General features: G+C 56.9%; 44 protein-coding genes (1 of these 44 cut by a window edge). 20 read left to right on the top strand and 24 right to left on the bottom strand.

Annotation, left to right across the window (positions count from 1 at the left end; genetic code table 11):
- Positions 1-341 precede the first annotated feature (341 nt).
- Positions 342-752 (top strand): hypothetical protein, encoded by a 411-nt coding sequence (locus KYE_RS11840; RefSeq protein WP_139043669.1) that lies wholly within the window; start codon positions 342-344, stop codon positions 750-752.
- 20 nt (positions 753-772) lie between these two features.
- Here the strand turns inward: KYE_RS11840 and KYE_RS21160 are convergent, their stop codons facing one another.
- The 7 genes from KYE_RS21160 to KYE_RS11800 form a co-directional block, all read right to left on the bottom strand.
- A complete protein-coding gene (locus tag KYE_RS21160; protein ID WP_008173589.1) occupies positions 773-1573 on the bottom strand; it encodes an MBL fold metallo-hydrolase in 801 nt (266 codons plus the stop codon).
- Positions 1574-1626: 53 nt separating this feature from the next.
- Complete coding sequence (locus tag KYE_RS11825; protein ID WP_008173586.1) at positions 1627-3204, bottom strand: hypothetical protein; 1578 nt, start codon at positions 3202-3204, stop codon at positions 1627-1629.
- 120 nt (positions 3205-3324) lie between these two features.
- Positions 3325-4083 carry an acetoacetyl-CoA reductase gene (phbB, locus tag KYE_RS11820; protein ID WP_008173585.1) on the bottom strand — a complete coding sequence of 253 codons (759 nt, stop codon included), beginning with the start codon at positions 4081-4083 and terminating at the stop codon, positions 3325-3327.
- 42 nt (positions 4084-4125) lie between these two features.
- The gene (locus KYE_RS11815) at positions 4126-5454 is read right to left on the bottom strand and encodes an acetyl-CoA hydrolase/transferase family protein (RefSeq protein ID WP_008173582.1); all 1329 of its coding nucleotides are present in this window, start codon (positions 5452-5454) and stop codon (positions 4126-4128) included.
- 103 nt (positions 5455-5557) lie between these two features.
- Entirely contained in the window at positions 5558-7444 is a 1887-nt protein-coding gene (locus tag KYE_RS11810) for a pyruvate kinase (protein WP_050898302.1), read from the bottom strand.
- 217 nt (positions 7445-7661) lie between these two features.
- Positions 7662-8543, bottom strand: a complete 882-nt coding sequence (locus KYE_RS11805; RefSeq protein ID WP_008173578.1) for a phosphate/phosphite/phosphonate ABC transporter substrate-binding protein — start codon at positions 8541-8543, stop codon at positions 7662-7664.
- A complete protein-coding gene (locus KYE_RS11800; protein WP_008173576.1) occupies positions 8540-10864 on the bottom strand; it encodes an EAL domain-containing protein in 2325 nt (774 codons plus the stop codon). Before KYE_RS11800 ends, KYE_RS11805 begins: the two co-directional genes overlap by 4 nt.
- 359 nt (positions 10865-11223) lie before the next feature.
- Here KYE_RS11800 and KYE_RS11795 point away from each other — a divergent pair, with 359 nt between their 5' ends.
- The 8 genes from KYE_RS11795 to KYE_RS11760 all read left to right on the top strand — a co-directional run bounded on the left by KYE_RS11795 (position 11224) and on the right by KYE_RS11760 (position 23495).
- The gene (locus tag KYE_RS11795; RefSeq protein WP_008173574.1) at positions 11224-13215 is read left to right on the top strand and encodes a bifunctional metallophosphatase/5'-nucleotidase; all 1992 of its coding nucleotides are present in this window, start codon (positions 11224-11226) and stop codon (positions 13213-13215) included.
- Between the two features lie 375 nt (positions 13216-13590).
- On the top strand, positions 13591-14337 hold the full coding sequence (locus KYE_RS11790; RefSeq protein ID WP_008173572.1) for a ParA family protein: 747 nt from the start codon (positions 13591-13593) through the stop codon (positions 14335-14337).
- Between the two features lie 62 nt (positions 14338-14399).
- On the top strand, positions 14400-16100 hold the full coding sequence (locus KYE_RS11785) for a BMP family ABC transporter substrate-binding protein (RefSeq protein WP_008173570.1): 1701 nt from the start codon (positions 14400-14402) through the stop codon (positions 16098-16100).
- Positions 16101-16180: 80 nt separating this feature from the next.
- A complete protein-coding gene (ald, locus tag KYE_RS11780) occupies positions 16181-17299 on the top strand; it encodes an alanine dehydrogenase (protein ID WP_008173568.1) in 1119 nt (372 codons plus the stop codon).
- A gap of 22 nt (positions 17300-17321) precedes the next feature.
- On the top strand, positions 17322-17894 hold the full coding sequence (locus KYE_RS11775) for a glutathione S-transferase family protein (RefSeq protein ID WP_008173565.1): 573 nt from the start codon (positions 17322-17324) through the stop codon (positions 17892-17894).
- A gap of 195 nt (positions 17895-18089) precedes the next feature.
- Positions 18090-18701, top strand: coding sequence for a Yip1 family protein (locus KYE_RS11770; RefSeq protein WP_008173563.1), 612 nt, complete (start codon positions 18090-18092; stop codon positions 18699-18701).
- 216 nt (positions 18702-18917) lie between these two features.
- The gene (locus KYE_RS11765; RefSeq protein WP_008173561.1) at positions 18918-20660 is read left to right on the top strand and encodes an alkaline phosphatase D family protein; all 1743 of its coding nucleotides are present in this window, start codon (positions 18918-18920) and stop codon (positions 20658-20660) included.
- Between the two features lie 108 nt (positions 20661-20768).
- On the top strand, positions 20769-23495 hold the full coding sequence (locus tag KYE_RS11760) for a cation-translocating P-type ATPase (RefSeq protein ID WP_008173559.1): 2727 nt from the start codon (positions 20769-20771) through the stop codon (positions 23493-23495).
- Here the strand turns inward: KYE_RS11760 and KYE_RS11755 are convergent.
- Positions 23476-25893 (bottom strand): D-xylulose 5-phosphate/D-fructose 6-phosphate phosphoketolase, encoded by a 2418-nt coding sequence (locus KYE_RS11755; RefSeq protein ID WP_008173557.1) that lies wholly within the window; start codon positions 25891-25893, stop codon positions 23476-23478. The two genes, KYE_RS11760 and KYE_RS11755, sit on opposite strands and share 20 nt — an antisense overlap.
- A gap of 212 nt (positions 25894-26105) precedes the next feature.
- On the opposite strand from KYE_RS11755, the gene ilvD reads away from it, so the two are divergent.
- Positions 26106-27794: a dihydroxy-acid dehydratase gene (ilvD, locus tag KYE_RS11750; protein ID WP_008173555.1), complete on the top strand. Its 1689-nt coding sequence runs from the start codon at positions 26106-26108 to the stop codon at positions 27792-27794.
- A gap of 12 nt (positions 27795-27806) precedes the next feature.
- Here ilvD and KYE_RS11745 read toward each other — a convergent pair whose 3' ends face one another.
- The gene (locus tag KYE_RS11745) at positions 27807-30410 is read right to left on the bottom strand and encodes an EAL domain-containing protein (protein WP_008173554.1); all 2604 of its coding nucleotides are present in this window, start codon (positions 30408-30410) and stop codon (positions 27807-27809) included.
- Between the two features lie 288 nt (positions 30411-30698).
- Here KYE_RS11745 and pbpG point away from each other — a divergent pair, with 288 nt between their 5' ends.
- Together pbpG and KYE_RS11735 are read left to right on the top strand one after the other, a co-directional pair.
- Positions 30699-31586, top strand: a complete 888-nt coding sequence (gene pbpG / locus KYE_RS11740) for a D-alanyl-D-alanine endopeptidase (RefSeq protein ID WP_264622617.1) — start codon at positions 30699-30701, stop codon at positions 31584-31586.
- A 19-nt stretch (positions 31587-31605) separates the two neighbouring features.
- The gene (locus tag KYE_RS11735; protein WP_008173551.1) at positions 31606-32085 is read left to right on the top strand and encodes an asparaginase domain-containing protein; all 480 of its coding nucleotides are present in this window, start codon (positions 31606-31608) and stop codon (positions 32083-32085) included.
- Positions 32086-32088: 3 nt separating this feature from the next.
- Here KYE_RS11735 and rsuA read toward each other — a convergent pair whose 3' ends face one another.
- From rsuA to KYE_RS11720, 3 genes are all read right to left on the bottom strand, one after another.
- A complete protein-coding gene (gene rsuA / locus KYE_RS11730; RefSeq protein ID WP_008173549.1) occupies positions 32089-32781 on the bottom strand; it encodes a 16S rRNA pseudouridine(516) synthase RsuA in 693 nt (230 codons plus the stop codon).
- Positions 32782-32786: 5 nt separating this feature from the next.
- Positions 32787-33815, bottom strand: a complete 1029-nt coding sequence (locus tag KYE_RS11725) for a metal-dependent hydrolase (RefSeq protein WP_008173547.1) — start codon at positions 33813-33815, stop codon at positions 32787-32789.
- 62 nt (positions 33816-33877) lie between these two features.
- A complete protein-coding gene (locus tag KYE_RS11720) occupies positions 33878-35128 on the bottom strand; it encodes a lytic murein transglycosylase (RefSeq protein WP_008173546.1) in 1251 nt (416 codons plus the stop codon).
- A gap of 228 nt (positions 35129-35356) precedes the next feature.
- Here KYE_RS11720 and KYE_RS11715 point away from each other — a divergent pair, with 228 nt between their 5' ends.
- Positions 35357-36232 (top strand): response regulator, encoded by an 876-nt coding sequence (locus KYE_RS11715; RefSeq protein ID WP_008173544.1) that lies wholly within the window; start codon positions 35357-35359, stop codon positions 36230-36232.
- Here the strand turns inward: KYE_RS11715 and phoR are convergent.
- The 5 genes from phoR to KYE_RS11690 all read right to left on the bottom strand — a co-directional run bounded on the left by phoR (position 36229) and on the right by KYE_RS11690 (position 40695).
- Positions 36229-37548 carry a phosphate regulon sensor histidine kinase PhoR gene (gene phoR, locus KYE_RS11710; protein WP_008173541.1) on the bottom strand — a complete coding sequence of 440 codons (1320 nt, stop codon included), beginning with the start codon at positions 37546-37548 and terminating at the stop codon, positions 36229-36231. The genes KYE_RS11715 and phoR overlap by 4 nt on opposite strands.
- A gap of 53 nt (positions 37549-37601) precedes the next feature.
- Positions 37602-38294: a phosphate regulon transcriptional regulator PhoB gene (gene phoB / locus KYE_RS11705; RefSeq protein ID WP_008173539.1), complete on the bottom strand. Its 693-nt coding sequence runs from the start codon at positions 38292-38294 to the stop codon at positions 37602-37604.
- Between the two features lie 342 nt (positions 38295-38636).
- A complete protein-coding gene (gene ubiA / locus KYE_RS11700; RefSeq protein ID WP_008173537.1) occupies positions 38637-39524 on the bottom strand; it encodes a 4-hydroxybenzoate octaprenyltransferase in 888 nt (295 codons plus the stop codon).
- 69 nt (positions 39525-39593) lie between these two features.
- Positions 39594-40157: a chorismate--pyruvate lyase family protein gene (locus tag KYE_RS11695; protein ID WP_008173535.1), complete on the bottom strand. Its 564-nt coding sequence runs from the start codon at positions 40155-40157 to the stop codon at positions 39594-39596.
- The gene (locus KYE_RS11690; RefSeq protein ID WP_008173534.1) at positions 40138-40695 is read right to left on the bottom strand and encodes a hypoxanthine-guanine phosphoribosyltransferase; all 558 of its coding nucleotides are present in this window, start codon (positions 40693-40695) and stop codon (positions 40138-40140) included. Before KYE_RS11690 ends, KYE_RS11695 begins: the two co-directional genes overlap by 20 nt.
- A gap of 264 nt (positions 40696-40959) precedes the next feature.
- On the opposite strand from KYE_RS11690, the gene KYE_RS11685 reads away from it, so the two are divergent.
- From KYE_RS11685 to KYE_RS11675, 3 genes are all read left to right on the top strand, one after another.
- Positions 40960-41127, top strand: coding sequence for a rubredoxin (locus tag KYE_RS11685; RefSeq protein WP_008173532.1), 168 nt, complete (start codon positions 40960-40962; stop codon positions 41125-41127).
- A 58-nt stretch (positions 41128-41185) separates the two neighbouring features.
- Positions 41186-42340, top strand: a complete 1155-nt coding sequence (locus KYE_RS11680; protein WP_008173526.1) for an NAD(P)/FAD-dependent oxidoreductase — start codon at positions 41186-41188, stop codon at positions 42338-42340.
- A 134-nt stretch (positions 42341-42474) separates the two neighbouring features.
- Positions 42475-43332 carry an acyl-CoA thioesterase gene (locus KYE_RS11675; protein WP_008173524.1) on the top strand — a complete coding sequence of 286 codons (858 nt, stop codon included), beginning with the start codon at positions 42475-42477 and terminating at the stop codon, positions 43330-43332.
- 4 nt (positions 43333-43336) lie between these two features.
- Here the strand turns inward: KYE_RS11675 and KYE_RS11670 are convergent, their stop codons facing one another.
- From KYE_RS11670 to KYE_RS11660, 3 genes are all read right to left on the bottom strand, one after another.
- Positions 43337-45916, bottom strand: coding sequence for an EAL domain-containing protein (locus tag KYE_RS11670; RefSeq protein WP_008173521.1), 2580 nt, complete (start codon positions 45914-45916; stop codon positions 43337-43339).
- Between the two features lie 81 nt (positions 45917-45997).
- Positions 45998-46444: a flavodoxin gene (locus KYE_RS11665; protein WP_008173520.1), complete on the bottom strand. Its 447-nt coding sequence runs from the start codon at positions 46442-46444 to the stop codon at positions 45998-46000.
- Between the two features lie 79 nt (positions 46445-46523).
- Positions 46524-47627 (bottom strand): GGDEF domain-containing protein, encoded by a 1104-nt coding sequence (locus KYE_RS11660; RefSeq protein WP_008173516.1) that lies wholly within the window; start codon positions 47625-47627, stop codon positions 46524-46526.
- Positions 47628-47834: 207 nt separating this feature from the next.
- Between KYE_RS11660 and KYE_RS11655 the strand changes: the two genes are divergently transcribed.
- Entirely contained in the window at positions 47835-49394 is a 1560-nt protein-coding gene (locus tag KYE_RS11655; protein WP_008173514.1) for an inorganic phosphate transporter, read from the top strand.
- Positions 49395-49483: 89 nt separating this feature from the next.
- Positions 49484-49750: a hypothetical protein gene (locus KYE_RS11650; protein ID WP_008173512.1), complete on the top strand. Its 267-nt coding sequence runs from the start codon at positions 49484-49486 to the stop codon at positions 49748-49750.
- Between the two features lie 187 nt (positions 49751-49937).
- On the opposite strand, the gene panP is transcribed toward KYE_RS11650, so the two are convergent.
- From panP to KYE_RS11630, 4 genes are all read right to left on the bottom strand, one after another.
- On the bottom strand, positions 49938-51614 hold the full coding sequence (gene panP / locus KYE_RS11645; RefSeq protein ID WP_008173510.1) for a pyridoxal-dependent aspartate 1-decarboxylase PanP: 1677 nt from the start codon (positions 51612-51614) through the stop codon (positions 49938-49940).
- A gap of 187 nt (positions 51615-51801) precedes the next feature.
- Positions 51802-52146, bottom strand: coding sequence for a DUF503 domain-containing protein (locus tag KYE_RS11640; protein ID WP_039882000.1), 345 nt, complete (start codon positions 52144-52146; stop codon positions 51802-51804).
- Positions 52147-52307: 161 nt separating this feature from the next.
- A complete protein-coding gene (locus tag KYE_RS11635; RefSeq protein WP_008173507.1) occupies positions 52308-54008 on the bottom strand; it encodes an isovaleryl-CoA dehydrogenase in 1701 nt (566 codons plus the stop codon).
- A gap of 2 nt (positions 54009-54010) precedes the next feature.
- The gene (locus KYE_RS11630) at positions 54011-54643 is read right to left on the bottom strand and encodes a TetR/AcrR family transcriptional regulator (protein ID WP_008173505.1); all 633 of its coding nucleotides are present in this window, start codon (positions 54641-54643) and stop codon (positions 54011-54013) included.
- A gap of 272 nt (positions 54644-54915) precedes the next feature.
- Here KYE_RS11630 and KYE_RS11625 point away from each other — a divergent pair, with 272 nt between their 5' ends.
- Positions 54916-55137 (top strand): hypothetical protein, encoded by a 222-nt coding sequence (locus KYE_RS11625; protein ID WP_008173503.1) that lies wholly within the window; start codon positions 54916-54918, stop codon positions 55135-55137.
- A gap of 157 nt (positions 55138-55294) precedes the next feature.
- A protein-coding gene (locus tag KYE_RS11620) for a lipase secretion chaperone (protein ID WP_008173502.1) crosses the window boundary here: on the top strand, positions 55295-55360 show its 5' portion. It continues 957 nt past the right edge of the window; only the first 66 of its 1023 coding nucleotides appear in the window; its start codon is at positions 55295-55297; the stop codon falls past the right edge of the window.

Below are 55360 nucleotides of genomic sequence, written 5' to 3'. Positions count from 1 at the left end.
ATCTGCTTCGCAAAATTTCCGTTAGGACTGAGTCTGTACCGCATGACTTTACCTCGCTTCAATGAACAGTGTTGCGGATCGATTGTCTCAACACTGAAATACTATTAGAGGATCCTAGAGCTTACAGGAGTGTTATGAATCTACTCTCGGTCGCAATTGCAGTCACACTTGTGCTCGGGAGACCAAATGCCTCAACTTTTCCCGATGTAGACGAAGGGTCCTGATTCAATCCCTGAAATGCCATGTTTATCGGGCGTTACAGATTAAGGGAGAGATCTCAGTGAGCAAGCGAAACCGCCATTTTAAAGCATTAACCTCCCTGTACTTGTCATCAACCTCCGATGCCTGGATTCTGTCCCAGCGTTGAGCTGGAATACGGCTATTGCTCGATTTCCGTACGTCTCACGCCCTTTTCCAACACCCCATGGGGAGTAGTCAAGGAATCTGTTGTCTTTCAACTGTTGCACGATGCCTCCCAGCTAGCCGCCAATACCCAGGAAACCTCGCTGCTGGCTAAATGTGACAAGTTTGAATTGCAGCCGTTCCAGGCCCTCTGGGAAAGCCGCGTTGCAACTGTTGCCCGAGTCATACACTCCGGGTTGCACCAATGGACCATTGAGTCGACCATTTATGATGAAGCGGAGAACGAAATCGCTTGGGCTCGCAGTTGGTTTGCCCGCTCCAACGTTTTGCTTGAGACGATCGCCCCCTACAAGAACCAGATGCTCAAATTGACCCAGGACTGGAGCTGATCAAAGAGTGCGGGAAGATATCAATGCACGTTTGCTGACAATTCCTCCGCAGCCTTCTGTTCGTCAGTTGACTCTGCGGAACCCGCGAAGCCTTGGTTGTATCCGAACTGATAAATCACACCAAGCCTTGCAGTTCTCCATCCTTGACCTTCTGCGAACTGACGCTCAGCAGCACTGTCAAAATGATAAAGAATCAATCGCTCAAGAACATTATGCAGAGCATATTCCCTCTTAAGATCGTTCAATGCTGAGTGGGCCGGGTTTGTTGCAGTTGTAGCATCATGAAAGATTAACTCCCCCCGTCCTGCATGAGCGACGAGCTGTTCGGGAATGGGCCGAGTATCGCCGGTGTAAACGAAACAACCGGGCAAAGCCAAACCGAATGCCTCGCCAGGAAAGTGATGCCGCACTGGGAAGACATTGAAACGGTAACCTCCAAAATAAAACGCATCGCTGACTGGGATCAGCTGAAAGCTGTCCCAAAAATTCATACCGCCCTCCGCAACCTGGGAGCCGGCCGAACCGAATATCTGATGCAATCGGGTTACAAGGCCGACAGGTATAAAGAGTTTTATTGAGCGTTGCTCTTTGAAAGCGATGTTAAAGAACAAGCGTTCGAGGCCACCAACATGGTCAAGATGGGCGTGGGTCAGGAATATTGCATCGAACTGGAGTTTTCGTTCTTTTACCGCAAAGAACGTGTCTGGGCCGAAATCGATGAGCATCGATTGGTGATTGGGCAAGCAGATCTTCGCGCTTGAGCTTCCCAGGTCCTCACTGTGCGCGCCTCCTGTTCCGAGAAACTCCAATGTTACGGTCATATAGCCACCAGCTCTGAATGGGCCGTCCATGGCCCGAGAACTCGTCCTGATGATTAATTTGCAGGGAAGTCAGTCCAACCGTCTAGCCAGCTCTGGGCGGATACCGGACTCACAGCACCGACAAAGTTGGCCGACTCATCAAAGAATTCACTTTGTGGCGGGCGTGTCGCGTTCATTTGCCGAAGCTGGACCCTGGGCATGAAAACCGGGTTGGTGAGATCTTTGGCGTTTGGGAACAGGGCCGTTTCTACACGGAATACATTGTGATTCCGTGGCTCTTCCATCCAGTCTTGCTCGCTGAAGCCAAAGTCATCGTCATCCTTGCCGGATTCTCGGGTGACTTGGCCCAGATGTCCGAGGTTGGTCAACAGGTTGTTGCCAAATGTCAGCCTGTCGCGGTTGACCAGCGAAAGCACGTTGTCGCGGGTATCGATAGCCTCAATTGCGTAGCTGTCGATCAGCATATTGTGAAAATGGCCACCTGAACCCTCGCGCAGCACCATGCCGCGATGTTTCTTCTGGCTGTTGCCGCCGCCCACAAGCGTGACATTGTAAAAGGTGGGTTCCGAGCGGGGCATTGCCTCGTGATCATTACCGTTGTTATCACCCTCAAACGCGTTGTCGCCGGCATCAGGATGCTGCTGGATAACAGCGAACTGGACGTTTCCGGTCCAGCCCCAGTCCCAGTCAATGCTGTCGTCTCCTGCACCGGTGATGACGATGTTTTTGAGATCGACATTGCCGCCAAACATCTCAATGCCATCGTCGAGAGAACGGTGAACCTGCACATTTCTGACAATCGTGTTGCTTCCACAGCCGCCGAGCGTCAGACCGTTCAGTTCGTTGTCTTTGTAGACTTCGAAGCCAGCGAATTCGATGCGGGTAAATTCTACAACCCCACAGGAATCTTCGGCGTTGGTACCGCCAAATGCGCCCCGTGTCTCACCTTCAGGAAGACCTTCGATGGAGGCTCCGGGCTGGTTCACCGGCGCCTTGCCAAGCAAAACAACACCGCCCCAGTCGCCACGCGCCCGGTTGCCCTCAGTCTGGGCACTCGTAAATACAATCGGCTTGTCCGATGAGCCTCTGGAGAAAAGCTTTGAATCTGCAGTCACGACAAGTGCTGACCCGTGTTCACCCTCAATGGTGACACCCGGTTCAATGTTGAGATTGGAGTTCTCAACGTAAATAGTTTTCTCAAGGATGTAACGCTTGCCAGATTCCCATGTGGTATCAACCAGAATGTCAGAATCAACGCGTACAGAACGATCTTCAAATGCAGTGAACCCGACCGCAGTTGAACCAATGGCAAGCATCGGGAAAACAATGAGAGAGTTGCGTCGCAGCCAGCTCTTTTGAGCAATACGAGGTTCCTCTGTTGCTTCAAAGCGGGCAGTGGTTTCTTTCGCCATCAGCGGTTGCCCGTCGTCGTTGAGTTGGATCTCCCTGGCGAGCGCCTTGAGTTCCGGCGTACCAGATAACTCAACCCTCCTGAGCACATCCGCCCGATACGCGGGCTCTCTGAGGAGCGTATTAAGGTGAACGAATTCGACGCCGGGGCAGGCACCTTTATCGATACGACGTTTTAATCGCCATAACTTTTCGACCAACAGGGAAGAATCGCCAGACATGGGGAACTACTCTTCGTTGAAGTGGAATCCAGACTCTAGCGTGCAACCATTAAGGTCTGATTAAACCTGTAGTCGAGATGCTTGCCCGGGCGCTTGCCGATCTGACGATGCGGTCCGCCATCAATGCATGAACATGCCACCGTTAATCGAAAAATCTGCACCGGTAATGAACGAGGACTGTTCATCAGCCAGAAAGGACACTACTCTGGCAATCTCATCGGGCTGACCGAATCGCCCAACTGGAATCTGCGCTTTTATTTGCTCGCGAATTTTTTCATCAATAGCCAGAACCATGTCGGTCTCAACGTAACCGGGCGACACGGTGTTCACTGTAATGCCTTTGCGAGCGGTTTCCTGGGCCAGAGCCTTGGTGAAGCCATGAATGCCGGCTTTGGCGGCGGAATAATTCACCTGGCCAAATTGGCCTTTTTGCGCGTTGATGGACGAAATGTTGATGACGCGACCATAATTCTGGGCGATGAGCGTATCCAGGAAGCAATGGGTTACATTGAAGACGCTGTCGAGATTGGTGTGAATCACTTCTCGCCACGCCTCAACTGGCATTTTCTTCATGACCGAATCCCGCGTAATGCCAGCGTTATTAACCAACACATCCAGTCGACCGTAACGGCCCAGCAGTTCGTTGGCAGCCGTTTCACAGCTCTGGGTATCCGCAACATCCATTTGCACCAGGTCGATTTCCAGACCTTCTGCGGCGAGGCGGTTTTGCCATTCCAAAGCCTGTGGTTTGCGGTCTGCATTTCTGAACGTCGTCACGACCTGATAGCCCTGACCAACGAGTGCCTTGCAAATCGCTTCTCCGATTCCTCTGGTTCCGCCGGTAACCAGCGCTACTCTTGAGGTTTTCCCAGTTGTCATTTGTTGTCCTCCTTGTAGGTATATGTGTGGTCAGAGATGGTTCTAGATGAGTCCGATTGAATTCGCCTCACTTTCCAAGAATTCTCGAAACTTGGGATCTGCAATACTGATAAGTGCTTTTGCCCTCTGGGGAATCGAGAGACCTTTGAGATTCACGCAGCCATGTTCTGTCACAACCATGTGGACGTCGTTCCTGGGGTCCGTAACGGTGCCGCCCCGAAGCTTTGGCACGACACGGCTGACGTTTCCCTCCTGCGCAGTTGAGCGAAGGGCCACGAATGAACGACCGTTTCTGGCCGCGTAGGCCCCGCGAACGAAGTCCAGTTGCCCGCCGCTCCCAGAGAACGGCTTGTCCCCGAGTTGCTCTGAGTTGATCTGGCCGGTCAGATCAATTTCCAGCGCAGAATTCACGGAAACCATGTTTTCGTTTAAACGGATAATGTCGGGGTTGTTAACCCAAGAGGCCGGATAGCCAACGATGGAGGGGTTATCGTCGAGGAAGTCGTAGAGTTTCCGGTCGCCGAGGGCAAAGGTGAACACGTGCTTGTGCTGCATCCAGGTTTTACGCCTGCCGTTCATAGCTCCAGACTGAATCAGCGGCATCATCGCCGGGGAGAATAACTCACTGTGTAAGCCCAGATCGTGGTGGTTCGTGAGGCCGGCCAAAACCGCATTGGGAACGCCTCCCACGCCTATTTGGAGAGTGTCACCGTTGTGGATCTGGTCGATGATCTGGTCAGCAATTCTCAAGTCGACATCAGTTGGAGGGTTGGGAGTGGCTTCAACCAGCGGCTGATCGTGCTCCACGATCAAGTCAATTTCCGAAATGTGGACAGAACACTCACCGAAGGTTCGAGGCATGTAACGATTGACCTCGACAATGACGTTCCTGGCTTTTCGGATCACCGAGGCGCCGTAATCGGCGTTGGTGCCCAGGCTGAAATAACCATGGCGATCCATCGGAGAAACCGTCACGAGAAAGCACTCGGGATCGATATGTTCAGTTAGCAGACGACCAGCCTGGTGCAGCATGGCCGGCACAAATTCGATCCAGTTCCGGGATCCGGATTGCGCAATCGCGTCTCTGTCCGAATGGCTCAGAAACAACGGACGGGGAGTTACCAATTCTCTCAGGTCTGGCGCCAACAGAGTTTTGCGCAGAGCTTCGGTACCATGAAGGTAGTAAAAGGCAAAGGGGCCTATCAGTCGATCCCTCAGCGCGTCTGCGGTTGCCGCCATCAGGGCCGGTGGTTGGGCAGCGCTCATGCCCAGAATAAGATTTTTACAATTGGCGAGTGTCGCTGCCGCTTCGTAAGGCTGTCTTTTCTTTTGCTGGTAAAGGGCTTCTAATCCCGGGTCCAGACCTTCCATATGCCACTGGCCTCATTCTCCTTGATTCAACTCCAAGGATGTTGGACTGTTGTGACGATTGAGTGACCAAAAAGTGACCAGCTTGTGAGAGGTGTGGTTGTATTCAAGTGGTCAGATGGGCCAACCTCAACTCCCTGAGCATTGGCCGTCGCTTTCTTTGATGGCTTTGCATGCGCTTTAAAATATTGTCCAGAGCCTCCACCGCCTCAGTGATGTGAGGACCTTTGTTGAGCATTACGCACTCCGCTCTGTGCGCCATAACAGCGTCTGATATCTCGGCTCGTGATGGCACGCCCTTTCGGGCGAGATTCTCAAGCACCTGCGTTGCCCAGATGACAGGCACGTGGGCCGCTTCACAGACCGACAGAATCTCTTCCTGCACCTCGGCCAGACGTTCGTAGCCGCACTCCACGGCCAAATCCCCCCGGGCAATCATCACGCCACAGCATGGCCAGCGCATGGCGGTCAGCAGCATCCTTGGCAGGTTTTCGAACCCTTTTCGAGTCTCGACTTTGAGCACGATTGGCAGAGTTTCTGCGTTCAGGCGCTTGAGTTGTTCTTGCAACAATTGAACGTCTGTAACTGAATTGGCAAACGACATCTCTACGACGTCGGCATGTTCTGCAATAAACGACAGGTTCCTGAGGTCTTCCCCTGTCAATGCGGCGATGTTCAGTTGGCTGTCAGGAAGGTTTATACCTTTGGCGCTGCGAAGTTTGCTCCCTTCCGGGCGCGCATGGTGAATCCGCACCCAAAAGTGTTCTGGTTCAACCTTTTCAATAACGCCGCCGATTTTACCATCATCAAACCAGATGCTTTCGCCAGCCTTAACCTGTGTAACTACGGCAGGCATTGTGCAACTGATAGTCGCTGGTTTGATGATGTTACCTGCAGAGTCCCTTTCTTCATTGGTTCCCTGCACGGAATCAGAGGTAACCAGAACCATGTCGTCCTTCCTTAGGCATAAGATGCCCTCTTGGGGAAGAAAGTCCTGGATTTCCGTTTGCACCCTTGGGGTCTGCTTTCCGTTCTTGAGCTGTATGGCTGTGCCGGGTCTAACGTAGCAAGCCTTAATGCTTTCCACGCAGCAGCCAGACTCAGTAATGTCCACCACCGTCCATTTGCGGGATTTTTTTCGCGCGTCTGTCAGTGTGATTTCGTCACAACGGTTGAGGCATTTTAAAAAGCTCTCAGAGACCCGGAATTGAGCTGCACAGTCGTCTGGGACAGAAGAAGGGTTTTCGGAAGAGGTTAGCCAGATCCGGGCAGGGATCACTGTAATTCCATAGTCATCCCTTGTGGGACGAATGTGGATGACTTTGGGGCCCGGCTCAATGTCTCCGGTTCTGATCTTGGGCCCGCCAAGATCCATGAAAATCCGGCACTTTTGGCCCAGACTCTGCTCTGCGGTTCGAAGATGGCCGATCATGGCTTGCCAGATCTCCGGGCTGTCGTGCGCACAGTTGATCCTCATGCAATCCATCCCCCTTGCCATCAACTGATGAATGATGGCTGGGTCGTGGGCGGCCTCAGTCGGCATGGTGACCATGATGCGAACTGTCCTTTCGCTATTTGCGCTGCCCAGCAGCTGATCGGCGTGATCATTGAGAAGCTTGAAGCCGTCCTCGATTGCAGGAGTTGCACCATCCTTTTTTTCCGAAACGTGATGCCGTTGTCCGAGAATGGCCTCTAATACTCTAATGACTGCGGAGAGGGTCGCGAGCACACACGATTCAGAGCGACCGAGAGATGACAGCCCTACCAGCGCAAGTCTTTGTTGCAAAGGCCGAATGTCGTGCTGTCTGAGTGCAAGGTAGTGGAGAAGATTGCTAGCGCTATTTTCATAGGCGGGGTGCATGGTTTCCAGTAGATTACCATGACCAGCTGCATCTTTAACGATGGTTTTACGAAGGCTCACGAGAGCTTCGAGAAGGTCTCCAATTTCCTCGATCTGCATCGAAGTCAATCCAGAATTCGAAAGTTCACTCATGCGTCACCTCTGGCGGCGGGCCTGCTTGTCGGTGCCGTCTTGGATTCTGTAATCGAGGCTGAACAGACAATGCTCACTTTATTAATGTCGAGAAGACGTGTTGCAGTCTTATGAACATTTTTTTACATCGCTAAGTGTTTTTGAGAATCCAGACACTGGAATCAGGCAATTCAGCGTTGGGCTATGGATTAGACGAAAAGTTCTTCTCCCGAATCGATCAGTCTGGAAGGATTGCATCGATCGCTTCGTAGTCACTGTGGGAAACGCTGTTGACGCCCACCGCTTGCTGTGTGTCCAGATAAGCCGTGAGTTTTGCTGAAGGCGTTTTCAGCAATTCCATCACCGTTTCTCGAAGAGTAGGGCAGATTCCGCTCCTGAAGACAAAAGGGTCATAGTGAAGCGCTGGAGATCGCCACAGCACTTTAAAAGCGTTCTTCCTGATGAGTCCACGCCTGAAAAGTTCATCTGCTCTAGCGCTGGATACGAATGCAGCTTCGGCTTTGTTGTCTGCCAGAAATAGAAGGGCCTTATCGTGACTTCCTGCATAGATCTCTGCGCCGAAGAAATCAGAGAATGATTCTTTGAGTTCAGCGGCAAATGCGTGCTTTGGCATCAGGGCGCCCGATGTACTCGAAGGGTCTGTTAGCAGCACACGCGCTGAGCGAAGGTCTTCAATCCGGTCAACATCGCTGGAAGTGGGAACGAGCAGCACTGAATAGTAGAAGCTTCCCTCCGGTGTTAATTCGCCCTTTTCCGTGATCAAAGAGGCAAATGCTTGGATGTCCGGGTCATCTCGATGGGCAAGGATGTAAGATGCCGGCCCCATCACTGCCAGATCGACACTGCCCGCAACTATGCCATCAATCACGCTTTCGTATGAACTCGCCCGCACCAGGTCAACAGGTATCCCGAGACCCTCTTCCAGAAGCTCAAGTAATGGTTGGTATTCGAGTACCTGCTCATCGAAGTCCGTCTTGGGAACCATCGTGAATTTCAGGCGATCTATTCCGCAGTTCTCACTTTTCAGGGTCTCTGATGCGGTGGCCCAAGTTGATAGGAGCGTCAATGCGAGAAAAGCCAGAAGCGAAACTGGATTCACACTACGTTCTCCTTTTCCGTAAAAGCTCTCTCGAAATCCAGTATCTTTTCCGCCGGCATAGGCCTGCCCAAGAAATAACCCTGAGCAATATGGCAGCCCGCCACTTTCAGGTGTACCAATTGATCATGGGTCTCCACGCCTTCAGCCACTACCTGAATCGCCATCCGTCTGGCAAGGATGATGGTTGAGGAGACAATCGGACTGTCGTCGTGGCTGTTGGATATGCGGTTGATCAAGCTGCGGTCAATTTTCAACTTATCAACAGGTACAGCCTCCAGGTGGGCAAAGCCGGCGTAACCAGTTCCGAAGTCGTCGAGACTGAGACGAATGCCTGCCTGTTTGAGGCGGTGGAGTGTCTCAACTGCTCGGCTCTCCAGCATGGCTGTTTCAGTGATCTCCAGTTCCAGTAAGTCCGGATTCAAGCCCATATCGGATAACATAGTGAGCACATTCGCGCAGAAATCCGGTTGAGAAAGCTGAATAGGGGAGACGTTCACAGCGATAGGTTTTGAGACACCAAGCATCTGTTGCCATTCGGAGATTTGAACGCAAGCGAGTCGAAGCACCTCCATCCCAAGCTTCACAACGAAACCGGTTTTTTCTGATAACGGAATGAATTTGTCCGGGTAAAGCAAACCGAAACTGGGGTGCTGCCAACGCACCAGGGCTTCATAACCAATCACTTCCATGCTGTCGAGGCAAACTTGCGGTTGGTAGTGAAGCAGGAAGTCTCGATTTCGGAGAGATTCGGTAAAGGCCTGCTCGAGATGAAACTCCTCTACGTCTGTAACGTTCAGAGATTGGTCGAAAAAACGGTACTGGCCACGGCCAGCTTTTTTGGCAGAGTACATGGCCGCATCGGCACAACGCGTCAGTTGATCGACACTCTGGCCATCCCTCGGGCTGATCGCGATACCGATACTTGAACTGGTATTGAGTTCAGTACCTTCAAGCATATACGGCGCTGATAAGTGATCGGTTAACGCGGAGGCCCATTGTTCGATACCGGCCTCAGTACGATCACCTAGCAGCAAGACAACAAACTCGTCACCACCAAAACGGGCCGCGATATCGCCAGGAGCCAGCATTCTCTGGATCCTGCCAGCGACGGCTTGCAGCAACATATCCCCAACATGATGACCCAGAGAATCGTTGATGGACTTGAAACGATCCAGATCGATAAAAAGCATCGAGCTCAATCGGCGTGCACGGCGTTGTTCCAGCACCGAGGTCTTTGCTTCGTCCAGAAATTGCCGTCGATTCAGAAGTCCGCTGAGGTGATCAATGGTAGCCGCGCGATTGCTGCGGGCGTTCTCGGTTTCGAGTCGTTCAATCAGCTTTCGGTTGCTTTGCTCCGACGTCCGCAAAGCTTCGAGCACTTGTTGCTGTTTCTTCAGGCCGTGGATCAACCAGATCACGATTCCCACAACCAGGGCTGTCATCAAGGTATTGGCAGCCAGTTGCTTTGCCTGGCCGAGTGCCAAGGGGGCAAGAACCTCTTCAAGGGGTTGTGCCACGGCTATAGTAAAGCCATTTATTGGCCTCGAAACAGAAACGTATTGGTAGCGCCCTTCTGGCAAATTGATCACAGCATCGCTGGTGATCACTCGACCTTCTTGTGGCCGGGACATCTTTGGTAACGCTGGACCGCCGATAACAATTCCACTTTCGCTCGCGCGCATCCATTCGTTGCCAGCGGAGTCCAATATCTGAATGAAGCCAGAACCCAATTCGACGTTTTGCATCAAGCTGGCGAGGTAGCCAATGTCCAATTCAATCAATACCAGCAGGTTAGGCTGCGAAGAGCCCGAATCGCTCAGCGGTACCAGAAACGGCAGTCTCCAGGCGGGATCCCCGGGCGTATAGGCCGGGTCGTCCAAGCGGTTGGGTAGGAGCGGTGCAAGGCCTGAATGGGCAAAATGCGTTTCGGCCTCTGTTAACCAGGATTGCAGATTCGATCTGGCTGACTCCGTGTGGCTCGCGTAGAGCAGATCACCGGACGCGTCATAAATGCTGAATCGGTTGAACACCGGATCCTCTGCAAGCAGCGTGAGAAAACCGGATTCATCTTCACTTTTGGATACGAGATTTCCATGGAGCAGGCGCCCCATCACCTTGCCTCGAACCGTCATTTGTTTGAGGCTTTCTGAAACTATCAATGCCAGATTGCGGTTTTCCGATATTTGGGAATCGAGAGCTTCCGTTCTCTTAGTTGAGTTTTGCCAGATGAACAGCGCCCATAAGAACAGAACGACGATAAAAGCCAGCACCAACATGGTGAGCTGGACGTTGCTCAAGGATGTATGGGACTTCAAGGACATCAAATGAGGACCTGGAGGATCATGGGCAGGTAACGAACAGGATTTCGAGCGCTGAACCAGTCCCGAGTGCAAACGGGGTTACAGTCAGGTTGCTCCACCGCAAACCCTAGCAAGTCATCATGACAATGGCGTGACTGACTTTGATTTTGTTCAGAATGCCCGTTGTAAGCCATGCTTTCGAAACCCTGGAAATAGCCTGCACATAGAAGAACTGCACAACTGTCAAACCAGTCACGTTAAGAAGGTCACGAAACGAACATCTTTTCGTCATAGCAAGTACATGTCGCATTCATAAGCTCCAAGTTGGCGCTGTTCGACTTCAAACGCCATGCAAAAACTGAAAGCCACTGGAGAAAAAGATGCGATACCTCAATTCAACGAAAGCTGGCCTGATATTCCTGGCGCTTGGTTTAACGGCCTGCACAGACACGGCTGACGAAAGTGATGTAAATGCACTGCGCGATGATTTGAATAACCTGACTGATCAGGTCAATAACGAAGAGACCTTCGAGCTGCAGTTGTTGCACCTGGCGGATATGGATGGCTCCAACGTCGACGCGCTGGCCAATGTTGGTAACATCGCTGCGATCGTCAATGGCCTGCGCAACCAGCATCCAGAAAAAACCCTTTTTGTGAGCTCCGGCGACAACTACATCCCGGGTTCCCGTTACACGGCTTCAAGTGATGATTCGTTTTCCACGGTTACTGGAGTGGCAACGCCGGGAGATGGTCGGGCTGATATCGCTTTTCTTAATGCAATGGGGCTCGAAGCATCTGCAGTGGGTAACCATGATCTGGATAGCGGAACCTCAGCATTCGCCGGTCTGATCGCCGCGGATGGCAACTGGTCCGGCGCGCAATTTCCTTACTTGAGCGCTAACCTTGATTTTTCAGCCGATACCAGTGTTAGCGGCCTTGAAGTCTCGGATGGACAGGAGGCTAGTGCGATGCCTAACAGTCTCGCAGCATATGCAGTGGTGACTGTAGATGGTGAGCAAATTGGCCTGGTCGGTGCATCAACGCCGACGCTGGAAAACATTACCTCGACCGGTGATATTAATGTTTTGCCTGCAAATGACAGTATCACTGACCTTGCTGCAGAGATTCAGGTATCGGTCAATGAGCTGACAGATTCAGGCGTAGATAAGATTATCTTGCTCGCGCATATGCAACAGCTTGCTGTTGAAAAGCAGCTCGCCTCACTTTTGTCCGAGGTTGATATCATTGTCGGAGGTGGATCTAATACGCTGCTTGCCGATTACAATGATCGTTTGCTTCCTGGCGATACCGCGGCTGACTCTTACCCGTTGATCTACAACAGTGCCAGTAACGAGCCAGTTGTCCTGGTAAACGTAGATGGCGATTACAAGTACCTTGGTCGCCTGATGGTGGAATTTGACGCCGCTGGCCGCATTATTTTGAGTAGCATCAATCCGCTCGTCAGCGGCGTCTACTCTGCGGAAGATGAGACGGTTAGCGCCGTGAATGGCAGCGCAAACAGTACCGTGGATAATATTGTTACGGCTGTAAACGATGTTCTTGTTGCTCAAGAGAGCAACATTCTGGGTAACACCTCGGTTTACCTGAACGGTCAGCGTTCATCTGTTCGTTCCGAAGAGACAAACCTGGGTAATCTGACAGCAGATGCCAACCTCTGGTACGCTCAGGAATATGATGCCAGTGTAGATATTTCGCTGAAAAATGGTGGCGGAATTCGCGCTGATATCGGCAGTTTCGCCTTCCCTCCCGGCTCAACCGATGTCGAGGATATTGAGTACTTCCCACCAGAGTCTTTTCCTGCTGCCGGCAAAGAGACTGGCGATATCTCACAGTTCGATATCCAAAGCGCATTGGCATTCAACAATGGGCTAACCCTGGTTGATGTATCAGCAGCCGAGCTCAAAGCGATTGTTGAGCATGGCGTATCAGACATCGGTGGCGGTCGCTTCCCGCAAGTCGGTGGTCTGAGCTTCAGCTATGATCCTGGCGCAGCCGTGGGAAGTCGGGTTACAGACCTGAGTGTTGGTGGCACTGCTGTAGTGAGTTCCGGTGTGGTGCAGGCTGCTGGCCCGTTCAGAATGGTCACCCTGAACTTTCTTGCCGGTGGAGGCGACGGATACCCAATTCCAGCAACGAATCGCGAAGATCTGGTGCTTGATGCCTCTCTGTCAACAAGCGTTGATATGAGCGCCAATGATCCAGGCCAGGCAAGTTTTGCTGAGACTGGTTCTGAGCAAGATGCACTCGCAGAATATCTGAAGCAATTCCATCCAGATGATTCGGCACCGTTCAGTAATTCGGATACGATTGCTGATGATTCAGCGACTGACTCACGGATTAGCACCCTGTAAGTGCCCTGAAAAGGCAGAAAGTAGCGGTCTAGTTACCGCTACTTTCCCATTGCTTTGCCCGCAGTCTCGAGATTCGAGAAAACACTTCAAACTGGCTTCTCTAACGCCAGCATTTATCTGTAACGTTAAATGCTCTCCCTCAGCCAACGTCTGGATCCTCAAAGAGCCCAATGGTTTTTCGCTGATGACCCGTATTTGCTTGCGTCGCTTCGGCAAGAAAGCTGCGACATCAGGGCGGAAGCGTCTAGTTGACCTGGATAAGTCTATCGGATTAGCCAAAGGTAGCATGCGCTTTGCAAGCGTTGGGTTTGAGCGACCTCTGAGTGCCTTCGTAAACTATGAAACACAACTCTGATTCAACGGGGCCTCTGACCCATGAGAATTATCGCCTTCTATAGTCCGAAAGGCGGTGTCGGCAAAACCGCCTCCGCCGTCAATATTGCATATCTGGCCAGCAGAAGTGGCTGCTCCACGTTGCTTTGGGACCTGGATTCCCAAGGTGCTGCAAGTTTCTACCTCTCTGGAGGTGAGCCCGGGAAAGGAAAAAAGATTTCAAAGCTTCTGGAGGGCAAAGTACCCATTGCGGAGTTCATCGAAGCGAACGTATACCCCGGTCTGGATTTTATCCCAGCCCACAAGAGTTTTCGGAACCTGGATATTCGTATCGAAGAAGACGAGCGTTCATTGCCATTAAAATCCATGCTCGCGCCTCTTGCCGAGGAAACGAGCCTCGTTGTGCTGGATTGCCCACCCGGCCAGTCTCGTCTTACCGAGCAGGTTTTGAGGGTGGCTGATGTCGTCTATGTACCGCTGGTACCGACTTGGCTTTCTATGAATAGCTGGCTTCAGTTTCGGGATTTTGTTCGTGATAAAAAACTTGGTCAAAAAAAATTGAGACCTTTTTTTACTCTGGTTGACCGTCGTAAGAAACTCCACCGGGAGCTCTGCGAGCAAGCTCCAGATCTATTTGATCGGCACATGGAAGCGATGATTCCCTATTCAAGCGCCGTCGAGCGCATGGGCGAGGAAGGGTTACCCCTCGAAATCTTAAGTCCCCGATCCAATCCGGCCCAAAGCTACAGAAAGCTCTGGAAGGAAATCCAGTCCGAGTTACGCATGTGAATTGTCGTCGTGGCGTAGCTGCATAGTTTAGGCCTTGCAGAGCAGTATTGGAGGTAAGACTGATGAGACAATGGATCCTTTTTTTGTGGCTCGCGACCCCCGGTCTTTTTGCGGATGTATTACCTTCTGATTCGTTTGCACCTGCCATTCTGTTCAATTCGGCGATTGTTCTCGACGGCTCCTACAATGAAAGCCTTCTGGCCGGAATGGAACAGTTTGAACAAGAAAAAGGTGTTCCGTTTGCTCAGGTTGCGACTGCTGACCCAGATCATTACCGCCAGTCTCTTGAATCTCTCGCGGTAGCGGGGCATTCGCCAATCATCGTGCCCGGTGGTGGAACCCAGTCAATTGTCGAGACTGTAGCGCCATCCTTCCCTCAAACGACCTTTATTTCGATTGGTTATCAGGTAGATGCGCCCAACGTGCGGTCAATTATTTTCAGAGAGTGGGGCGGTGCTTATCTCGCCGGGGTTCTGGCTGCCTACCATAGCCCGAACCGGAAAGTGGCGTTCTTAGGTGGGCTCCCGGTCCGTTCGGTCAAAGAGCTGGAGGCTGGGTTCCGCGCCGGATTTAACCGTGTACTGCCGGACGGGCAGGTCACTAGCCTTTATCTGTCTGAATATACTGAGCGCCCATGGGACGACGAAAATAAGGCCAGAGAGCTCGGGAGGCAGCTTTTCAGCAGTGGGAATGACATCGTGTTTGCTGCTGCGGGTGGCAGTGGCAAAGGAGCGTTAGCAGCAGCCGCCGAAGCTGACAAACTTGCGATTGGTGTCGACCGGAATCAGAACCATCTGTATCCCGGTCATGTTCTTACCTCTGTTGTAAAACACCTGGATAGGGCCGTTTATGTGGCGTTAATCAGTGAACGCTGGCAACTATGGCGTTCACATGTCAAAAGATTGGGTCTTGCTCAAGGGGGTGTGTCCATCAGTATTGATGAAAACAATCAGCCGCTGTTGTCCCAGGACATTATTGAGGAACTCCAGAAGAATCGGAGCCGGCTTTTAGCGGAATCGACCGGCCTGGCGGGGGACACCGACGGCGTCGATCAAGACATTGCAAAGCCGCAGTCTCTGACAGTGGCCGTTCCTGAGGAGGTCCGATTTCCATTTATTCAAGCTGATGAATCCGGGATAACCGGAATCGCCATAGATGCTCTCAGTATGGTTAGTCGGCAATTGGGCGTGGAATTCGAGTACCGGGTTTTGCCGACTCGACGAGGCGTCTATTCGCTTGGGGAGTCGGTCGACGGTTTTATAGCGATCTCGCACAGTGACGACACTGAGGCGCGTGGAGTCTTCCCGATGCGGGACGGTAACGCTGATGAAGACAGGGCTTTAATGACCTGGGATCTGGCAGCTTTTCAACTGATCAATCAAGGCGTTGTAGATGCTTCCATGTTGCAGCCACCCTTAACGATACCTCCGGGATCGGGAACGGACAATCTGACAGAACTCCAAGGCCTCGAAACCCACGTCATCGGCAGTGTAGAGCGGCAGTTGAACATGTTGCTGCGTGGGCATGCGAAAACAGCCCTCGCAGATGCGTTGCACGCCGATCATCTCATAAGAAGTCGGCCAGAGTTTGCTGGAAAAATCCGAAAGGTAGCGGCATCGGTCTCCACGGAATCAAGCTATTTGGTTTTATCGAAAAGCTTCTACCATCAATATCCAGAATTTAGCGAGATCTTGTGGAACAAGCTGTCGGAGATTCGTGAGTCTGTAGAGCTTTGGGATGGGGTAGATCGTTATTTTCGGTAGCCTCGATGGCCGCACCGAAAAGCTTCATTGACTAGACTATGCATGGATACTCACAAATCCGGACTGTCAGGAGGTTGTGTATGAAAATCGGCGTGCCCCGGGAAATCAAGAACCGCGAATACCGTGTAGGCATGACACCCGCTGCCGTTCATGAGCTGTGCGGCCACAATCATGAGGTGTTTGTGGAAACCGGAGCTGGCCTCGCCATTGGCTTTTCCGACGAGGATTATCGGCAGGCCGGAGCGCGAATTCTTGAGACGGCCGGGGAGGTTTTCGATACCGCAGAGTTGATCGTCAAGGTCAAGGAGCCCCAGGCCGAAGAGCGGGCCATGCTGAAGCCGGAGCACACGCTTTTCACCTATCTGCATCTGGCCCCGGACAAAGCGCAGACGGACGACCTGGTGAAGTCCGGCGCTACCTGCATTGCCTATGAGACAGTGACCGACCGTGGAGGGCACTTGCCCCTGCTGGCGCCGATGTCGGAAGTCGCCGGGCGCATGTCGATCCAGGCCGGTGCCCATTGCATGGAGAAAGCCATGGGCGGTCGCGGCGTGCTATTGGGCGGCGTACCCGGTGTCAGTCCGGCGCGAGTAGCGGTCGTTGGTGGCGGAGTTGTCGGCCAGAATGCGATTGCCATGGCGGTCAGATTGGGTGCCCAGGTCACGGTTCTGGACCGCAACATGGACGTACTCAGAAACCTGGACCATCTCTACGGCAACCGCATCACAACCCTGTTTTCAACGGCCCAGACTCTCGATCAGGCGGTGACGGAATCCGATCTTGTCATCGGCAGTGTGCTCATTCCAGGGGCCTCTGCGCCAAAGCTGATCACCCGCGACATGATCCGCCGGATGCCGGAGGGAAGCGTTATCGTGGACGTTGCCATTGATCAGGGTGGCTGTGCCGAAACCTCCCGGGCCACGACGCACGACGATCCCACGTATATTGTTGATGGTGTGGTACATTACTGCGTGGCGAATATGCCGGGTGCCGTTGCGCGCACGTCGACTCTGGCGTTGAATAACGTCACCTTGCCTTTTGTGGCGGCCCTGGCCAATAAGGGTCCGGATCGGGCGATGAAGGAAGATCAACACCTCAGGGCCGGGCTGAACGTGGCCGCGGGCAAGGTGACCTACAGGGAAGTGGCAGAAGCGACCGGGCACCCATACACCAACCCTGAATCCCTGTTGGGATCCTGAGTGTGAAATCCCCGGAGAAACCATGAAACTGATCGGATCCACTACTTCACCTTACGTTCGGCGCATTCGTATCCTGCTGGACGAAGAGCCCTATGAATTCCTCAATCTCAATATCTATGGTGAAGGCCGGGACGAGCTGCGGCGAAACAATCCGACCCTGAAAATTCCGGTACTCGAAGACGGTGGCAAGGAAATCTATGATTCCCGGATTATCGCCCGTTACATCAGTGCCAAACAGGGCCGCGATCCGCTGACCTGGGATCAGGAAAACCAGCTGACCATGATCGATGGCGCCAATGACTCCGCGGTCACCTTGCTGCTCTCGGAGAAGTCCGGAATCGATACCGGCGCCGACCTGATGTTCTACAACCTTCAACGTGAACGCATCATGACAACTTTGCGCACGCTGTCGGCAATGGCGGAAGAGGGCCAGTTCGAGGAATGGAATTATCCGGCCATCTGTCTTTATTGCCTGGTGGACTGGCTGGATTTCAGGGACCTGGTGGACTTTTCCGGTGTAGAGAGCCTGTTATCCTTCCGCGACAGCCACCGGGATTACCCCTGGGTTGCCGAGACCGATCCGCGCAATTCCTGACTCCGCGCGGCCGGCAATCGCCGGCCGCCGCCTCCAGCCAAGGCTGAAAAAAAACTTGCCCGATCATCCTGCGTCATTTTGCTTTCGCAATCGCTGTTCTTGACTATAGTTAAGATTAAGGAACAGCGTCTGATCTGCCGGTTACCGCGTTCCGTACGTATAAATACCAACAATAGAAGAGAGAGGGGGTCATCCATGCTCCTGTCACATGCGTTCGGTCTCTTTACCCATCCTGATGAAGAGTGGGCTTCCATACGAAAAGAACATGAAACTCCGCGCCGGGTCTATGTTGCCTATGTTCTGATTCTGGCGGCGATAGCTCCCATTTGTGCCTATATATCGACTGCCTATTTCGGCTGGACGGTTGGCAATGAGCGGCTGATCAAGTTAACCGAGATCAGTGCAATGCAGCTCAGCGTGTTGACCTATCTGGCAATGCTGGTCGGCGTTTTTGCGCTGGGTTATGCCATCAACTGGATGGCAAGAACCTACGGCGCCAAGGAAGAACACGTACCCTCGAACGGTATTGCCCTGGCAGCCTACTCCTGCACTCCTCTGTTCCTCGCAGGATTTGCCCTGCTGTATCCAGTGCCCTGGTTCAACGCCATCGTCTTCCTGGCCGCCGCCTGCTATGGCGCCTATCTCATGTATGACGGGCTGCCGATTGTCATGGGCATCGAAAAGGAGCGGGCGGTAATGTACGCCGGAGCGTTGCTGACCGTCGCCCTGGTGATCCTGGTATCCACTCGCGTGGGTTCCGTCATTCTCTGGAACTTCGGAGTTGGTCCGGTATTTATCAGCGGATAGACCGGGTTTAAACGGACCGCAAAAGGGGAGCCACTGGCTCCCTTTTTTTATGGTTTCTGGTTCTTGCAAAAGACTTGTCGTGATTTGCCATCCCCCTGTCGCAAATTGGCAATGCGTTCTTAACCAAGCCCGATTAGCTTCTTCATTTGGAGTAGAAACGGCGAAAGGTGCAGAACGTCGAGACTACAAGGGACGAATGCAGGGGAAGATATAACAATGAAACGACTGACACGACGGGATTTTCTGAAGGCATCAGCCATGGGTATGGGCGCCGTGGTGATTTCGACCGGCCTCGCAGGCTGTGTACTGGACAGCTCCGACAAGCGAACAATCAGCTTTACCCATGGAGTGGCCAGCGGCGACCCGCTTGCCGATGGTGTCATGCTCTGGACCAGGGCTGCACCGGCGACCGGTTCGGCACCCGTCGGTGTCGCCTGGGAGGTGTCGACGGATGAGGGTTTCGAGAACCTTGTGCACTCCGGCACGGCAGAGGCCACTGAGGCCCATGACTTCACCGTCAAGGTGGATGTCCGCGGCCTGGCACCGGGGCAGAGCTACTATTATCGCTTTCAGACGACCGATCGGCAGTCACCGGTGGGCGTAACCCGGACCTTACCGGAAGGCAGTATCGACTCAGTGCGCCTGGCCGTGGTCTCCTGCGCGAATTATCCGGCCGGCTATTTCAACGTCTACGGGGAAATCAGTAAACAGAATGACCTGGATGCCGTGGTCCATCTGGGCGACTACATCTACGAATACAGTTCCGACAGCAGCAGTTATGCGGCACAGGATGCCCAGGCGCTGGGGAGGACCTTTTCTGAGGACAACAACCTTGAGCTGATCGAACTGGTGGATTACCGCAGGCGGTACGCTGCGTACCGGGCAGACCCGGATCTCCAGTCCCTGCATGCCAGAGTGCCGTTCATTGTTGTCTGGGACGACCATGAGGTGGCCAACGACACCTGGGAAGAGGGCGCCGAAAACCATAATGACGGAGAAGGCGATTTCACCGAGCGCAAGCTCAATGCCCTCAAGGCCTATTTCGAGTGGATGCCGATCCGTCCCGTGATCGAGGGCAGCGACGAAGCGATTTTCCGGACTTTCCGGTTCGGAAATCTGGTGGACCTGCACATGCTGGATACCCGCATTATTGGGCGCGACCAGCAACTGGACTACATGGACTACTTCACGGGAGAGGGACTGGATGCCGCCCGCTTTACTGCGGATGTTGGCAGTCAGAACCGCACCCTACTGGGCGCGGAGCAGCTGCTCTGGCTGCAGTCTTCCCTGAACTTCTCCACCGCAACATGGCAGGTGTTGGGACAGCAGGTATTGATGGGCCGGATGAATTTGCCGGCAGAGCTTCTGGTGGGTATCGCCACGGAACAGTTTGAAGGCCTTCCGGAAAAACTCGCGGAACTGGCTCAGCTCAAAGGCCGCGCTCTTGCGGGTGACCCTTCTCTGACTCAAGAGGAGCTGGCACGGATCAATACCGTCGCGCCTTACAATCTGGATGCCTGGGATGGTTACCAATACGAACGGGAAGTGGTTCTGGGTACCGCCAAGGCGCTGAACAAGAATCTGGTGGTGCTGGCGGGGGATACCCATAACGCCTGGGCCAATAATCTCAAAGACATCAACGGTGACCAGGCTGGCGTGGAATTCGCCACTTCCGCGGTCACGTCACCCGGCCTGGAGGAGTATCTGGGCATTCCGGATGAGATGATTCAGGGGGCGGAACAGGCCATTGGTCTTCTGGTAGATGATCTGGATTACCTGAATGTGAATCAGCGAGGCTACATGGTAGTAACTTTCACTCCGGAAGAAGCCCGTGCCGACTGGCATTTCGTGGACACTATCAAGTCACGGGAGTATCAGGTTGATGCGGCGCGAAGTGCTTCCCGTCGGGTATTGCCGGGTCAGGGCAACCGTACCGTAGAAAACGTCACCGCCGGATAGGGCGCCAGACTTCCCCGTTAGCTATCCTGTCCTTGATGCAGCGCAAGCCACCCCGGGTACATTCCGGGGTTTAATGGTGATGTTGTAACGACAGGGAGCTCTGAGGATATGTCTGAATCTGTGGAACTGGACAGCGGCGAGCGCGAGCAGGGGGAGCTTGAGTGGCATGTACTTCAGCCTGCTGATGCCCGGCAGAAGCTGAAGGCAGAGGCACCTCTGTCTGATGATGAGGTTCGCCATCGCATGGCCAACCACGGCCCCAATGCGCTTCCCGAGGCTCGTGTAGGGGGGGCTTGGGCGCGGCTGGGCCGGCAACTCAAAAATTTTCTGATTTACGTGTTGGCAGCCGCCGCAGTCATTACGGCCAGCTTGGGCCATTGGGTGGATGCAGGCGTTATTCTTGCCGTCGTTGTTATCCAGACCCTGGTGGGCTTTATCCAGGAAGGAAAGGCCGAGCAGGCCCTGTCTGCCATTCGCCACATGCTTGCACCCAAAGCACGGGTGGTGCGTTCCGATGGCCAGCATCAGATAGACGCTTCGAATTTGGTTCCGGGTGATACGGTGCTGTTGGAACCAGGCGACCGGGTGCCCGCTGATCTTCGTCTGGAGAAATCCCATAATTTGAAAATCGATGAGGCCATTCTAACGGGTGAGTCCGAGGCTGTTGAAAAATCGACAGAGGCGGTCACTGCAGACGCCCCCTTGGGTGACCAGTCCGGAATGGCATTCTCCGGCACCATGGTTGCAACCGGCACTGGTCGAGGCGTGGTGGTCCGCTCAGGCGCCAATACCGAGATTGGCCGCATTTCCGGTCTGCTTGCCCAGACCACAACCCTGAAAACCCCCTTGCTGGAACAGATGGACAGGTTCGCTCGAATCCTTTCCATTGTCGTTATTATCGCCGGCATTGCGATTCTTGGCGGCGGGTATGTATTCAGCGGCTTGCCATTTCGCGAGCTATTCATGGCCGTAGTGGGTCTGATTGTGGCGGCTATCCCCGAAGGGCTGCCGGCGATTCTCACCATTACCCTGGCAATTGGTGTGCGCCAGATGGCTCGTCGTCAGGCAGTGGTTCGTCGAATGCCGGTTATAGAAACCCTGGGCGCGGTGTCGGTGATCTGTTCGGATAAAACCGGAACCCTCACCCGAAACGAAATGATGGTAACCCGGGCGGTATTATCTGGTGTCCGGCTGGAAGTGACCGGCGAAGGTTACGATTTTGATGGTTCGGTGAACTCCGAACAGGGGCATCCGCCGGACTCTGCCCTGCTTGACGAACTTGCCCGGGCGGCGGCCCTTTGTAACGACGCCCACGTCCACCATGATTCCGGCACAGTCAGGATTACTGGCGATCCCATGGAGGCCGCGCTTTCGGTGTTCGCCCGAAAAGCCCGGTTTGACGTTGAAAACAGTGCCGCTGACTGGCCCCGGAAAGACGAAATTCCGTTTGATACTGAAAATCGCTTCATGGCCACGCTCAACCATGATCACCACGGACATAGCGTGATCTACCTGAAAGGCGCGCCGGAGCGGATCCTGGATATGTGCTCCAGCGAGGTTGTCGAGTCCGGGGAAGGCGGGGAACTCCGCCGGGAATTCTGGGAGCAGGTCATCACAGAAATGGCATCGGATGGTCTCAGAGTGCTGGCCCTGGCCCGGAAACCGGCAGAGCGAGGCATCGGTGAACTGGCCATTGAGGATCTTGAGCAGGGTGCCGAGCTGCTCGGATTGGTCGGGCTGCTGGATCCGCCCCGGCAGGAGGCCATTCGCGCGATTGCGGAGTGCCACGATGCCGGAATTCGGGTCAAGATGATTACCGGTGATCACGGGATAACGGCAGGCGCTATTGCGCGCAAGCTGGGCCTTGAAAATACCGAGCGGGTGCTGACTGGCAAGGAACTGGACCAGCTGGATGATGACCAGCTTCGCGATCTCGTTGGCGAAGTGGATGTCTTTGCCCGGACCAGCCCGGAACATAAGTTGAGGCTGGTGACCGCTCTTCAGGCCCTACACGGGGTTGTGGCCATGACCGGTGACGGGGTGAATGATGCCCCGGCACTGAAGCGGGCAGATGTCGGGATCGCCATGGGGGTGAAAGGCTCGGAGGCAGCTCGGGAAGCGTCTTCAGTCGTGTTGCTGGATGACAATTTTGCCAGTATTGCCGCAGCCGTACGTGAGGGCAGAACGGTCTACACAAACCTTAAAAAAGGCATTGCCTTCCTGCTCCCGGTCAATGGCGGCGAGTCCATCAGTCTGGTCACCGCTCTGCTGTTGGGGCTCACTCTTCCCATCTCTGCCTTGCAGATTATTTGGGTCAACATGGTCAGCTCTGTAGTCCTCGCCATGACGCTTGCTTTCGAACCGGCCGAGCCCGGGGTTATGAAGCACCCCCCCAGACCCAGAGGCGAGTCTCTTTTGCGGGGGTTCGTGGTCTGGCGGGTCGTTTTTGTGTCGCTGCTTTTCCTCTCAGGTATCTTCGCCGCATGGTACTGGGCCATGCACCAATACGGAGATGAAAGTATTGCCCGCACTCTTGCGGTCAATACGCTTGTGGCTATGGAGGTCTTTTACCTGTTTGCCGTGCGCTATCTCGACTCAGCGTCGATCACTCTGCGTGGGGTGTTGGGCACGCCGATCGTGCTGTTGGCAGTTGCCACGGTGATCGCGTTGCAGTTGTTGTTTACCTATTTGCCCTGGTTTAACCAGACGTTTGGCACGCAAGCGCTCAGTCTGGAGGCATTGGGATTTGCAGCAGTCGCTGGCGGGCTGGTGCTGGTGATTCTGGAAATCGAGACAGCGTTGAGAAAGCGCCTGCTCAGGGCAGGCCCCGTGTAATCACGGCCGGGTCGCCGCGACCTTCCACAGCAGCCAGTTCTGCACTGGAAAGCCACTCGCCCGGTGGCTTGTCCATAACGCTGGCGCAGGCGGCCAGGGCATGGCCCCAGGAACAACCGTTGGCGAACAGCATGCCGGCCTCATTCAGGGTGCCGCCGCGGTTGATGTAACCCAAAACCCGGGCCTGTGACGGTTCCGGGAACAGTGGGAAGAGATGGCCCCGGAACACTTCAGGGCGCATGTGGGAGAGGGCAACCCGCCGGTGAATGCGGTGGGGGAACAGGCGCTCCCTTTCGAACTCCGACAGGCACACCTGGGCTTCCATTGTGTCCCTTGGCTGACGGAATCTACCGGGTTCCTGAATATAGACCAGCCGGAAGGGTGTGCCTGTCTCCCGCAAGCGTTCGCATGCTCGTATGGCCTCGGATAACTGGTAGGCACCATTGGCCATAAGCAGCAATGGTTCACCGGACGAGGTATCTTCATCCACCACCAGGGCCCCGTGCCTCGCCAGCAGTTCCGCTTCCCGGGTGTCGAAGACGCAGGGGCGTTCCCGTTTCGGGATCACCATGCAACTGATCGTGCCCCTTTCACGGAATACAGATGGCAATGTTGCCAGAGTGCTGTTGTAGTCGGCCGGAAACAGCACCCGGGAGACGTCGTTCATCTCCGCGAGCATGCTTTCGCAGAAGGTGGTGTCCTGATGGGACTGCTCGTTCTTGCCATTTTCCCAGGTGTGGGAGGTGGCAATAACCGGCAAGCCGAGCCAGCGGGCAGGCCGCCCGATTTCTTTCTGGTGCCGGGCAAAAATCAGCTCCTGGCGGATGGCGCCAAGCATTTTCACGCAGAAGGCCTCATAGCTGGCGACCAGATTTAGCCCGGCCTTATTGGCCAGACAAGCCGATACCACAGATTCTTCGTTCAGTGCCGTGATGATCTTGCCGTGCACCGACTCCTGATCGTTCTCGGGATCGTTCACCCGGTGCTTCAGATCATCCAGCACTCCGCCAAGACGATTGCTTGCCAGCTCGTCCGGATTGCCCACTCTGGCCCTGAGGTCCGGGTTCTGGGCCACCAGCGCACGGAAAAAATCATCCACAGCCTTCATCGGCGAGGTGCATTCCCGACGGGCCGGAAGCCGGGGGATTATCGGGTCCGGGGGATTGCGGGTCGCGAGGGCATGATCCCGCTCCAGGGGGCGTGATTGTCCAGCGTGCTGGTTCAGTTGAGCGATACAGCTCTGAAGTTGGTCCGGAGCCACCCACAACCTGGCTGCATGTTCGTTAAACAACTCCCTGGCCCGAGCGTCCATACGCGGGTTTCCAGGCAGCGGCAGGTTGTGGGCCGCATTGCTGCTGGCGCCATAGAAACCGTAACCCTTGGTGGTTTCTGCTATGCCATAGGGCACCCGAACCGGGTAGCTGCTTTCACCGCGTAGCGCGGCCTCGCCATTGGTGGTAAGGGCCTGCTCCATCTCGTATAGCGCGCAGACAAAGGCTGCGGGATCCCGGCCGTCAAAACGGAAGGGCACGAAGCCCCGGTGCTCAAGGTGCGCCTCGAAGCGCTCAAGACCCTCGCGAGTGCCCAGCTCCGTGCGCTGTTCGATCCGCCGACCGTTGGCAATCATGACCGGCATGATGGCTCCGCAATCCTCGGCGCGCCACCAGCGAGGAATCCAGTCGCTGCCGCGCTGCTCTTCGGCGGCGCCGTCTGAAAGAAAGGCGACCAGAGATTCGCCGGGCAGAGGCATGTGGGCATATTGAAGTTCGGCAAAACCCAGGTAACCACCTTCCAGAATGCCGCCGGCGGTGTGCGGATTGACATGGCTGCCAAGGGGAGCAGCCATGGTGCCGTCCGGCTTCTGCCGGTAACTGTAGAAATCGGCCACCAGAGTGGACAGCCCGTCAGGCCCGCGGTAACGCTCCGCCTGTTCCGGATGCAGGTTTCCGGTGAGGACATTCAGGGCGTCCACGGCTGCCACGCAGTGCCCCTGGCCCATCAGCCAGCTCCGTGTGCGTTCGGTCAGATTGTTCAGAGCCAGATAGCCGGCATAGGCCGGCACCATGTTCAGTGCCCCGCCGGTGTGGCCTTCCGGATTGGTCTTGAAGTCCTGAGGCGCCAGCGGCTGGCCGGAGACATCAACCCGGCGGGCGTAGGTCATGTGGACTACCAGCCAGAGACCGGCACTGGTCAGCCTGTCCAGGTCGGCGAGTTTACGATAGACCGCGGCAGCATCGGGCTGGTGGCCTGCAGCAACCAGGTGCTCTGCCAGTACGCTGACCTGATGTTGCGTGGCTTCACTGTGCTGGATGACGCCATAACCATCGCACCAGCGCCGGAAATCCGGGCAGTCCGAAGCAGCGTGATTCACCGCTGCTGTTTGAATGGGAAATGGCATGAGATGCCTCCATGGCGTCAGTGTGTCCGCGAATTTTAAAACCACCGCTGTGAACTGCCATTGATGCAGGTCAGTCGAAACTGCATCTTTCTGCAGACTGCCCCAAGCCAAGCGTTCCACCCGCCCGCGTACAGGCTTGCTCGCCTGCCCGTTGCCGAAAGCCATGGTTTCTGAGAGTCTGTTCGAATAAGCCACCTGATAAGGAGACTCCCATGACGCAAGACAAGAATCAGGACAAGCGCCGGAAATATTCGGCCCCCGTTGTTGATGGCATTGGCAAATCCGCCAGCCGTGCCATGCTTCGGGCCGTCGGGTTTACCGATGAGGATTTCAAAAAGCCCCAGATCGGCATTGCGTCCACATGGAGTAACCTCACGCCGTGCAACATGCACATCAACCAACTGGCCGAGGAGTCGGCTGCCGGAGCCGATGAGGCAGGCGGCAAGTCACTGATTTTTAATACCATTACCATATCGGACGGCATTGCCAATGGTACCGAGGGCATGAAGTATTCCCTGGTGTCCCGGGAGGTGATCGCCGATTCCATCGAGACCGTGGCCGGTTGCGAAGGGTTCGATGGCCTGGTGGCGATCGGTGGCTGCGACAAGAACATGCCCGGTTGCATGATGGGCCTGGCGCGTCTGAATCGGCCATCTGTGTTCGTGTATGGCGGCACCATCATGCCTGGCGAGAACCACACCGATATTATTTCCGTGTTTGAAGCCGTGGGTGCCCACGCCCGTGGTGATCTGGATCTGATTGAGGTGAAGCAGATAGAGGAAACCGCGATTCCGGGGCCAGGGTCCTGTGGTGGCATGTATACCGCCAATACCATGGCGTCGGCCATCGAGGCCATGGGCATGAGCCTGCCGGGCAGCTCCGCCCAGAACGCTGTGTCGGAGACCAAGGCGGAGGATTGTCGAGGTGCCGGTGCTGCGGTGCTGAACCTGCTGGAGAAAGACATCAAGCCCAGCGACATCATGACCCGGAAAGCCTTCGAAAACGCCATTACGGTCGTCATCGCCCTGGGCGGTTCCACCAATGCGGTACTGCACCTGCTGGCCATGGCCAGCACCGTCGGTGTCGATCTGGAGCTGGAAGACTTTGTCGAGATTGGCAAGCGGGTGCCGGTGCTGGCGGATCTGCGCCCGAGCGGCCACTACATGATGTCGGAGCTGGTGGCCATCGGCGGTATCCAGCCGCTGATGAAAATGTTGCTGGACCGCGGGCTGCTGCATGGCGACTGTCTGACCGTAACCGGCCAGACTCTGGCCGAGAACCTGGCCGATGTTGCCCCCTATCCGGAAGGGCAGGACATCATTCACGCCTTCGACAACCCGATCAAGGCGGATAGCCATCTGCGGATCCTTTTCGGGAACCTGGCGCCAACCGGAGCGGTGGCGAAGATCACCGGCAAGGAAGGCACGCATTTTACCGGCCGTGCCCGGGTATTCCATTCGGAAGAAGAAGCCCAGGAGCGGATTCTCGACGGCACAGTGGTGGCCGGCGATGTGCTGGTCATCCGCTACGAAGGCCCCAAAGGCGGACCGGGCATGCGGGAGATGCTGAGCCCCACCTCCGCGATCATGGGCAAGGGCCTGGGCAGCGATGTCGCGTTGATTACCGATGGCCGGTTCTCAGGAGGCAGCCACGGTTTCGTGGTTGGCCATATCACACCGGAAGCGGCCGAGGGCGGCCCGATTGCGCTGGTCGAGGATGGCGACACCATTACCATTGATGCCGTCAGTAACCGGATTGAGCTGGATGTCTCGGATCAGGAACTGGAACGTCGTCGGCAGGCCTGGCAGGCTCCACCACCCCGTTTCACCCGAGGCACGTTGGCGAAGTATTCGCGAACCGTAAGTTCTGCCTCGAAAGGGGCTGTGACCGATTTGCCCTGATCTGCTTGGAGCTCAGGTCTTCAGCTGTTCTGGCTTGCCCCAGTAGTATCCCTGGCCATACAGGCCGGGGAACTGCTGTAGCCAGGCGGCGATAGCTTCCTCCTCCACACCTTCGACCACAACATCCAGGTCGAGAGCCTCACCCAGGTCAAGCGCCGCTCGGAATATCCGCTGTCGGGCGGGTTGGGTGAGTATGTCGCTGAGAAAACTCCGGTCGATTTTTAACTCGTCCAGCTCGAATGTGGCAAGGGTTCCCAGCGACGAGTGCCCGGTTCCAAAATCATCGACGGCAATTCTGAACCCGCTTTGGCTCAGGGTCCGAATAACGACTTTTGCCAAGGCTGTGTCAGCCATCATCGCTGTTTCGGTAATCTCCAGAATAAGATCGGAAGGTTGTGCCCCATGGTGCTGCACAATTGCCTTCACCTTTTCCAGAAAGTCCGGGTGGGTGAGATCGTTTGCAGAAATGTTGACCGCAACGGCAATGTGGTCCCCGTGACGGGCCTTCAGCGCGCTCATATCTTCACAGACGCGGTCCACCACCCAGAGCGTAACGTGGTGAATCATCCCGACCTGTTCGGCTAATGGGATCCACCGATCCGGAGCAACCGTGCCGAAGTCCGGGTGTTGCCAGCGGATCAGGGCTTCCAACGAAGCGATACGTGCGTCCTGTATTCGCACGGTTGGTTGGTATTCCAGCCATATGCAGCCATTACCCAGTGCCTCTTCGATATCCAGCATCAGCATTTGCTGCTGGTACTGCCAGTCCGCGATAGCCGGGTCGTAGACCGTCAGGGGCTGATGCGTATCCAGGGCAGCAAAGCCAGCTGATGAAAGGATATCTGACGCGTCGACCCCATGCTCCGGAGCATGGGCGATACCCACCGATGAACTCCACGATAGCGAGAACCGGCCCTCGCGGAAGTTCTCTCCCAACCAATTCATGAGCGTTTTCAGTTTTTCCGGGTAAGTGTCCGGGGCGTCAGTATGGAAAAAGGCAAAGGCATGATTGCTCGTATCAATGCTGGCGAGGGCATAGCCGTCAATCATGATCAACTGATCACCCATGATCCGTTTCAGGAATCCGTCGAGCTCCCACAGATAACTTCTGAGCAGATCCTCTGCCGTCCGATAGCCGAGAGCCTGCTCGATTTCGTTAAACCGGGTCAACTGAATCATGGCGACGGTGTAGGGCTGTTGGTGGCTATCAAGTTGATCCAATGACTCCTCCAGCATGGCCCGATTGGGTTTGCCGGAAACACTGTGTGTTTTGAGGAGTTGCTTGTAATTTTGCTCAACGTGAGATCGCAGCGTTTGTTCCTGGCGGGCCCGAATATCAGAAGCCAGCCTTTTTTTGCGCTCTTCCAATATCTGACGGCCAATGCCGCTGGTCAGGATCAGAGATGCGGCCGCTGCACCGATAAAGAAGGCGGAATCGGTAAAGCTGTTCACCGGGACCCAGCCGACAGTCCGTGCTGCCGAGATAACTGTACCCAGGAGAATGAAGAGCAGTGATAACGCAAAATAGCGGGCATACACCTCGTGTCGGGCCTGTTTTAGCGTCAGGGCCAGAATCATTGAACCACCGGTCAGGGCCAGTATCAGGAAGGAGTCCTGACCGAGCAACGGTAGCCGCAGTGGCATGGCCAGCAGATGTAAAAGGCCAAGAACACTCGCTGCATTCAGTAGCAGTCTCGGGAGTCTGGAGACCTGGATAAAGTTTGGCGTGATTTGGCAAAGTGAGATGAGGCAAAGACAGAGGCTGATGTTCAGTAATGCGTTTATTTCCGGGAATTCTGGCCAAATCAGCCAGAGCCCGAAGCCCTCCATGACAAGTTGCACGTGAATAACGGATAGCGTGAGAACGCCCAACCAGGCCAGCCCCGGGAGTCTGAATTTCATCATGAAGCTGAGGTTCAGCAACAGCGCAAAGACGAGGAGGCCAGTGATGAACGCCTTCCAGGTCATGGTTCCTGCGATGTCGCTTACAACATTGTCAGGTTCCAGAATGCTAATGGGTAGTAGCGTGGGGCCGGCATTCTGAACCTCGAACAACAGTGTGGTCGTACCCGCCGGTAATGAAACTGGCCAGATCCACGGTGGTAGCGAAATCAGCCGGTTACCGAACGGGTAAAGGTCTCCCATGTCACGAAGCCGCTGGAAAGCGCCATTTTCATCGAGAATGGCGGGTCTGAGCCGGTCGATGTAGGGGGCGGATACAAGGACCCAATGTTCGGCGTTTGTGGCTCCGGGGTTCTCCACCGTCACCTTGAAGGTGACAGGTCCGTTGTAATAGCCAATGCCGGAGTTCTCTGACGGGGCCGCCTGCCAGTTTTTCTGCCGCCAGTTTTCGTCTTCTATAACCTGCTCCAGAGGCGCAACCAGATAGTCGATCTGCACAATGCGGGAGGACTGGGACGCTGACCCGGGAGAGTCGACGTGCGACAGCGCGGAAAGCGGATTTTCAGGCGCGTGAAGGAGGCTTGCGAGCAGACCGTATGCCATGGCAGCCATCAGGAACAGGAAGGGCATCCACCGCCGAAAAGGTGTCAGCCCGGACTGGGCTCGGAGTTGTGACAGCACGGCTTTTTCGGTCTGATGTGTGCTGTCATCCATATGAAGCGACGGTCCCGCTAAGTGGTGTTTTCTGACTCGAAGAATCTGGTCGAATTTTAATGGTTTTCAGCTCACTTGCATTTGCCAGGTGAAATTGGCGCAAGAAACTTTTCACCTGATCAAACAAGACATTCGCTGGTATAGTTAACCCTGACCATCCTATCTGTAGAAGCCTGTTTCCGGACCGGTTGCGCGATGCATGAATAAACCACAGGATCTGTACAAATGAGACTCGCCGGCTTTTCCCCTTTCGTGATCTTGATGTTGCTCTGGCTGCCAGGATCGCTTTTGGCCCATCAAACGGGGGGTGAATCCCAAAAGCGGGAGGCAGAAACAGACAGTGGACCCAGGCTCGCTTCGGTGAATGCCGCGGTTGCCGTGGCTGGTGATAACGAGCTGATTTTCGGCAAGAATGCCGACCGGTCCGTACCCATTGCCTCTGTCACCAAGGTCATGACCGCGCTGGTCGTGCTGGAATCCGGCGAGCCGCTGGATGAGTGGCTGACTTTTCATGAGCGGCATACGCCCGCCGCCGCCAACGCCTACAGTCGGATTCGCATCGACTCGGAGATGCGGCGTAAAGATGTCCTGCGCATTGCACTGATGTCCTCCGAAAATTTTGCCGCCTACACCCTTGCCCGTAGCCACCCGGGCGGGTTCGATGCCTTTATCGAGGCGATGAACGCCAAGGCCGCGGCCCTGGGAATGACCGGTACCCGGTTTGTTGATCCGACCGGGCTGTCGTCGGAGAACCTTTCAACCGCCGCGGATCTTGTAAAGCTGGTAAACGCTGCGGCTGATTACCCGGAAATCCGGGAGTACTCCACCACCGGTTATTTCCGTGGGCAATTCCGGCAGCCCCGTTACAGCCTGTCGTTCGGGAATACCAATGCCCTGGTGCATCGGGATAGCTGGGGGGTGGCCCTCAGCAAGACCGGCTATCTCTCCGAGGCCGGGCGCTGCCTGGTGATGATTTCGAAGATGAACGGCAAAGAGGTGGTGACCGTGCTGCTTGATTCCCTCGGTACCCGCTCGCCGCTGGGCGATGCCGGACGGATAAAGCGCTGGCTTGATACCGGAGCCAGGGGCTCGGTGGCCGCTGCCGCCCGGCGTTACGAACAGGAAAAGAACGCGTCATACGCGACCGCTGGTAACAGTACGGTCAGTGTGAACTGACACTGAAAGGAATCCCGTTATGATCCAGATATTCACGACCGGTGGCACCATCGACAAGGTCTACTTCGATGCCAACAGCGAGTTCGAGGTAGGGCACAGCCTGCTGCCGGAGCTGCTGTCTGAATCCAACATCCACGAGGGCTATCGCCTGCGGGAACTGCTGCGCAAGGACAGCCTGGAGATGACCGATGATGATCGCCAGCAGGTACTGGCGGCGGCCAGTGAATGCGATTGTGGCCGAATCATTATCACCCACGGCACGGACACCATGGCCGATACTGCGGCGGTGCTGTCCGGCCTGAAGGACAAGACCATCGTATTGACCGGCGCGATGCAGCCGGCCCGTATGCGCCGAACCGATGCGGTATTCAATGTCGGGTTTGCCTGGGCTGCGGTGCAGCTGCTGCCGCCGGGTGTGTATATTGCTATGAATGGTGAAGTGTTCGAGGCCGGTGCAGTGCGCAAGAATCTCAAGGCGCAACGTTTCGAGCGCACCTGAGTATCACGCCAGGCTGTCTCTTTCCTCGGCGGTCAGTTCCCGGTATTCGCCGGGCATCAGCGCATCGTCCAGTTCGACCTGTCCAATGCGGACACGATGAAGGGCTTCCACGTGGTTGCCAACGGCTGCCATCATGCGCTTGACCTGATGATAGCGCCCCTCCGAAATCGTCAGCTCAATGATCCTTTCTTCCAGAAAATGCACCCGGGCCGGTCGCGTCGGCCTGGGATCATTATGCAGGTCCACACCACGTTCCAGTTGCTGTGCCGCGGCGTCGCTCAGAGGTTCGTTCAGGGTTACCCGGTAAGTCTTGGGGCAGTCGGTTCGCGGTGAGGTGACCCGGTGAGACCACTGCCCATCGGTGGTCAGTAACAGCAGGCCGGTTGTATCTGCATCGAGGCGCCCGGCAATATGGAGATGTCGGGTGATGTCTGCTGGCAACAGGTCCAGCGCTGTTGGATGGTCGCTGTCGGTCGTCGCGCTCACCACGCCTGCTGGCTTGTTCATCATCAGATAGCGCTCGCCCGGGAGGCTCAGAAGGGTGCCTGACAAGGCCACCCGTTCATCCCCGGCCAGGCGGGTGTTGGCGCCCTTGCAGATTTGCTCATTGATCGTTACTTCTCCGCGGCCGATGGCCCGCTTGGCCTCTTTTCGGGAAAGCTCGGTGCTGTTGGCAATAAACTGGTCCAGTCGCATGGTGTTCAGCAGCGTTGTCCGGGTGCCGGGGAGCTCAGACTGGCCAGGCAGAGCACCGGCGTTTCGGCAATCATCCGAGACCAGAGCAGCCCGAGGGCTTCGGAGCTTACTGGTGGGCGTGGAGTCCGAAAGCTCGCCGTGGGGTCGATGCCGCTGCCATTGCGGGTCGCCAGAACAAAGGTAAACGGGTGCGCGCCTGGAATGCCCAGCCGGATGTCGGTGGCCGTGATGCGGTCGCCGGCCTGGTCGTAATCCAGGAAGCCCCGGGTGAACCATTCAAGTCGCCGGGCCTCGGGCAGGTCCGAGACTTCGCTCGCCAGCTCCGGGCGGCGTGGAAAGTATTCAAGATTCAGCGGCGTGTCGCCATCCAGAAAGCCGGTGACTATTTCTATCCGCTGATCACCCTGCAGAGCCGTCGCCCGCCACAACAGTGTGCTGAATGGCATGGGCTGAACCAGCAGGTCCGGGTTTTCCAGGCCGGCGGCCGCAAGCGCGGGTTGAACTCGCTGTGTCATCACTTGCTGGGCCAGAACACTCCAGCCCAGGTACAGGGTGGACACTGCCAGGCCTGCAACTATCGCTGTTTTGGCGGGCGGCCGGGCGAGAAAAAACAGGCAGCCTGCCAGCAGGGGCAGGGTGTATAGCGGGTCGATGATAAAAATGCTGCTGACGGCTATGGGTGGCCCGATGGGCCAGAACAGCTGGGTGCCATAGGTGGTGAAGGCATCCAGCAAAGGATGGGTAATCAGGATCAGCCCCGTCAGGGCGAGCCACCGCTGAAAACTCAGTTGTGGTTTCCAGCGCCAGAGCAGCCAGGCAAGGGCCACTGCCAGAGGGGCCAGAACGAACAACGAATGGCTGAATCCACGGTGTTGGGTGAAATTGGCCACTGCGGTGCCGTAATCGATGACAACATCCAGATCCGGGAGGGTGCCCAGAACTGCGCCTGTCAGCAAAACCGAGCGGCCAAGAGTCTTGCCGGCTACGGCGCCGGCCAGGGAGGCGCCCAGGGCGGCCTGGGTGAGTGAATCCATGTCAGATCAGTCTCGCATCAAAACGGTGTCCTGCAGTAGTAGGCCACCGACTCCCCGGTGGATCACTGTCCTGCAGGTATTTCCAGCGCCGCCAGCACCGATTCACCGGGGTAGCCATCAGCCACCAGGTTGTTGGCAGCCTGGAACTGACGGATGGCAGACCGCGTTCCCGGGCCCATGATGCCATCGGGGTTGCCTGGCTCATACCCCCGTTGCTGCAGGGCTTTCTGTAGGTTGATGATGTTGGCGCGGGACAGCGCAGGCGCGTCTTCGGGCGGCGGATTTTGCAGTTTACCCGCGCCGGCAATCCGCTCAGCCAGATGACCAACCGCGATGGCGTAGAACTCGGAGCGGTTCCAGCCCATGATCACGCGGAAGTTGTGATAGGCAAGAAACGCCGGCCCGCGGTGTCCTGCCGGCACCACGAGGGCGGCATTAATCGGTTCGCGGGCCAGTGGCTTGCCGAAGGCATCCGTAATGCCCATTTCGCGCCACTGCTCGAGTGGCAGACGGCGCCCGTCCGCAAGGGAATAGTCGAAATTCTCGGGTAACAGTACCTCGCGGCCCCAACGGTAGTCGCCGTCCCAGTTCATGGATTCGAGAAACCGGCCCGCAGACATCATGGCATCCGGAAGGCTGTTCCACAGATCCCTGCGGCCATCACCATCGGCATCCACCGCGTGTTTCAGGAAAACCGTCGGCATGAACTGAACGTGGCCCATGGCGCCGGCCCAGGAACCTTCCATCTGGTCTGCCGGAATGGCGCCCTCGTCTATAATGCGCAGGGCCGCGATCAACTGCTCGGTGAAGAAAGTGCTGCGGCGGGGATCGCAGGCCAGTGTCGTCAGGGAGCTGGGTACCGGCATCTTGCCGAAATAGCTGCCAAAATTGGTTTCCAGGCCCCAGAAGGCCACCAAATAAGGCGCGGGCACGCCGGTTTCCCGGGTGACTCTGGCCAGCAGCTCCTGATGTTCCTGCAACAGTTCGCGGCCGGTGTTGACCCGGGCATCGTTAACCCGCCGGTTCAGGTAGTCGGCAAAGGTAGTGGTGAACTCCGGTTGCCGCCGGTCCAGTTCGATCACCCGTGCCAGATGCTGGACCCCGGACATCACCTCGCTGGCGGTCTTGCTGCTGACCCCGGCGGCAATGGCCTGCTTCTGAAGCCGGGCCTTGCATTCGGCAAATCCCGCTGGCTCAACTTCAGCGCTGTCCTGGGCAATGGCGGGCAGTGACAGACATGACAGAAAACCGGAAAACAATAAGCCGCGAGTAACGCCGCCCTGGCGAAGAATCCTTGCAGGTTTGGTCAGCACACAAAACCTCTATCAGGCTGATGATCGTGGAGTATCCTGAGCCCATGTTAGCGCGTTTTCCAGCCGGAGAAACACTGTCCTGGCTCCCGTGGAGTGACAATTCTTTAACCTGACGGTTCCCGAAAAACGGCGATTGTGGTCTTTTTGTTGCCGACAGGTTTCTGGCGTGGGTGTTTGTTCTATAGTTGCAACATAGAACCGGGTTGTGGATAGGGGAAGGTCTGAACTATGGCAATGCTGAAAGCGCTGGTGGTGGATGACGCCAGCTTTGTACGTGATCTGGTCAAGCGAACCGTGCGCCAGCGTTTCCCTGTCATCGAGACTACCGACGCCCAGAACGGCCGGCGAGCGCAGTCATTGATGTCGAGGACCGCGTTTGACCTGATTCTGTGCGACTGGGAGATGCCAGAAATGTCCGGGCTGGAATTGTTGCAATGGATGCGCCAGCAGCCCCAGTACGAAAACGTGCCTTTTATCATGATCACCAGCCGGGGCGACAAGGATCACGTGATCGAAGCGGTCAAAGGCGGCGTTTCCGAATACCTTGGTAAACCGTTCAGCCCCGAGGGGTTGAGCAAGAAAATCATCAAGGTGATGGGCCGCAAACTGAAAGATGCCATGGACCGGAGCGGCAAATCCATGGCCAGCCCTGCCGATGCCTTCAAAGAGTCGGCCAACCTGCTGACCCGCAAGCCCGAAGCCGCGGCGGAGGTTTCCGCCGAGTCACCGTCCTCTTCCCCCGGGCCCGAGCCTTTGGCACCGACAAGGCCGACCTCGGCCCGGGCGCCCATGAGCCTGGCCTCGGTACGCTTCGCCGAGAGCACCCTGAAATCGGTGGTCAAGGATATCAATCTGACGGAGGTGCGGGTGATCGCGAAGCGGGACCAGGTATTCCCGGGGATTCTCGACCAGGCGGTAGTGGACATCGAGATCGCCGAGGGCCAGATGGCGAGGTTGAACGGCTACGTGCACCAGTTGCAGGCGGTGGACAAACGCCAGGACACGGACTTTGTCAGCGTTACCATTCGTTTTGTCGATGAAGACCCGAAAAAGCTGGAGGACCTGTCGAGGTTTGTCGCCCGCTTCCGCGCGGGTATGCGCTAGCTCTCTGCCCTCTCGGGGATCCGCTCGACCAGTCGCTCCCGCGGGAAATGACAGATAAATTCACTGCCCTCGCCAATCCGGCTGCGAATCTCCAGATTGCCATCGTGGTTGAGCAACACGTGTTTGACGATTGCCAGGCCAAGGCCGGTGCCGCCGGTGTCTTTGTGACGGCTGGGGTCGGCCCGGTAAAAGCGTTCCGTCAGGCGGGGTATATGGACCGGGTCGATACCGATGCCGGTATCCCTGACTGACAGGTGTGCGCCTTCCCGGTTGGTGGACCAGGACACGATAATCTGGCCATTTGCAGGGGTGTACTTCACCGCATTGAATATCAGGTTCGAGAAAGCGCTGCGCAGCTGGCTTTCATCGCCTTTCAGCAGGCGATGATCGCCGATATGCACGGTAATCTCGTGCTGTTTTTCGCCACTGAGCGCCCGGGCGTCATGACAGATCTGGGTCAGCAGCTGGTCCACGTCCGTGAGGGTGTCGTTGACCGTTTGCTCCCCGGTTTCAATACGTGAGAGCAGGATCAGATCGGTGATCAGGGCTTCCATCCGGGATGACTGGGCAGCCATGGTGTTAATGGCCCGGCGCCACTTTGGCGGCAGGTCGGCAGCATTGTCCACCAGGGTTTCGAGGTAGCCGCTGATGACCGTGAGGGGCGTGCGCATCTCGTGGGACACATTGCCGACAAAGTCACGGCGCATCTGTTCGAGTTGGTACAGCCGTGTTACGTCCTTGGCGACAATCAGACGGTCGTCGTCACCAAACAGGCTGATCTGGATCTGAAGGTGAATATGAGGTCTGGCCGGCGAATGTATCTCCAGGGGATCGCGGTAATCCCGTGAATCGAAATAGGTCTTGAAGGCCGGCGTGCGGATCAGGTTATGGATGTACTGGCCCTGATCGGTGTTGCGCCGGAAACCCAGCAGATACTCGGCGGAGCCGTTCCACCATTCCATGGCGCCGCGGGAATCGGTCATGATCACGCCATCGCGCATGGCGTTGGTGGATTCCTGAACCCGATTGATCTGGGCCCTCAACCGGTCCTGGGTTCTCAGGTGGGTCTGATGCAGTTTGTGAAGGTTGTCGAAAATATCGCCCCACAGGCCGATGCTCTGGGGGGCTTCGTCGGTGGCGCTGGGGTTGGACAGCCACTGGTAGAGACGCCTGGCCTGAAGCAGCGTCCACCAGAGATAGACGATCAGCCCGAGGGTAAGGCCGTAGACGGGCTCACCGAAATAGAGGCCAACCAGGGTGGAGCCAATCAGGCCACCGATAATGTAGCGCAGGTATCGTGACCAGTTGTGCTGCATCAAAAACTGCCTTGTGTCCGTTCCGGGGCTGATGCTCAGCTGGCCGGAGTTACTTACGCGGCTCTGGTCGAGAAGCGGTAACCGGTTCCGCGTACGGTCTGGATCAGGTGGTCGTACTGGTCGCCAAGCGCCTTGCGGAGCCTGCGGATATGCACATCCACGGTCCGCTCCTCAACATAGACATTACCACCCCAGACCTGGTCCAGGAGTTGGGAGCGAGTATATACCCGTTCCTGGTGCGTCATGAAGAACTGAAGCAGTCGGTATTCTGTCGGGCCCATGGTAAGGGCGCCATCCTGGGTGGTGACCCGATGCCCGACCGGATCAAGCGTCAGGCCTTCCACTTCAATCGGGCTGTCTACGCCCGGCGGCGTCGCACGCCGAAGCACGGCTTTCAGGCGGGCGACCAGTTCCCGGGGGCTGAAAGGTTTGGTGATGTAATCATCGGCACCAACTTCCAGGCCCTGGATCTTGTTGTCTTCCTCGACCTTGGCGGTGAGCATGATGATGGGAATGTCGGCGGTCGCTTCTTCTTTCTTGAGGCGGCGTGCCAGTTCCACGCCGCTGGTGCCGGGCAGCATCCAGTCGAGGAGTACGAGATCCGGGTGTTTGTCGACAATCAGGGCATGGGCTTCCCGGGCGTCCGCTGCCTCCAGATAGTCATAATCCGCCATTTCGAGGGCCACCGCGATCATCTCGCGGATCGGGGCCTCATCATCGACGATCAGGACAGTTTTTCCAGTCATGAGCTTTTAACCTGTGTCAGACCTTGATTTGTTGCCAGTGTCCCGCCTGGCTGCTTTCTTAAGCTACTGCTTACCTCTGAGGGTTCTGAACTAGGCGCCAGTCTGCAGGTGTGGTGGTTCCACATCAAAGACTGGTAACGCGGGCTCAGAGCCCTCAGAGGTGAGCCCTTCGGGAGCTTCTGAAAAGCCGAATAGCGTTGTTCTGCTGTTTCGATTTGGAACCACCAAACCTTCATCAGCACGCCTAGCTCTTCGGCTTTTCAGAAGCTCAGTAGCTTAAGAAAGCAGCCAGGCGGGACACCGCTCATTACAACGCTCAAGTGTTACAAGTACATGACAGGTTCAGCTGACCATGAGATCAATTACAAGGCCGGCAAAAACGGCAAAGCCGGCCCAGTTGTTGTTCAGAAACGCCTTGAAGCAGCCGTCCCGTTCACGTTCCCGCGCCAGGTACTGGTGGTAAATGAACAGGCAGGCCATGGCCACGACGCCCAGATAGTAGAAGGTGCCCAGCTCGGCACGATGGCCCACCATGATCAGGATCAGTACAACCATGGCCTGCAGCATGCCAATGATCGCCTTGTCGGCTTCTCCGAACAGGATGGCCGTGGACTTGATGCCCACTTTCAGATCGTCATCCCGATCCACCATGGCATACAGGGTGTCGTAGGCAACGGTCCATAGCACGTTGGCGGTGAACAGCAGCCAGGTGAGCTGGCTCAGTTCACCGGCTTCCGCCGCCCAGGCCATGGGAATGGCCCAGGAAAAGGCCGCGCCCAGAAAAAGCTGCGGCAAATGGGTGTAACGCTTCATGAACGGGTAAATAAACGCCAGCAGGGCGCCGCCGAACGACAGATACAGGGTCAGCGGGTTGGTGAACAGGACCACCATCAGGAAGGAAACCAGGCACAGGCCGGCGAAGAGCGCTACTGCTTCCCAGGGTTTGACCCGGCCGGCGGTGAGCGGGCGATCCTTGGTGCGTTTGACGTGCTTGTCCCAGTCGCGGTCGGCGAAGTCATTGATGGCGCAGCCAGCCGCCCGCATGAAGAACACGCCCAGGGTGAATATGATGACATTAGCCAATGCGGGGCTGCCGTCTCCGGCCAGCCACAGGGCCCAGTAGGTCGGCCACAGCAGGAGCAGGGTTCCGATCGGGCGGTCGATTCTGAGCAGGCTGGCGTAGTCGGCCAACCGGCGCTGGATAGGTTCTGGCACAGCGTCAGGCAGCATGGCGCGCGTCCGTCTGGTGTTCTTCGAATTGAATGAGTGCTGGGATTATAGCCAGTCGCAGGAGGCCGGTTAAAGCGTGTTCCGCTGAAACAGCGCCGGTAGCAGGTATTCACCAACCAGCAGAGAGCTGTTGTGGCCACTGAACAGGGAGCGCCTTGCCAGTTCCGGCTGTCCCGGGATTACCGGTCTGCAGAGGCCGGTTTCCAGAGGGCCCCGTTGCCAGTGGGGGCTGGTGAACAGGTAGGCGCCCAAAGGTCGATTGCCCAGGTGAAGCAGCCGGCGCCCCTCGCCCTCCAGACACTTCAGGGGAATGACCGTCCTGGCCAATACCCAGGGCTGGTTGTCGCCGCACAGGCTGACTTCCCGTATCCAGGCGTGTTGACGGTGGGGAATGCGCAGGCGCCGGGCCTCTTCCTGTGTCGGCGTTGCAAAGCCCTCCCGGCGGACCTCCACGTGAAAGGAATGGCTGCACTGTTTCTGCAGGGCTCTTGTAAACGAGCCCTCTACCTGCAGCCAATAGCGGGCAGGCCCGTGAACCTCCGGGTTAAGAAGGCCGGCGGCCGTCAGCGATTGGTACCAGTCCGTCGGGGGTATGGTCAGGTGACTGTCGATGTCAGAGACCCTTGACTGCATAGATGCCGGGGGCATTGCGCCAGTAGCCTTTGTAGTCCATGCCGTAACCGAACAGGAAGCGGTCTTCCACTTCCAGGCCGGTGAAATCGGCCTTCAGATCCGGACGGGCTTTCCGGTCATGTTGCTTGTCGACCAGAACGGCCGTCAGTACCTCACTGGCACCGTGAGCGCGGCAGTAGTCGGCGATGGCGCACAGGGTCGTCCCCTCATCCAGAATGTCATCGATAATCAGGATGGTACGGCCGTGCATATCGGCTTCGGGTTGCAGTTTCCACTCGAGAATGCCGCCGGTAGTTTCCTGACGGTAGCGGGTGGCATGCAGGTATTCGGCCTGGACCGGAAACCGGAGCCGGGGTAGCAGTTGTCCGGTCAGGATCAGCCCGCCGTTCATCACGCAGAACAACAGGGGGTTACTGTCTTTCAGGCGGGCGGTAATATCGTCGGCCAGGTTGCCAATTGCAGTCTGTACCTGCTGTTCATCCACCAGGCAGTCGGCTTCGGCCATAACCTGGTTCATTTCGGCGACGGTATCGGTCATATCGGTCGGTCCTGTCGTAAAACGGGCGATTATACCGGACAGGGCCTGCAGAAGGGAGGGGCCACCCCGGTTGTCAGATCTGTATTTGTGGCTATTGGCAGAAATCCCCTGACCGGACCGTCGGCATTGGCATTGGTCAATACCGGGGCGATGGGTATGATGGCCTGATTCGACAGTTGTTCGTATCTGTTAACTGAATAAAACACTTGCGTGCAATATTGTCTGACAATTATTATTGCGCCCGTCTGATGTTGGGAGAACGATATGAAGAAGTGGCAGTGTGTGGTGTGTGGTTTGATTTACGATGAAGCCGAAGGCTGGCCCGAGGACGGCATTGAGCCGGGCACCAAGTGGGAAGACGTACCGGAAGACTGGGTATGCCCGGATTGCGGTGTCGGCAAGGAAGATTTTGAAATGATCGAGATCGGTTGATAGCACCCGGCACGGCCGGTAAAAGCCGCCCAGGTGAGTTAAATACAGGAACACGGTTATGACTGAACAGGCCCCCATCATTATTGTCGGTACCGGTTTGTCCGGTTATTCCCTGGCGCGGGAAATCCGGAAGCAGGACAAGGAGACCCCGGTTCTGATGGTTACCGCCGACGATGGCGTGAGCTACTCCAAGCCCATGTTGTCCACCGGCTTTACCAAGGGCAAGGACGCCGATGGCCTGGCCCAGGGCGGTACCGACGCCATGGCGGATCAGCTGAATGTCCGGATTCGCACATTTGCCACGGTCACCGGCATTGATAGCGAGGCCCACGAACTGATTCTCGGTGATGAACGACTTGCCTACAGCAAGCTGGTTCTGGCCTGGGGCGCCGATGTGATCCGGCTTGGCCTGGACGGTGATGGCCAGGAGCATGTGTTTTCGATCAATGACCTGATGGATTACCGTGCCTTCCGGGACGCCCTGGGCGACGGCAAGCGGGTGGCGATCATGGGAGCCGGTCTGATTGGTTGTGAGTTTGCCAACGACCTGCGCAATGGCGGTTACGAGGTTGACGTGATTGCTCCTTCCGAGGAGGTGATGCCGGGGCTGCTGCCGGAGGCGGCCGCTCATGCTGTCCAGCAGGAGCTCGAGAACCTGGGGGTCGGGTTTCACCTCGGAACCGTGGTTGATCGGATCGACCGCAGGGGTGACGGGGTCAGTCTGACCCTGGCCAATGGCGAGACTCTGGACGCTGATCTGGTACTGTCCGCTGTGGGCCTGCGCCCGAGGACCGATCTGGCCCGGGCTGCCGGGCTGGAGACGGCCAGGGGCATCGTAGTGAATCGCGCGCTCGAGACTTCCGCGCCGGATGTCTACGCACTCGGTGATTGCGCCGAAGTCGACGGCCACGTGCTGCTTTATGTCCTGCCGCTGATGGCCTGTTCCCGGGCGCTTGCAAAAACCTTGCTCGGTGAGCGCACCGAAGTGAGCTATGGCACCATGCCGGTGATGATCAAGACCCCCTGCTGCCCGACCGCCGTCTGTCCACCACCGTCGGAAGCCGAGGGCAACTGGGAAGTTGAGCAGGATGGCACCAGCGTCAAGGCGCTGTTCAAGAGCGCCGGGGGCGATGTACTGGGGTTTGCGGTAACCGGCAGCTATGCCGTGGAGAAACAGACCCTGTCCAAGGAAGTGCCTCCGATACACGGCTGATTAGCCGGACTCCAATCCGCAGCCCCGATACCACGGGGCTGCTTTCTCTTGGCCGGCGACGGCTTTTCATTGCGAAATTTCGCCGCTTGCGGTAGAAAACTCCTTCGTGTGCTAACGAAATCACAGGAGCAGGCATGCTTGAGGTAACCAAGAAACTGGTGGAGTTGCTGGATCTCTCGCCCATCGGTGACGACCATTTCCAGGGGGACAGCGAGGATCTGGGCTTTCCAAACGTGTTTGGCGGGCAGGTTCTTGGTCAGGCGTTGATGGCGGCCAGCCGAACTGTTGAAGGTCGCCTTTGCCACTCCCTTCATGCCTACTTTTTGCGCCCCGGCAATCAGGACATGCCCATCGACTACGAGGTCCAGCGGGTCCGTGATGGTGGCAGTTTCTCGGTACGTCGGGTGATTGCCCGCCAGGACGGCAAGGAAATCCTGACCGGTTCCATGTCGTTCCAGGTAGCCGAGGAAGGATTCGAGCATCAGCTGATCATGCCGGATGCGCCGGACCCGGAAACACTTCGCTCGGAACAGGAATGGGGCGAACTGCTGGCACCCCAGGTACCCGAGAAGATGCGCCCGATTCTGACCCGGGACCGCCCGATCGAGATCCGCCCGGTGAATCCGGTCAATCCCCTGAAACCGGAGAAGCGGCCGCCCCACAAGCAGAGCTGGTTCCGGGCCCAGGGGCATCTGCCAGACGATCCCGTGCTTCACCGTTGCCTGCTCACTTACGCATCGGATTTCCAGTTCCTCGGGACTTCCCTGAACCCGCACGGCCTGACATTCATGAGCAAAGGGCTGCAGGTGGCCAGCCTTGATCACTCGATCTGGTTCCACCGGGATTTCCGCATGGACGAATGGCTGTTGTATGACAAGGATAGCCCCAGCGCTTCGGCCGGACGGGGATTCAATCGGGGTAATTTCTTCAATCAGGACGGTGTGCTGGTGGCATCCACTACCCAGGAAGCACTGATTCGTCAGAGGTCCTAGCCGGCTAGCCCAGTTTGCGATGGTCCGGCTGCTGGTGATTCTTATCAAGCCAATCCATCATTTCGTCGAAGGGCAGTGGCGGTGTCAGCAGGTAGCCCTGGATCATGTCGCAACCCATGTCCCTGAGCAGATTGGCGGTGACCTCATCCTCGACGCCTTCGGCCACCACCTGGTAGCCGAGGCTATGGCACATGTCTATCGTGGTCTGGACGATCACGCGGTCCTCCGCCTCGGTGTTCAGCTCGGTGACCAGCGACCGATCGATTTTGACCTCGCTCGCAGGTAGCTGCTTGATGTAGGACAGTGAAGAGTAGCCGGACCCAAAGTCATCGATCGAAACCGGAATGCCGGTGGCGCTGAGTGAGTTCAGCGCTCGCAGGGAGTTGCCCGGGTCCTGCATCATGGACGTTTCCGTTACCTCGAAAATAATCGAGCCCTGATGGCTGTGATAGCTGTTCATCAGACGCTGAACAAAGATGGGAAAGTCCGGTTCCCGCAGGTTGTTGGGCGAAATATTGATGGATATGTTCAGGGGCCAGCCGCGCTCCAGTAAGTGTGAGCGCAATTCCAGTGATTGCTCAATGACCCACCGGGTCAGAGGTTTAATTAGACCGGTCTGTTCCGCCAGACTGACAATCTCATCGGCGCGGATGGGGGTTGCCCGGCCGGGCCACCGGATCAGAACCTCAATTCCGACGATTCGACCCGTTTTCAGGCTCTGCTTGGGTTGCATGAACAGAGCGAGCTCGTTGGTGTTGAGGGCATGTCGAAGCTCCGACACCATGGTTAGCCGGTCGGCGCTGTAGGAGTCTTTCTTGGACTTGTAATAGGCAAGACCCCGCTCCCGCGCAGAATCCGATCCTTCGGCGATCACCGCACGGCGTATCAGGGTGTTGGCATCCGTACCATGCTCCGGGAAGATTGCCACCCCAAGCCTGGGGTCCAGGGGAATCTGCATGCCCAGATAGTCAATCGGGTAGCGTATGCCTTCCAGGGCCTTGAGAATCGCCCTTGGCACGGAGCCTGTGGCATCGGCGTCGACAATAAACGCGAATGTCTGAGGATCCAGTGATGCCAGGTAGAAATTACGCTGGTCGCTCTGTTCCACCGCCATCGCGCCCGGCAGTTCTCGCGCCACGGCGTTGTAGTGCTTGGACGCCAGTTCCAGAATCCGGTCACTGTTGCGGTGCCCGAGGGTTTTGGTGACCGACTGCAGGTTGTTCAGGTGGATGACGGCCACGCCATAGCGTCGCTCGGGGCTGCGCAGCATCAGGTCGTTCAGCATCATCTCCAGGCTGCCCCGATTGGGAAGTCCGGTGAGCGGATTGTGCAGCGCATGATCCATCAGCTTCAGCTCTGCTGACCGCCGTGCCGCCAGGGCATTCAGTTCGGCTTCCCGGGCGTCCACCTTGTCCTGCCGTTCCTGGTAAAGCCGCGCCGCCAGGGCCAGGGTGAGCAGAATGGCTTCCAGTGCTGATCCGATCTGCATGCCGTAGGTGGTCACAAAATTGTTGGGCAGCAAGCCGTACTTGTTGGCCGCGGTTATTGCACTGCCCAGCGTCAGTGCCGCCCAGGCCACCGTGTAATAACCGGCTTGCGGGTTCCCCTTCCACCATTGCACGGGCCCCAGAACAGTGAGCAAAAGGCAGCTGGGTATTGCCAGGGCCACGGTCAGTCGGCTGCCCGTGCTGTAGTCCAGAAAGAATGTCATCAGACCAACCACTGCATTCAGTGAGATCATGAACAGTACGAGCCGGTTCAGAACAGGCCCGGTGTGTTCAAGTTTCAGGAATGAGCGGGAGAACACCAGGGTGAAGAAAAGAGAGAAAGGCACAGCCAGCAACATGATCTGATTCTGTAGGGCAGGGCTGTCAGGCCAGAGAAACTGATAAGTTGAGCCATTCAGGCTTCCGATAAGTAATAGATAGCCGAGTGTCGAGAGCACGTAGAGCAGGTATACCGGCTCTCGTAGCGCGGCAAAAATAAACAGGTTGAAGAAAATCACCGTGATCAGGATGCCGTAGTAAAGCGCGTGCATCTGGTCTTCGGTGGAAGAATGCTCGAAGAACGCCTGGGCGTTCCAGAGACGAACCGGAATCTGCATGGCCCCCTCGGTGCGCACCTCCAGCAGAATCTGGTACTCGCTGGCTATGCTTTGCTCGAAGGGGAACAGGAAATGGCGGTGCAGTATCGGGCGCTGTTCAAACGGAACGTGGTCTCCGGTCTCCACCCGCCGTGCGATTCGGCCGTTCTCAATCAGGTGGAAGGTCACTTTATCCAATTGCGAGTAGCGAACTTCAAGAAGGTTGATGGTCGCCGGCTGCGATACCGGAAACCGAAGCCAGACGGTATCGCGGATATAGCCAAAATTCGGACTTTTTTCCTCGAGAGTTTGCCAGCTGTCGGAGGCCAGGGCTTCACTGACCGTCAGCTTGTTGTCGGGGGCAACGCGCAGGTACTCGATTTGCGGAACATAGGAATCCTCGGCCCCGAAGGATGGGGCGGACAGGCCGGATAACAGCAAAAGTGTTATCAGTAAACGAAGCCAGAGGGTGGATGCCACGTCGTACCGCTTAATTGTCATTGTCTCTGGGAGTATGGCGTGTCGTCTTTGGCGGCTCAAGTCGCTGGCAGAGCCTGATTGGCAAATTTTTGTAGCCGTGTCTCAGATCTGCTCCAGCCACCCCCGGACCCAGGGCAGCGCTTCGGCCTCCGGTTCCATGGTTTCCAGGGCATCAATCCGAAGCGTGTCACCAACCTTACGGGCAGCGGTTTCGTAAAGCGCTTCCTCCATGAGGTCGCCAGCGCCACAGAAAGTATCTCCGTAGGAGCTGTCACCCAGGACGATGATGCCAAACGGCCGGCCGGGTTGTTGTGGCAACTGGTCCCTCAGGTCCAGGTAGAAGGGCAGCAGATTGGCCGGAAGCTCGCCCTGTCCGGTTGTCGATGTGCATACCAGTAGCGCATCGTTGTTCGACGTGATGTCATCCAGTGCCGGATTTTCCAACACGGTCACGTGGTGACCTTCCCCCTCAAGCTCTTTCTTGAGCGTTCTGGCCGTCAGGAGCGCGCCGCCATAGACGCTGCCCACCAGGATTCTGATTGATGTCATAGGTTATCCATTCGTCGCCTGAGGAATGACCTTACGGTCGTTCGGTGGCGCACGATCATAGCGGGAGTGCTTTGCCGCCTCAAGGAGACGGCGAGGGCGAAGAGTCGGTTTCCTGGCTTCGGACCCGGGGCGCTATCCGGTTACGTCCGGATTCCTTGGCATTGTAGAGATGCAGGTCGGCCTGCTTGAGCAGATCGTCCAGTGAGCGGGCCTTGGCAATGGAGCAGACGCCGGCACTGATGGTCACCGGCAATGCCTGATCCCTGAACCGGAACGCATGCCTGGACACGTCAGAACGCAACCGCTCTGCCAGGGTCAGCGCCTGCAACAGGGAGGTATCCGGCAACAACACCAGAAATTCCTCACCGCCCCACCGGGCTGCGACATCCGCCTGCCGGATCACCGTTCTTATCAGTCCGGCGAACTCGCGCAGGACGTCATCACCGGCATCGTGGCCGAACTGGTCGTTGATCTGTTTAAACAGGTCCAGATCGATCAGGGCAATGGAGAAATGGTGGCCGGAACGCTGGTAACGGGAAAACTCCATCGCCAGGCGGTTCTGCATTTCGCGCCGGTTGGCCAGCCCGGTGAGTTCGTCGGTTCGTGCTGCATGCTCATGGGTTTCGGCGAGGGTGAGAAGTTCATTGCGTGCCTTCAGGCGGCTGGCTTCAAGCACGAAACAGAAAATGGATTCGAAGGTCAGGGCTGCGAAAAACCGGATCTTGAAATCCATGCTGTATTCCGCGGAGACCAGAGGAAGCCCGGGAAACTGGAACACCACGACGGCAACGAGGTAGCAGAAAAGCAGAACCGCCGTGCCGGTTTTGAGATCGGTCAGATAAAACAGGAGAGGGGGGAAGACATAAAACCAGAGTGGCCCGGTGTTGCTCTCGCCGCCGGAGGCGATCAGGTAGGTGAAAAGCAGCCCCACAATCACGATCATCCCTGCTTTCTGGAGGGCACGGTTTCCGGTGCTGGCGAAGTAAAGCATGTTCAGGGCAATCAGGCCGATAAAAGACCAGAGCACCCAGGCATGGGTCGAGTGCCCGGCGAACCAGGCCTTGGCGCCGATGCCAATCAGGAAACCAATGGCGGTTGCAGACAGCCAGGTCAGAAGTCGCGAGACCTGGGCATCTTCCCGTTCGCCGGCAGCGAGCTGCCCGGAGGAAGTTGGATGGGGCATGGAGACCTTGTTTGCTATTTTTATAATTTTGACGCTATTCGCCGGAATTATGGGTCAATTTAGTGAATTTTTGCAGTTCCGTCTGTGATGTGTTTACTTTGTGTGAAATGTGACCGTTTTATTTCATTTTCATGTCAAAAATTTTATAGTTGCCGCGCGACAGAGCTCGCTCCCAATCCCCACAGACTAAACGAGACCTGAGCTGTTATGGCCCGTTCGAGCGGATTACTGGATACCCTTCTCACCAGCCCTACCACGGAACGATACAGGGTCGGCATCAGCCTGCTTTTCCTACTTGGCGTGTGGCTGACTGTCGGATCTTTCAGTCAGGGAATGCCTAACAACATGCTGCTGATGGCCGCTGCGGTCATTGGCGGTTACATGGCGATCAATATCGGCGCCAACGACGTTGCCAACAACGTAGGGCCTGCTGTTGGTTCCGGGGCCCTGTCCCTGGGTGCGGCCGTGGTGATTGCCGCCATTTTTGAAGCAAGCGGCGCAATCATTGCCGGCGGTGACGTGGTTTCCACCATCAAGGGCGGCATCATCGATCCCTCGAGCCTTGAAGAAGGCCGGGCTTTTGTCTGGTTGATGACCGCAGCCTTGCTGGCGGGTGCGCTCTGGTTGAACCTGGCCACCTGGATGGGAGCCCCTGTCTCCACGACGCATTCCATCGTTGGTGGTGTTCTCGGCGCCGGTATCGCTGCCGGCGGCTGGGGTATCGCTGACTGGGCGGTGATGGGCAAGATTGCCGCCAGCTGGGTGATTTCCCCGGTTCTTGGTGGTGCGCTGGCGGCCCTGTTCCTGTTCGCGATCAAGAAGACCGTGCTTTATCGCAAGGAGGTCATTCCGGCCGCCCGCACGTTCGTGCCCTGGCTGGTCGCAATTATGGCCTGGGCTTTCGGCACCTATCTGATGATCAAGGGCGTCAAGAAAATCGTCAAAGTCGATTTTATGGAAGCGACTCTGATCGGCCTCGCTGCCGCCGCCGTGGTGTTCTTTGTCATGCGTACCCTGGTGGGTCGCATGGCCTCGACCATGGAAAACAGCTCCGCCGGGGTAAACGCCCTGTTCACCTGGCCGCTGATTTTTGCCGCGGCGCTGCTGAGTTTCGCCCACGGCGCCAACGACGTGGCGAACGCCATTGGTCCGCTCGCTGCCATTAACGATGCCCTCTCGGCTGATTCGGTGGTTATGTCAGCGAATATTCCCCTGTGGGTCATGATGGTGGGTGCCCTGGGTCTGGCCGTTGGCCTGATGCTGTTCGGCCCACGCCTGATCAAGACCGTCGGCAGCGAAATCACCGAACTGGATAAGACCAGGGCGTTCTGCATCGCGCTTTCGGCAGCGCTCACGGTGATCCTTGCGTCTCAGCTTGGCCTGCCTGTTAGCTCCACCCATATCGCGATTGGTGGCGTGTTCGGCGTTGGCTTCCTTCGGGAGTACCTGAAGTCCAACTACGCAACCCAGCTGCACAAGATCATGGAGCACCATGATCCTGCCGAGCAGGAGCGTCTGAAGCCGTTCCTGGATGATTTCCGCAATGCGTCGGTTGAGGAGATGGAGAACCTGCTCAAGCGGGCCAAGAAGAAAAAGCAGGTCCCTCTGTCCAAGTCCGAGCGTAAACGCCTGAAGAAGATCTACCGGGAAGAGCTGGTGAAGCGTTCGCATCTGGTGCGCATTGCCGCAGCCTGGATCATCACCGTACCGGCATCGGCCATTATGGCAGCGATTCTGTTCTTCACCCTGCGAGGCTTGTTGATCTGACCGGGCTGGTTGTATAAACCGAGTTTGGTCATACTATCTGTAAAAAGGGGTGTTTCACCCCTCAAGCCTATTTGTCCGTGGAGTGAAGTATGAGTTCATCCGTTGAAGGCCGTCAGGCGAAGATGATTAATGAGCTGAGGACCTTCATCAAGAAGGTTTTGAGCGACCCGACCATTGCCGTCAAGTCCATGGAGATTGCTCGCAAGCACCGGGGTCAGCCGAATGCCGAGGAGCTGATTGCGCAGGAAATCAGTGCCAGCACCAATATCCGGATTCCCGAGAACTGGAGTGAGGCGGATAAGATGTTCCTGGATATCATCCATGATGTTCTGGATGATGAAGAGGCCCTGTACTAAGGCCTTGTCTGCAGGCTTGGGAGAAGCGAGCCGGGCGGGGGATGGTTCAAAAACACGCTGTGAATACGTCCCTGTACGCTTGGCTCCGCCATCCCTGGCTCCGCACAGTTTTTGAACCATCCCCCGCCCGGCTCAACTGAGCCATGGTTGTTGCCTAAAATCGCCATGGCTAAGTCTTCTGGACTCTTCAGGCCTGTCTCGCGTTCGGCGTCGCCTGCTTCAATACCGCATCCGCCATCTGGTGCAGGATGCTGATCTCATCCTCTATGCCCTCATCCCGTGATAACTCTCTCTGTTCCGAAAGGATGTCGGCCAGGATTTCTTTGGTCGTCAGAGGGTTGGCCAGTACCACCCGGAACACGATGCACGGGAAGTTGTAGTAACGGGCCGGCTCCAGTCGGGTACGTGACACGAACGCCTTGCCCCGTTCCCGCTGGGTTTTCTGGATGAACTTGGTAATCCGGTTCAGACAGGTGTTGAGCTTTTCCGCCTGCAGCGGGTCGGCGCAGGCGAGGGCTTCCTGGACGTTTTCCGGGCAGTAGCGGTAGGTCAGGATGTTCAGTTCCGGTCTCGTGACCAGTTCGAAATCCGGTTCTGCTTCGATCATTTCCGCGAAGGTCTTGGCCTTGTCGATACCCTGGTCGATCAGGATCTCGTAGCCTTCCCGGGCCAGGATTTTCAGGCCGGAGTGGATCAGCATGGACATGCCGGGCCGTGAGCCCTCGAGGGTGGTGCTGCCCAGGTCCCGGGAGCCTTTACGGATGATGTACTGGGCGTGGTGTTCCACGGCGCTGGCGAGGCTCGGGTCGCGGAAGACCACCAGGCCCACGCCCATGGGGACGTAGAGCTGTTTGTGGGCGTCGAAAGTGACGGAATCTGCCTTCTCGATACCGCGCAGCAGGTGTTTGTAGGTGCGGGAGAACAGCGTGGGCCCGCCCCAGGCGGCGTCCACGTGGAAGTGGGCGCCGAATTCGCGGGCGATGTCGGCCATGGCGTCCAGAGGGTCGACGTTGCCGGTTTCGGTGGTGCCGGCCACGCCGCAGATGGCCATGACTTTGATTTTCTGGCGCTGCAGTTCCAGGCACTTGTCCCGCAGGGCATCGGTGTTGATGCGGTTTTCGTCGTCGGTATCCACGGGAATCAGGGATTCCCGGCCCAGGCCGAGTACGTCGGCGGCTTTGCGCAGGGAATAATGGCCGCGGCGCGAGACGACGATGGCGGCGCCTTCGTAGCCGTAGTATTTCAGAGCCCGGAACAGGCCTTCCTGGTGCAGTCCGCGGAAGCTACCCTCGGCCGGGAAGGCCCGGTTGCGGGCGACCCACAGGGCGGTGAGGTTGGCGACTGTGCCACCAGAGCACATGGCACCCAGGGCGTAACGGGGGTCGTGCATCCACTTGCGGTAGAAGGCGCCGTCTTCCTGGTATACCAGCCGGTGAATCATGCCCAGCACCTGGCGCTCCATGGGTGTAAACGCCTTGGAGGTTTCGGTTTTGACCAGGTTCTGGTTCAGGGCAATCATGATTTTCGACAGCGGCAGCATGAAATACGGCAGCGCTGAGGTCATGTGCCCGATAAAGGCTGGTGAGGCGGTGTGAACGGAGTTGGCCACCAGTTTGTCGAGCAGGAACTGGGCCTGTTCAGACACAAAGACCGGCTTCTCGGGAATGCTGTAGTCGGAGAAGTCTTTCTCCACATCCGAGAGGTCCCGTTCTACCGCAACGATGTGCTCCTGCAGAAAGCCTGCAAGATTGCGGGAGATGTTCTGGTCAATCCGGCTCAGCGTCGATTCCGGCGCCTCGGGCACCGTGAATACGCGATACATGGCCTCTACCGAGGCCTGGGCGGATTTTTTCTTTCCGGTCATAGGCGCCACTCACAATCAGTGGTCATCCGAAGGGCCGGTTCCGGATGCCCTGCGGATACGGCCGGCATTGCTGTCCGGCATTAATGTCTGGTCGCCTGCCGCTGGCAGGCGCACTGGCATCCCTGAGGGGGCGTAGTATACGGCCTGGCGACAGGTTACGCCACACGCGGCCCTCGGGGTTATACGGTCAGAGTATTTCCCGGTGTATATCCAGTATGGCAGCATCCACGCGTTCTTCGATGGCTTTTTCGATCTGGTCCAGACGCTGGGTAATCTGCTGTGAGGAGGTGCCCAGGGCCGCGATGGTCCAGGTGGCGCAGTCGAGAGCCTCCTGGTCGGCGGTTTCGGCGACGGCGAGGTCGGGTTCTTTGCCCCAGAAGGCCTTCAGGGCGGTGAAGACTTTGCGTTTGGCTTTGAGGTCGTCGCAGCCGTAGAGCTGGAAGTGCAGGGTCAGTACGCCCACGTGGGGCGTTATAACCGGCTGTTGGGGCTTTTGGCCTTCCCGCAGGAGTTTTCTCAGGGCTTCTGACATCTTTGATTCCGTGCTGGAGTCGATGAGAAATCCCCTCCCAAAAAACGCTCCTTGCGGCACATCCCTGTGGCGCTTGGGCTCCGCCATCCATGGCTCCGCACATTTTTGGGAGGGGATTCCCCATCGACTCTCAGAGTTCTCAGTGGGCTTCCAATAGCAACTTAGCCTACTACAGGCGTTGCCCGTTTGATAATGGCTGCCGGATCGGTGCCCGAGGGCAGGTTGCCGTAGTTCATGCCGCCACTGGACTCGAGTCTCGAGGCGCAGAAGGCGTCGGCGACGGCGGCATCCGAGTGGCGGAGCAGCAGGGAGCCCTGCAGGGCCAGGGCCATGCGATCGACCAGGTTTCGGGCGCGGTACTGGAAATCGCTGATGTCGGCGAAGTCGTGTTGCAGCTGCGCCAGGAACTGGTCGAAGCGGCGATCGGCGCCTTTGGCTTCAGCGGCTTCCTTGAAGAAGGCGTCGAGGGTTTCAGGCTCTTTTTGCAGGGCGCGCAGGGTGTCCAGGCACTGAACGTTGCCACTGCCTTCCCAGATGGCGTTGACGGGAGATTCCCGGAACAGCCGGGGCATGATGCAGTCTTCCATCACGCCGCTGCCGCCGATGCATTCCATGGCCTCATAGGCATGGTTCGGGGTGCGTTTGCAGATCCAGTATTTGCCGACCGGTGTGGCCAGGCGGGCCAGCAGTCGTTCGTGTTCTTTGTCCTGGTTGTCCAGGGCGCGGGCGATGCGCATGGTATAGGCCAGTGCCGCTTCGCTTTCCAGGGCCAGGTCGGCCAGAACATTCTGCATCAGAGGCTGATCGATCAGGCGGGCACCGAAGGCGCTGCGGTGACGGCAGTGGTGACTGGCCTGGGCGATGGCCTGACGCATGCCGGCGGAGCTGCCGATCATGCAGTCGAAGCGGGTCATGGCCACCATTTCAATGATGGTGGGCACGCCGCGGCCTTCCTCGCCAACCATCCATGCAAGGGCGCCGCGCAGTTCGGCTTCGCTGGAGGCGTTGGCAACGTTGCCCATTTTGTTCTTGAGGCGCTGGACCTGCCAGGGGTTCTTGGTGCCGTCCGGGCGCCAGCGGGGCATCAGGAAGCACGACAGTCCTGACTGTGTCTGAGCCAGTACCAGGAAAGCGTCGCACATGGGAGCAGAGACAAACCATTTGTGACCCACCAGCTCATAGGCCTGGCCCGGGCCTCCCGCGCCGATCGGGTAGGCCCTGGTGCTGTTGGCGCGAACGTCGCTGCCACCCTGTTTCTCGGTCATGGCCATGCCAATGGTCACGGAACTTTTCTGGCTGTCCGGCAGGTTGCGGGGATCGTAGCTGTCGGCCAGGATCCTGGCTTCCCAGTCGGCCGCCAGTTCCGGCTGCTTGCGAATTGACGGGATGGCGGCAAAGGTCATGGTTACAGGGCAGCAGTGGGCGGCCTCCACCTGGGAGTGCATGTAGTACTTGGCTGCGCGGGCAACATGCGCGCCCTGGCCTGGATGGCTCCAGGGGCTGCTGTGGAGACCATTGTCGAAGGCAATCCGCATCAGCTCATGATAGGCCGGATGGAAGTCCACTTCGTCGATGCGGTGGCCGAAACGGTCATGGGTGTTGAAGACCGGTTTGTTGGCGTTGGCGCGAAACCCCAGGTCAATGGTCTGCGCGGCCCCGGCCAGGGCTCCGAATGCCTTGAGGTCCTCGGCAGCTTTACCGGCGCCCTCCCGGAGGGCAGCTTCCTGCAGGGCAATGTCCTGTTCGAACAGGTTATAGTTCTCCAGGGCCGGTGGCTGGTTGAAGACCTCGTGGGTGCTGGCCAGGTAGCGATCTTCCTGGTCGTTTGATGGCGTCTCTGGCCCGGGCTGCCGCGCGTTCATAGCTACCTCCTGGTGCCGGTCAACCCCTGCATACAAAAGCAGATGATGGAATTGACCAGCGGGTCATTGTTGTCTTCTGTTGTGCTGGTGGCCTGGCTGGTCTGTGTCGGTGACAGGGGGCCAACCAGGCTTTCCGCTATGGCGCCCACCAGGCAGGTGCTGCTTTGGCGAGCGTCCTGATCCGGGATGCATCCTTCTTCAATGCCTTCGCGGATCGCTTTTTCGAACAGGTTGGCGTACGCCTTGCGGTATGCCAGTCGTTCTTCTTCCACTTTCGGGTCCACCGGCTCGGCGATCAGTGACCAGGCCATTTGCGGGCCTTTCAGTGCCCGCTCGGCAAATTGTCTGAGTGCCCGCTCAAGCCGCTCGGCGGCGTTGCCATCGGAGGCCAGAGCTTCGGCGACCTTGTCGACCTCCCGCTGGGTTGCCAGCCGGAAAATCTCGGCGAACAGGTCCTCTCTGGACTCGAAGTGCCGGTAGATAGTTCCTGTGGCAACGCCGGCCAGCCCGGCGATCCGGGTAACCCGCGCGCTTCGAAAACCGCCTTCGGCCACGCACTGATAAGTGCAGTCCACAATCCGTTTGCGCGCCTCCGCCTTGCGCTGGCGCATTTTTTCCGTTTCTCGATAGGCCATTCGGGCTCCCTATAAGCAGTGAATCACTATTCATTCTTTCTGTCAATTTTTTGATCTACAGACGAATATAAAATTTTCGCATGTAATTCAATTGTTTGTTGTGATTTACAAAAATTTACAAAAAAGTCGTTGCCAATAAATAGCGTGGTCACGAAAAGCAGATTATAAAGACGCCAAGACGAAGCCGCAGGCGGTCTTTCGTCGATACGGAGTGAGGTTCCCTGCGGGGTCGCAGCACTCGACCATCTGTTTTCGTTGATGGAGAAAAGATCATGAGTGAATTCGACGAAAGCAACCTGGAGCAGTCCGGAAGCTGGACCAGCGACAGTGACGACAACCATTCCATCGCCGGCCGTGCCCGCGTTCGCGCACAGTTGCAGGCAGACATCGAAGCGTTCCTGAGCCAGGGCGGAAGGATCCAGGAAGTAGATACCTCCTTCCGTTCTGATACACCTCGCAAGGTGGAAGTGGGTTTTAACAACCGCTCCCTCTGAACGTTCAGACGGCAGTCCGGGGCGCTTCGCCCCGGCTCCGTTTTTGATCCCTGTCTCGGTATGACCTGTCAGCGTCGTTTATCCTCGTTCATTATCATTTTGCGCCGTTAGCCCGGGCAAATCGCCAGTCACCCGTAATCTGGACTCCTGTGTGGTAATGAAGCGCCGAATCCATCTTTTCCTTGTTTTGCTACTGATCATAGCAGCTGTTGTCAGCTTCTGG

Source organism: Marinobacter manganoxydans MnI7-9 (genome assembly GCF_000235625.1).
In the GTDB taxonomy this organism is placed as follows: domain Bacteria; phylum Pseudomonadota; class Gammaproteobacteria; order Pseudomonadales; family Oleiphilaceae; genus Marinobacter; species Marinobacter manganoxydans.
The sequence above is the reverse complement of the archived record's forward strand: the minus strand, read 5'-3'. Positions and strand labels throughout refer to the sequence as shown.

Excerpts from the sequence above, each read along its gene's own strand:
- KYE_RS11640 (WP_039882000.1), bottom strand. The coding sequence starts at position 52,146 with ATGTCAGAAGCCCTGAGAAAACTCCTGCGGGAAGGCCAAAAGCCCCAA.
- ubiA (WP_008173537.1), bottom strand. The coding sequence starts at position 39,524 with ATGCTGCCTGACGCTGTGCCAGAACCTATCCAGCGCCGGTTGGCCGAC.
- KYE_RS11635 (WP_008173507.1), bottom strand. The coding sequence starts at position 54,008 with ATGAACGCGCGGCAGCCCGGGCCAGAGACGCCATCAAACGACCAGGAA.
- KYE_RS11760 (WP_008173559.1), top strand. The coding sequence starts at position 20,769 with ATGTCTGAATCTGTGGAACTGGACAGCGGCGAGCGCGAGCAGGGGGAG.
- KYE_RS11810 (WP_050898302.1), bottom strand. The coding sequence starts at position 7,444 with ATGAGTGAACTTTCGAATTCTGGATTGACTTCGATGCAGATCGAGGAA.
- KYE_RS11775 (WP_008173565.1), top strand. The coding sequence starts at position 17,322 with ATGAAACTGATCGGATCCACTACTTCACCTTACGTTCGGCGCATTCGT.
- KYE_RS11650 (WP_008173512.1), top strand. The coding sequence starts at position 49,484 with ATGAGTTCATCCGTTGAAGGCCGTCAGGCGAAGATGATTAATGAGCTG.
- KYE_RS11715 (WP_008173544.1), top strand. The coding sequence starts at position 35,357 with ATGGCAATGCTGAAAGCGCTGGTGGTGGATGACGCCAGCTTTGTACGT.
- KYE_RS11660 (WP_008173516.1), bottom strand. The coding sequence starts at position 47,627 with ATGCCCCATCCAACTTCCTCCGGGCAGCTCGCTGCCGGCGAACGGGAA.
- phoR (WP_008173541.1), bottom strand. The coding sequence starts at position 37,548 with ATGCAGCACAACTGGTCACGATACCTGCGCTACATTATCGGTGGCCTG.
- KYE_RS21160 (WP_008173589.1), bottom strand. The coding sequence starts at position 1,573 with ATGACCGTAACATTGGAGTTTCTCGGAACAGGAGGCGCGCACAGTGAG.
- KYE_RS11785 (WP_008173570.1), top strand. The coding sequence starts at position 14,400 with ATGAGACAATGGATCCTTTTTTTGTGGCTCGCGACCCCCGGTCTTTTT.
- KYE_RS11690 (WP_008173534.1), bottom strand. The coding sequence starts at position 40,695 with ATGACCGATACCGTCGCCGAAATGAACCAGGTTATGGCCGAAGCCGAC.
- KYE_RS11765 (WP_008173561.1), top strand. The coding sequence starts at position 18,918 with ATGAAACGACTGACACGACGGGATTTTCTGAAGGCATCAGCCATGGGT.
- KYE_RS11815 (WP_008173582.1), bottom strand. The coding sequence starts at position 5,454 with ATGGAAGGTCTGGACCCGGGATTAGAAGCCCTTTACCAGCAAAAGAAA.
- KYE_RS11770 (WP_008173563.1), top strand. The coding sequence starts at position 18,090 with ATGCTCCTGTCACATGCGTTCGGTCTCTTTACCCATCCTGATGAAGAG.
- ilvD (WP_008173555.1), top strand. The coding sequence starts at position 26,106 with ATGACGCAAGACAAGAATCAGGACAAGCGCCGGAAATATTCGGCCCCC.
- KYE_RS11725 (WP_008173547.1), bottom strand. The coding sequence starts at position 33,815 with ATGGATTCACTCACCCAGGCCGCCCTGGGCGCCTCCCTGGCCGGCGCC.
- KYE_RS11745 (WP_008173554.1), bottom strand. The coding sequence starts at position 30,410 with ATGGATGACAGCACACATCAGACCGAAAAAGCCGTGCTGTCACAACTC.
- KYE_RS11825 (WP_008173586.1), bottom strand. The coding sequence starts at position 3,204 with ATGTCTGGCGATTCTTCCCTGTTGGTCGAAAAGTTATGGCGATTAAAA.
- KYE_RS11795 (WP_008173574.1), top strand. The coding sequence starts at position 11,224 with ATGCGATACCTCAATTCAACGAAAGCTGGCCTGATATTCCTGGCGCTT.
- KYE_RS11665 (WP_008173520.1), bottom strand. The coding sequence starts at position 46,444 with ATGACATCAATCAGAATCCTGGTGGGCAGCGTCTATGGCGGCGCGCTC.
- KYE_RS11790 (WP_008173572.1), top strand. The coding sequence starts at position 13,591 with ATGAGAATTATCGCCTTCTATAGTCCGAAAGGCGGTGTCGGCAAAACC.
- phbB (WP_008173585.1), bottom strand. The coding sequence starts at position 4,083 with ATGACAACTGGGAAAACCTCAAGAGTAGCGCTGGTTACCGGCGGAACC.
- KYE_RS11675 (WP_008173524.1), top strand. The coding sequence starts at position 42,475 with ATGCTTGAGGTAACCAAGAAACTGGTGGAGTTGCTGGATCTCTCGCCC.
- KYE_RS11685 (WP_008173532.1), top strand. The coding sequence starts at position 40,960 with ATGAAGAAGTGGCAGTGTGTGGTGTGTGGTTTGATTTACGATGAAGCC.
- KYE_RS11840 (WP_139043669.1), top strand. The coding sequence starts at position 342 with ATGCCTGGATTCTGTCCCAGCGTTGAGCTGGAATACGGCTATTGCTCG.
- KYE_RS11695 (WP_008173535.1), bottom strand. The coding sequence starts at position 40,157 with ATGCAGTCAAGGGTCTCTGACATCGACAGTCACCTGACCATACCCCCG.
- KYE_RS11755 (WP_008173557.1), bottom strand. The coding sequence starts at position 25,893 with ATGCCATTTCCCATTCAAACAGCAGCGGTGAATCACGCTGCTTCGGAC.
- phoB (WP_008173539.1), bottom strand. The coding sequence starts at position 38,294 with ATGACTGGAAAAACTGTCCTGATCGTCGATGATGAGGCCCCGATCCGC.
- rsuA (WP_008173549.1), bottom strand. The coding sequence starts at position 32,781 with ATGCGACTGGACCAGTTTATTGCCAACAGCACCGAGCTTTCCCGAAAA.
- KYE_RS11800 (WP_008173576.1), bottom strand. The coding sequence starts at position 10,864 with ATGTCCTTGAAGTCCCATACATCCTTGAGCAACGTCCAGCTCACCATG.
- KYE_RS11630 (WP_008173505.1), bottom strand. The coding sequence starts at position 54,643 with ATGGCCTATCGAGAAACGGAAAAAATGCGCCAGCGCAAGGCGGAGGCG.
- panP (WP_008173510.1), bottom strand. The coding sequence starts at position 51,614 with ATGACCGGAAAGAAAAAATCCGCCCAGGCCTCGGTAGAGGCCATGTAT.
- ald (WP_008173568.1), top strand. The coding sequence starts at position 16,181 with ATGAAAATCGGCGTGCCCCGGGAAATCAAGAACCGCGAATACCGTGTA.
- KYE_RS11680 (WP_008173526.1), top strand. The coding sequence starts at position 41,186 with ATGACTGAACAGGCCCCCATCATTATTGTCGGTACCGGTTTGTCCGGT.
- KYE_RS11625 (WP_008173503.1), top strand. The coding sequence starts at position 54,916 with ATGAGTGAATTCGACGAAAGCAACCTGGAGCAGTCCGGAAGCTGGACC.
- KYE_RS11670 (WP_008173521.1), bottom strand. The coding sequence starts at position 45,916 with ATGACAATTAAGCGGTACGACGTGGCATCCACCCTCTGGCTTCGTTTA.
- KYE_RS11655 (WP_008173514.1), top strand. The coding sequence starts at position 47,835 with ATGGCCCGTTCGAGCGGATTACTGGATACCCTTCTCACCAGCCCTACC.
- KYE_RS11735 (WP_008173551.1), top strand. The coding sequence starts at position 31,606 with ATGATCCAGATATTCACGACCGGTGGCACCATCGACAAGGTCTACTTC.